44 protein-coding genes are annotated in these 44,737 nt (G+C 65.2%); 19 read left to right on the forward strand and 25 right to left on the reverse strand.

The window, feature by feature from the left end:
- Positions 1 to 1,503: an FAD-linked oxidase C-terminal domain-containing protein gene (locus NFX52_RS11585; RefSeq protein WP_252635647.1), complete on the forward strand. Its 1,503-nt coding sequence runs from the start codon at positions 1 to 3 to the stop codon at positions 1,501 to 1,503.
- Between the two features lie 99 nt (positions 1,504 to 1,602).
- Here NFX52_RS11585 and NFX52_RS11590 read toward each other — a convergent pair whose 3' ends face one another.
- Positions 1,603 to 2,451, reverse strand: a complete 849-nt coding sequence (locus tag NFX52_RS11590; protein ID WP_156358732.1) for a hypothetical protein — start codon at positions 2,449 to 2,451, stop codon at positions 1,603 to 1,605.
- Between the two features lie 126 nt (positions 2,452 to 2,577).
- Between NFX52_RS11590 and NFX52_RS11595 the strand changes: the two genes are divergently transcribed.
- Entirely contained in the window at positions 2,578 to 3,024 is a 447-nt protein-coding gene (locus NFX52_RS11595; protein WP_055398414.1) for a hypothetical protein, read from the forward strand.
- 425 nt (positions 3,025 to 3,449) lie between these two features.
- On the opposite strand, the gene NFX52_RS11600 is transcribed toward NFX52_RS11595, so the two are convergent.
- Both NFX52_RS11600 and NFX52_RS11605 read right to left on the reverse strand, forming a co-directional pair.
- Positions 3,450 to 4,745 (reverse strand): DUF445 domain-containing protein, encoded by a 1,296-nt coding sequence (locus NFX52_RS11600; RefSeq protein ID WP_055398413.1) that lies wholly within the window; start codon positions 4,743 to 4,745, stop codon positions 3,450 to 3,452.
- 33 nt (positions 4,746 to 4,778) lie between these two features.
- Positions 4,779 to 5,918, reverse strand: coding sequence for a pyridoxal-phosphate-dependent aminotransferase family protein (locus tag NFX52_RS11605; protein ID WP_252635648.1), 1,140 nt, complete (start codon positions 5,916 to 5,918; stop codon positions 4,779 to 4,781).
- Between the two features lie 90 nt (positions 5,919 to 6,008).
- Here NFX52_RS11605 and NFX52_RS11610 point away from each other — a divergent pair, with 90 nt between their 5' ends.
- Positions 6,009 to 6,815, forward strand: coding sequence for an AraC family transcriptional regulator (locus tag NFX52_RS11610; RefSeq protein WP_055398411.1), 807 nt, complete (start codon positions 6,009 to 6,011; stop codon positions 6,813 to 6,815).
- Between the two features lie 97 nt (positions 6,816 to 6,912).
- Positions 6,913 to 7,524: a LysE family translocator gene (locus NFX52_RS11615; RefSeq protein WP_055398445.1), complete on the forward strand. Its 612-nt coding sequence runs from the start codon at positions 6,913 to 6,915 to the stop codon at positions 7,522 to 7,524.
- Positions 7,525 to 7,552: 28 nt separating this feature from the next.
- Here the strand turns inward: NFX52_RS11615 and NFX52_RS11620 are convergent, their stop codons facing one another.
- Together NFX52_RS11620 and NFX52_RS11625 are read right to left on the reverse strand one after the other, a co-directional pair.
- Positions 7,553 to 10,837 carry an acetyl-CoA carboxylase family protein gene (locus NFX52_RS11620; protein ID WP_055398410.1) on the reverse strand — a complete coding sequence of 1,095 codons (3,285 nt, stop codon included), beginning with the start codon at positions 10,835 to 10,837 and terminating at the stop codon, positions 7,553 to 7,555.
- A 234-nt stretch (positions 10,838 to 11,071) separates the two neighbouring features.
- Entirely contained in the window at positions 11,072 to 12,679 is a 1,608-nt protein-coding gene (locus tag NFX52_RS11625) for an AMP-binding protein (RefSeq protein ID WP_055398409.1), read from the reverse strand.
- 155 nt (positions 12,680 to 12,834) lie between these two features.
- On the opposite strand from NFX52_RS11625, the gene NFX52_RS11630 reads away from it, so the two are divergent.
- The 3 genes from NFX52_RS11630 (at position 12,835) to ltaE (ending at position 15,960) form a co-directional block, all read left to right on the forward strand.
- Positions 12,835 to 13,485: a TetR/AcrR family transcriptional regulator gene (locus NFX52_RS11630; protein ID WP_055398408.1), complete on the forward strand. Its 651-nt coding sequence runs from the start codon at positions 12,835 to 12,837 to the stop codon at positions 13,483 to 13,485.
- A gap of 54 nt (positions 13,486 to 13,539) precedes the next feature.
- Complete coding sequence (locus NFX52_RS11635) at positions 13,540 to 14,787, forward strand: branched-chain amino acid ABC transporter substrate-binding protein (RefSeq protein WP_055398407.1); 1,248 nt, start codon at positions 13,540 to 13,542, stop codon at positions 14,785 to 14,787.
- 108 nt (positions 14,788 to 14,895) lie between these two features.
- Entirely contained in the window at positions 14,896 to 15,960 is a 1,065-nt protein-coding gene (gene ltaE, locus NFX52_RS11640; RefSeq protein ID WP_055398406.1) for a low-specificity L-threonine aldolase, read from the forward strand.
- Positions 15,961 to 16,254: 294 nt separating this feature from the next.
- On the opposite strand, the gene NFX52_RS11645 is transcribed toward ltaE, so the two are convergent.
- Complete coding sequence (locus NFX52_RS11645; RefSeq protein WP_055398405.1) at positions 16,255 to 16,962, reverse strand: YggS family pyridoxal phosphate-dependent enzyme; 708 nt, start codon at positions 16,960 to 16,962, stop codon at positions 16,255 to 16,257.
- A gap of 37 nt (positions 16,963 to 16,999) precedes the next feature.
- Between NFX52_RS11645 and NFX52_RS11650 the strand changes: the two genes are divergently transcribed.
- The 4 genes from NFX52_RS11650 (at position 17,000) to NFX52_RS11665 (ending at position 21,025) form a co-directional block, all read left to right on the forward strand.
- Positions 17,000 to 18,043, forward strand: coding sequence for a type IV pilus twitching motility protein PilT (locus NFX52_RS11650; protein WP_055398404.1), 1,044 nt, complete (start codon positions 17,000 to 17,002; stop codon positions 18,041 to 18,043).
- Positions 18,044 to 18,110: 67 nt separating this feature from the next.
- On the forward strand, positions 18,111 to 18,746 hold the full coding sequence (locus tag NFX52_RS11655) for a Crp/Fnr family transcriptional regulator (protein WP_055398403.1): 636 nt from the start codon (positions 18,111 to 18,113) through the stop codon (positions 18,744 to 18,746).
- 61 nt (positions 18,747 to 18,807) lie between these two features.
- A complete protein-coding gene (locus NFX52_RS11660) occupies positions 18,808 to 19,944 on the forward strand; it encodes a PilT/PilU family type 4a pilus ATPase (RefSeq protein WP_055398402.1) in 1,137 nt (378 codons plus the stop codon).
- 166 nt (positions 19,945 to 20,110) lie between these two features.
- Positions 20,111 to 21,025, forward strand: coding sequence for an NAD(P)-dependent oxidoreductase (locus NFX52_RS11665; protein WP_055398401.1), 915 nt, complete (start codon positions 20,111 to 20,113; stop codon positions 21,023 to 21,025).
- Between the two features lie 223 nt (positions 21,026 to 21,248).
- Here the strand turns inward: NFX52_RS11665 and NFX52_RS11670 are convergent, their stop codons facing one another.
- The 3 genes from NFX52_RS11670 to NFX52_RS11680 form a co-directional block, all read right to left on the reverse strand.
- On the reverse strand, positions 21,249 to 21,920 hold the full coding sequence (locus NFX52_RS11670; RefSeq protein WP_055398400.1) for a BON domain-containing protein: 672 nt from the start codon (positions 21,918 to 21,920) through the stop codon (positions 21,249 to 21,251).
- On the reverse strand, positions 21,917 to 22,519 hold the full coding sequence (locus tag NFX52_RS11675) for an SIS domain-containing protein (RefSeq protein ID WP_055398399.1): 603 nt from the start codon (positions 22,517 to 22,519) through the stop codon (positions 21,917 to 21,919). Before NFX52_RS11675 ends, NFX52_RS11670 begins: the two co-directional genes overlap by 4 nt.
- 100 nt (positions 22,520 to 22,619) lie before the next feature.
- A complete protein-coding gene (locus NFX52_RS11680; RefSeq protein WP_055398398.1) occupies positions 22,620 to 23,030 on the reverse strand; it encodes a YraN family protein in 411 nt (136 codons plus the stop codon).
- On the opposite strand from NFX52_RS11680, the gene rsmI reads away from it, so the two are divergent.
- Positions 23,030 to 23,989, forward strand: a complete 960-nt coding sequence (gene rsmI / locus NFX52_RS11685) for a 16S rRNA (cytidine(1402)-2'-O)-methyltransferase (RefSeq protein ID WP_055398397.1) — start codon at positions 23,030 to 23,032, stop codon at positions 23,987 to 23,989. The two genes, NFX52_RS11680 and rsmI, sit on opposite strands and share 1 nt — an antisense overlap.
- 132 nt (positions 23,990 to 24,121) lie before the next feature.
- Here the strand turns inward: rsmI and NFX52_RS11690 are convergent, their stop codons facing one another.
- Entirely contained in the window at positions 24,122 to 25,378 is a 1,257-nt protein-coding gene (locus NFX52_RS11690) for an Hsp70 family protein (protein WP_055398396.1), read from the reverse strand.
- A gap of 732 nt (positions 25,379 to 26,110) precedes the next feature.
- Here NFX52_RS11690 and NFX52_RS11695 point away from each other — a divergent pair.
- The gene (locus NFX52_RS11695; protein WP_055398395.1) at positions 26,111 to 28,084 is read left to right on the forward strand and encodes a replication endonuclease; all 1,974 of its coding nucleotides are present in this window, start codon (positions 26,111 to 26,113) and stop codon (positions 28,082 to 28,084) included.
- A 118-nt stretch (positions 28,085 to 28,202) separates the two neighbouring features.
- Here NFX52_RS11695 and NFX52_RS11700 read toward each other — a convergent pair whose 3' ends face one another.
- The 10 genes from NFX52_RS11700 to NFX52_RS11745 all read right to left on the reverse strand — a co-directional run bounded on the left by NFX52_RS11700 (position 28,203) and on the right by NFX52_RS11745 (position 35,551).
- Positions 28,203 to 28,943 (reverse strand): hypothetical protein, encoded by a 741-nt coding sequence (locus tag NFX52_RS11700; protein ID WP_055398394.1) that lies wholly within the window; start codon positions 28,941 to 28,943, stop codon positions 28,203 to 28,205.
- Positions 28,944 to 28,966: 23 nt separating this feature from the next.
- Positions 28,967 to 29,371, reverse strand: coding sequence for a hypothetical protein (locus tag NFX52_RS11705; RefSeq protein ID WP_207401896.1), 405 nt, complete (start codon positions 29,369 to 29,371; stop codon positions 28,967 to 28,969).
- 1 nt (position 29,372) lies between these two features.
- A complete protein-coding gene (locus NFX52_RS11710) occupies positions 29,373 to 29,723 on the reverse strand; it encodes a hypothetical protein (RefSeq protein WP_055398392.1) in 351 nt (116 codons plus the stop codon).
- Between the two features lie 9 nt (positions 29,724 to 29,732).
- Entirely contained in the window at positions 29,733 to 32,558 is a 2,826-nt protein-coding gene (locus NFX52_RS11715) for a hypothetical protein (protein ID WP_055398391.1), read from the reverse strand.
- 14 nt (positions 32,559 to 32,572) lie between these two features.
- A complete protein-coding gene (locus NFX52_RS11720; protein ID WP_055398390.1) occupies positions 32,573 to 33,274 on the reverse strand; it encodes a DUF7146 domain-containing protein in 702 nt (233 codons plus the stop codon).
- A complete protein-coding gene (locus NFX52_RS11725; protein WP_055398389.1) occupies positions 33,271 to 33,975 on the reverse strand; it encodes a hypothetical protein in 705 nt (234 codons plus the stop codon). The genes NFX52_RS11720 and NFX52_RS11725 overlap by 4 nt, the downstream gene beginning before the upstream one ends.
- A gap of 2 nt (positions 33,976 to 33,977) precedes the next feature.
- Complete coding sequence (locus tag NFX52_RS11730) at positions 33,978 to 34,202, reverse strand: hypothetical protein (protein WP_055398444.1); 225 nt, start codon at positions 34,200 to 34,202, stop codon at positions 33,978 to 33,980.
- 313 nt (positions 34,203 to 34,515) lie between these two features.
- Positions 34,516 to 34,839, reverse strand: a complete 324-nt coding sequence (locus NFX52_RS11735; RefSeq protein ID WP_082437446.1) for an Ogr/Delta-like zinc finger protein — start codon at positions 34,837 to 34,839, stop codon at positions 34,516 to 34,518.
- Complete coding sequence (locus tag NFX52_RS11740; protein ID WP_055398388.1) at positions 34,836 to 35,099, reverse strand: helix-turn-helix transcriptional regulator; 264 nt, start codon at positions 35,097 to 35,099, stop codon at positions 34,836 to 34,838. The genes NFX52_RS11735 and NFX52_RS11740 overlap by 4 nt, the downstream gene beginning before the upstream one ends.
- A gap of 188 nt (positions 35,100 to 35,287) precedes the next feature.
- On the reverse strand, positions 35,288 to 35,551 hold the full coding sequence (locus NFX52_RS11745; protein ID WP_055398387.1) for a hypothetical protein: 264 nt from the start codon (positions 35,549 to 35,551) through the stop codon (positions 35,288 to 35,290).
- 211 nt (positions 35,552 to 35,762) lie between these two features.
- Here NFX52_RS11745 and NFX52_RS11750 point away from each other — a divergent pair, with 211 nt between their 5' ends.
- A complete protein-coding gene (locus NFX52_RS11750) occupies positions 35,763 to 36,485 on the forward strand; it encodes a MerR family transcriptional regulator (protein ID WP_156358730.1) in 723 nt (240 codons plus the stop codon).
- A complete protein-coding gene (locus NFX52_RS11755; RefSeq protein ID WP_055398385.1) occupies positions 36,482 to 36,898 on the forward strand; it encodes a PIN-like domain-containing protein in 417 nt (138 codons plus the stop codon). The genes NFX52_RS11750 and NFX52_RS11755 overlap by 4 nt, the downstream gene beginning before the upstream one ends.
- Positions 36,899 to 37,578: 680 nt before the next feature.
- Here NFX52_RS11755 and NFX52_RS11760 read toward each other — a convergent pair.
- The 3 genes from NFX52_RS11760 to NFX52_RS11770 form a co-directional block, all read right to left on the reverse strand.
- A complete protein-coding gene (locus NFX52_RS11760) occupies positions 37,579 to 38,835 on the reverse strand; it encodes a tyrosine-type recombinase/integrase (RefSeq protein ID WP_055398384.1) in 1,257 nt (418 codons plus the stop codon).
- A gap of 484 nt (positions 38,836 to 39,319) precedes the next feature.
- Positions 39,320 to 39,658: an antibiotic biosynthesis monooxygenase family protein gene (locus NFX52_RS11765; RefSeq protein ID WP_055398383.1), complete on the reverse strand. Its 339-nt coding sequence runs from the start codon at positions 39,656 to 39,658 to the stop codon at positions 39,320 to 39,322.
- Between the two features lie 37 nt (positions 39,659 to 39,695).
- Entirely contained in the window at positions 39,696 to 40,064 is a 369-nt protein-coding gene (locus NFX52_RS11770; RefSeq protein WP_055398382.1) for a VOC family protein, read from the reverse strand.
- A gap of 54 nt (positions 40,065 to 40,118) precedes the next feature.
- Here NFX52_RS11770 and NFX52_RS11775 point away from each other — a divergent pair, with 54 nt between their 5' ends.
- From NFX52_RS11775 to NFX52_RS11790, 4 genes are all read left to right on the forward strand, one after another.
- Positions 40,119 to 40,580, forward strand: coding sequence for a MarR family winged helix-turn-helix transcriptional regulator (locus tag NFX52_RS11775; protein WP_055398381.1), 462 nt, complete (start codon positions 40,119 to 40,121; stop codon positions 40,578 to 40,580).
- Positions 40,581 to 40,783: 203 nt separating this feature from the next.
- Positions 40,784 to 41,293 carry a helix-turn-helix domain-containing protein gene (locus tag NFX52_RS11780; protein ID WP_055398380.1) on the forward strand — a complete coding sequence of 170 codons (510 nt, stop codon included), beginning with the start codon at positions 40,784 to 40,786 and terminating at the stop codon, positions 41,291 to 41,293.
- Positions 41,293 to 42,615, forward strand: a complete 1,323-nt coding sequence (locus NFX52_RS11785) for a type II toxin-antitoxin system HipA family toxin (protein WP_055398379.1) — start codon at positions 41,293 to 41,295, stop codon at positions 42,613 to 42,615. Before NFX52_RS11780 ends, NFX52_RS11785 begins: the two co-directional genes overlap by 1 nt.
- 67 nt (positions 42,616 to 42,682) lie before the next feature.
- Positions 42,683 to 43,258: a hypothetical protein gene (locus NFX52_RS11790; protein WP_055398378.1), complete on the forward strand. Its 576-nt coding sequence runs from the start codon at positions 42,683 to 42,685 to the stop codon at positions 43,256 to 43,258.
- Positions 43,259 to 43,276: 18 nt separating this feature from the next.
- Here NFX52_RS11790 and NFX52_RS11795 read toward each other — a convergent pair whose 3' ends face one another.
- Complete coding sequence (locus NFX52_RS11795) at positions 43,277 to 43,501, reverse strand: DUF2274 domain-containing protein (RefSeq protein WP_055398377.1); 225 nt, start codon at positions 43,499 to 43,501, stop codon at positions 43,277 to 43,279.
- On the reverse strand, positions 43,498 to 44,737 hold a 1,240-nt coding region (locus NFX52_RS11800), incomplete at its 5' end, for a TraB/TrbI/VirB10 family type IV secretion system protein (RefSeq protein WP_252635649.1). The genes NFX52_RS11795 and NFX52_RS11800, both read right to left, overlap by 4 nt.

The following is a 44,737-nucleotide window of genomic DNA, read 5'->3' on the forward strand; positions in this document are numbered from 1 at the left end:
ATCACCGCCACTTCTTCCGCCCCGCTCCCGACACCCGCCGAACGCGCCGCGCGCCAGGCTGAGGTTGTCCAGGCCCTGGGCCGCGTGCTGCCCGCCCACGCGCTGCTCTGGCACACCGAAGACACCACGCCCTACGAATGCGACGGCCTCACCGCCTACCGCCAGCGCCCATTGGTGGTGTGCCTGCCGGAAACCTACGACGAGGTGCAGGCCGTGCTGCAGGCGTGCCACCGGCTGCAGGTGCCGGTGGTGGCGCGCGGTGCGGGCACGGGCCTGTCGGGAGGCGCCATGCCGCACGCCCTGGGCGTGACGATGTCGCTGGCCAAGTTCAACCGCATCCTCGACATCAACCCCGAAAGCCGCACGGCCGTGGTGCAGTGTGGCGTGCGCAACCTGGCGATCAGCGAAGCGGCGGCACCCTACAACCTCTACTACGCCCCTGACCCCAGCAGCCAGATCGCCTGCACCATCGGCGGCAACGTGGCCGAGAACTCGGGCGGCGTGCATTGCCTGAAGTACGGCCTGACGGTGCACAACGTGCTCAAGGTGAAGGGCTTCACGGTGGAAGGTGAGCCGGTGGAGTTCGGCAGCGAGGCGCTGGATGCGCCCGGCTACGACCTGCTGGCCGCCGTGATCGGCAGCGAGGGCATGCTGGCCGTGACCACCGAAGTGACGGTCAAGCTCATCCCCAAGCCCCAGCTGGCGCGCTGCATCATGGCCAGCTTTGACGACGTGCGCAAAGCGGGCGACGCGGTGGCCGCGGTCATCGCGGCTGGCATCATCCCCGCCGGCCTGGAGATGATGGACAAGCCCATGACCGCCGCCGTCGAAGACTTTGTGCACGCGGGCTACGACCTGACAGCCGAAGCCATCCTGCTGTGCGAAAGCGATGGCACGCCCGAAGAAGTAGAGGAAGAAATCGGCCGCATGAGCGACGTGCTGCGCGCTGCAGGCGCCACCGCCATTTCGGTCAGCAACGACGAAGCCGAGCGCCTGCGCTTCTGGAGCGGTCGAAAGAACGCCTTCCCCGCCAGCGGCCGCATCAGCCCCGACTACATGTGCATGGACTCGACCATCCCGCGCAAGCGCCTGGCCGACATCCTGCTGGCCATCCAGGAGATGGAAAAGAAATACCAGCTGCGCTGCGCCAACGTGTTCCACGCGGGCGACGGCAACCTGCATCCGCTGATCCTTTTCGATGCGAACGATGCCGACCAGTTGCACCGCTGCGAACTGTTTGGTGCGGAGATTCTGGAGACCAGCGTGGCCATGGGCGGCACCGTGACGGGTGAGCATGGTGTGGGTGTGGAGAAACTCAACAGCATGTGCGTGCAGTTTTCTGCGGAGGAGAACGCACAAATGTTCGGGCTCAAGCATGCGTTCGACCCGGCGGGGTTGCTGAACCCGGGGAAGGTGATTCCGACGCTGAACCGGTGTGCGGAGTACGGGAAGATGCTGGTGCGCGGAGGGGCGATCAAGCATCCGGATTTGCCGAGGTTTTGAAGGGTAGGGATCCTGGTGAACCGCACGATCGGAGGCTATTTCGGTCGCCGGATGGATAACCGGCGAAGGAACATACCGCAGTTCAATCGGCCGGCAGCACTATGCATTCGGAAGGACTCGGTAGGAAACAAGCATGAAGTCATCATTATCACCCTTGCGATGCCAAGCTTTCTTGGAGACAACGCTGCACTGGATGTCTAGGTTCGCGGCGACTTGGCTTTCTGTCAGCTTCACCTGAAAAGACGGACCCGTGCCGTATTCATTCAATGGCAGACGAGTTGATGCCCAGCGGATCTCGTACAAGTCAGGGGGATAGGCAGGGTCAACTTCGACCTCGACCGTAAGCACATCGCCGACCCTCAGATATGAGGCTTCGTCGTGCATGTACCCATGATTAAAGTCTTGGACCTCTGTTCCCGCAGCCCGGTGCCGAACGTTCCCCAGTGAGTCGGACATCCGAATAATCAAAGGAGCATCGTACAAATAGGCCATAGCTTGCTTGCGATAGAAGTCCTGAAGCGATTTGAGGATGTCGTTGCTGTAGCAGAAGGCCTGCTCGGCTTGCCGAAGCGTGATTGGGTTGGCGTGATACAACGGATTTCTTGCTGCAACTATGCGATCAAGCTGTCGTTGCGCTGCCTCGCGATTGTGCGCCGCACCGGCAAAGGCTTCGCGAAACTCGCCGAAAAACTTGCAGATTGTTCTTGCCTCGTCCTCGAGCAAAAGCGTGTCAATGGGGCGCGAATATCTGCCTGGGTGAGTTTTCATCATGTTGTCAGCGTGCACCCTCACCTTTGTCGGAAAGAGAGGTGCACCAGTGCCGTCAACTGCATCGAAATAGTCAGGACCGTAAAGTGCCTTAAATCTCAGGTCGATGAGACGGCGAAGCCAAAACTCCAGGGCCTCGATCTTTTCCTTGCACGCCGCTCGCGTTTCATCGATCGTCATCCTTCCAAACACCATCTTCTCCCGGCAGTTGACTGTATCGAGCATAGCCGCCGACATCTCGTCACCGATAGCCGCCAGCAAAAACCGCCGACAATCCGCAGCCCGTCTCTCCTTGTTACCGATCCCATGCCCAGCGACTCTCCCTCCGCTTTCCTCCAATCCGGCAACGCCCTAGTCGCACAAGCGCAGGCCGTGGCCACGCAGGACTTTGCCGCAGCGCGGGCGTTGTGGCGGCAGGCGGGGATGCTGTTTCAACGGGCGCACGAAGCCGACCCCACGCAACATGCTGCGGCGTTTCGCCTGGGGCAGGCGTGGGTGGCAGAAGCCCATGCGCTGCAGAAAGAAGGATCAGAGGATGCGATAGCGATGTGGCGCCAGGCGGCGCTGCAGTGCGAGGTGGCCTTTGCGCTCGACCCGCACCATGCGGTGACGGCCATGCACATCGCCAGTTGCTACGCCTGGGCACAGGACGCCGAGGCCAAACAGGCGTGGGCGCAGATTGCGCAGCATCTGCAGGAAGAACACGCGGCGAACATGGCTGCGAACATGGCTGCGGATGAGGCGGCACGCTAGGCCAAGCCCCACGCGGTCGGCGCGCGGCCGAGCAACGCGATGGCCCGTGTGGCTGTTCGGCTGTTGGATGTTCGGCTGTCCACCCCCCTGCTGGCTGCGCCTGCGGCGGGGCGGTTGCGGGGTGAGCATGCGCGTCGAAGCGCGCATGCCTCGTGCTCTGACTCGCCGTGGTTGTCCGAGCGGCGCTGCGCAGCAGCAAAGCGAGTTCCACGGCGCACCCCGCAGCCGCCCCGCCGCAGGTTTGCCCCTTCGCAACGCGAAGGGGTCGCAGACTGGGGGTCGCCTTTCTTTTGGGTACTTTTCTTTGGCGAAGCAAAGAACAAGTACCTCGCCCGCCGGGGCGAGTCCCGGCCTCCGCCCTCAACACCAGCATGCTTTTCGAACCAGCACGCCCTGGCTTCGACAGGCTCAGCTCGAACGGGTGGTCAACTGCCCACCACCGCCCGCCAAATCTCCCCCGCGTGCGACACCGCAAACAGCACCAGCCCGATCAGCCCGCCCACCACGGTCCCGTTGATGCGGATGTACTGCAAATCCTTCCCAATGTTCAGCTCAATCAGCTGCGTCATCTCCTCGGTATCCCATCGCCGCACGGTGTCCTCAATGTGCTGCGCAATAAACGCCGACACATCCGGCGCCAGCCCCTCCACCCACCGCTCCAGCCGGTCATTGAACGACTGCCGCAACGCCGCGTCCCCCGCCAGCGACTCGCCCAACCATAGCCCCAGCTTGCCCACCTGCCGCGCCAGTACCGAATCGGCATCGGCCAGGTCGCGCTGCAGAGCGCCGCGCAGATCCAGCCACAAGGTCTGCACATAGCCACCCACGGTGGCGTCGGTCTGCAGCCAGGTGCGGATCTCCTCACCCTTGCGCTCCCATTCCGGGTCGCTGCGCAGGCGCTCGATAAAGCGCTGCACCGCCACATCAAACTGCGCACGCAGTGCATGCTGCGGGTTGGCGGCCACATCGGCCATCAGGCTCTCCAGCGCGCGGGCCAGCAGGGCCGAGCCCTTGTCGCCCAGCCAGTCGCTGGGCAACAACTTCTCGGTGCGCGGGTGGTCCTTCTTGAGCCAGGCCACGATCGACTGCGCGACCCAGGTGCGGGTTTGCTCGTTCTGCAGCAGTTCGATGAGCTTGGCCAGCACGTCGTCCAGCAGTGCCTGGTGGCGGCCGTTGTGCGTGAGGGTGTCGAGCACTGCCGCCAGGGCACGCGACATATCCACCTGCCCGATCAAGGCACGCGCGGCCTGGTGGATGAAGCGTTCCACCTGCGCGTCCTGCACCGTCTCCAGCGCAGCCGAGGCCAGGCGCGTGGCTTGGTGCCCCAGCAGCGTGGCGTTGCCAGGCGCCGTGAGCCACTGCGCCAGCCGCTCGGCCGGGTCATGCCGGCGGATCAGCGACACGAGCGAAGGCACATCCAGGAACTTGTCGCGCACAAAGGTGGCGAGGTTGCGGCCGATGCGCGCCTGGTTGCGCGCAATGACCGCCGTGTGCGGAATGGGCAGGCCCAGCGGGCGCCGGAACAGCGCCACCACCGCAAACCAGTCCGCCAGCGCACCCACCATGGCGGCCTCGGCCATGGCTTTCACGCAGTTGAGCCACAGTCCGCGTTCGACCACACTGGTGGCGATGAACACGGCCGTCACCAGCAGCAATAGGCCCAGTGCCTGGCGCTTGGCCCGGCGCAAGGCGAAGATTGCGCTATCAGTATCGGCGTTCATCCGGGCCAGCCCGCCGACCAAGACCCCAATGCGTCAGGCAGCCGCCGCAATCTGGTCCAGCGCCTTCGACAAGTGCCCCACCGTGCGGTCCACGTTGTGCCACTTCTCCAGGCCAAAAAGGCCAATGCGGAAGGTCTTGAAGTCCGGCCCCTCGTCGCACTGCAGCGGCACGCCGGCAGCGGTCTGTAGCCCCACTTCCATGAACTTCTTGCCGTTCTGGATGCCGGGGTCGGTGGTGTAGCTCACCACCACGCCGGGCGCCTTGAAGCCGTCGGCCGCCACGCTGGGGAAGCCGCGCGATTCGAGCAGCGCCCGCACCTTGGCGCCCAGTTCGATCTGCTCGTTACGCACCTTGGCAAATCCATATTCACGCGTCTCGGCCATCACCTCGCGCAGGCGCACCAGCGCATCCGTGGGCATGGTGGTGTGGTACGCGTGCTGGCCCTTTTCGTAGCCCTCGGCGATCTGCATCCACTTCTTGAGGTCGCACGAGAAGCTGCTGCTCGTGGCGCCCTCGATGGCTTCGCGCGCACGCTCGGACAGCATCACCATGGCGCAGCAAGGCGATCCGCTCCAGCCCTTTTGCGGCGCGCTGATGAGCACATCCACGCCCGTGGCCTGCATGTCCACCCACATCGCGCCCGACGCCACGCAGTCCAGCACAAACAGCGCGCCCACCTCGTGCGCAGCCGCCGTCAGCGTGCGGATGTAGTCGTCCGAAAGGATGATGCCGCTGGCCGTCTCCACATGGGGCGCAAACACCACCTTGGGCTTTTCGGCGCGGATGGTGGCGGCGACTTCTTCTGCGGGGCATGGTGCCCAGGGCGCCTGCGGGCCGCTGCCCTGCTGGCGCGCCTTGCACACCACGGATCCGCCGCCCAGACCTTTGTCGGCGTCGAATATCTGTGTCCAGCGGTAGCTGAACCAGCCGTTGCGCACGATGAGCACCTTTTCCTTGTTGGCAAACTGGCGCGCCACGGCCTCCATGCCGAAGGTACCGCTGCCGGGCACCAGCACGGCAGTGTGGGCGTGGTAGACCTCTTTCAGCGTGCCCAGAATGTCCTGCACCACGCCGGTGAAGCGCTTGGACATGTGGTTGAGCGCGCGGTCGGTGTAGACCACCGAAAATTCGAGCAAACCATCGGGGTCGATATCGGGCAAAAGGCCGGGCATAGGGGAGTCTCCGCGTGTGAAACTGAGGGAGGAAAAAGGGACGATCAGGTCAGCTTATCATGGCCCCGCGCCACCCCAAGGCCGCGCGCCATGCAGCAAAAACCCTTCCGATTCCTGCCCACCGCACTGCCCGGCATCGAAGCGATGCAGGCCGACTCCCGCCTGGTCTTCGGCAGGCACATGCACTTGCAGTTCGGCCTCGGCGTGATCGAGCGGGGTGCGCAGAAATCGGCCAGCGGCCGGGGGATTGTGGAATCGGGCCCAGGCGACACCATCACGGTCAACCCCGGCGAAGTCCACGATGGCATGCCGCTGGATGAGCGTGGGCGCGCCTGGCGCATGCTCTACCTGGAGCCCGCCCTGGTGGCGCCATTGGCGGCAGAGGTGCATCCGGGCCCGCACGGCTCCGCCTTCGAATTCCATGCTCCGACGATGCGCGATGCGCGGCTGGCGGCCCAGGTACTGGCACTGTTCGACGCGGCCACCCACCGCCCCAACCACTCGGCCGCAGCGCTGCATGTGGAGGAATGCCTGTTGCGGGTGCTGGGCGGCCTGCTGCGGCCGAAGGGCCACCAACAATCCGCCGCGTCCATCGCCAGGGCTCGCACCATGATGGACGACGATCCCACCGCGCCCTGGAGCCTCGCACAACTGGCCGATGCGGCAAGTTTGAGCCGCTACCAGCTCGTGCGCCAATTTGCCCAGACCACGGGCCTGACGCCGCACGCCTACCTGCTGCAGCGCCGACTGCAGCTTGCACGCCATCTCATGGGTGCGGGTACGCCCCTGGCTGATGTCGCCGCAGCCAGTGGCTTTGCCGACCAAAGCCACCTGACGCGCCTCTTCACGCGCAGCTTTGGCATCACACCGGGCGCCTACGTCCGCACACGCGGCTGACAGCCCGGACCCTGCAATTTCGTTCAAGACCGTTGTGCGGGGTTGGCGGATGCTGCGGGCATCGCCAATTCACGCCGCCGCCGCGCGGCCTCTCGCCATGGGCATCGAATTTCTCATCACCTCTCTCATCGTGGTCGTCTCGCCGGGGCCAGGAACCCTGCTGACCGTGGCGGCCGGGCTCTCGGGCGGCGCGCGGACCGCCGCCGTGACGGCGCTGGGCTGCACGCTCGGCATCGTGCCGCACCTGCTGGCGGCGATCACCGGGCTGGCCGCGCTCCTCAACGCCAGCGCCACGGCATTCGAAGTCCTGCGCTTCGCGGGGGTCGCCTACCTGGTCTACATGGGCTGGGCCACGTGGCGCTCGCCCGCCACCCTGGAGGTTCGCACTGACGCGCCCGCACGCGCAGCCGGTGGGCGTATCACGGAAGCCATGCTGATCAACCTGCTCAACCCCAAGCTGTCGCTGTTCTTCCTCACCTTTCTGCCGCAGTTCATCGCACCGGGTGAAGCGCAGCCCGCGTGGCGCATGGTCCAGCTCTCGCTGGTCTTCATGGCCATGACCTTTGTGGTGTTCTTGGGCTATGGCGTCTTTGCCGCCCGGTTTCGTGACCAGGTGCTGCAGCGCCCCGGCGCGCTGGTGTGGCTGCGCCGCGGCTTTGCGGCCGCGTTTGTCGGGCTCGGCGCAAAGCTCGCTCTGATGCACCGATAGGCGCCACCGTGTCAGGTGCCGTGCTGCTTCACCAGGTATCGATGCAACGTGGACCCAGCGGCGCCACCTGCGCCGATGCCAACCCGCGCGCCAGCCAGGCCCGCGTGTCCGCCGGGTCGATCACCGCGTCGATCTCCAGCGTGGCCGCCATGTGCATCGCCTCACCGTTGGCGTAGGACTTGGCCAGCAGCTTGGCGAACAGCGCATCGCGTTCGGCGCCTTCGGGCAGGGCCTCCAGCTCTTTGCGAAAGCCCAGGCGCACGGCGCCTTCGAGGCCCATGGCGCCGAACTCGCCCGTGGGCCAGGCGACAGTGAACACGGGCGCATGAAAACCCCCGGCCGTCATGCCCATGGCGCCCAGGCCGTAACCCTTGCGCAGCACCACGCTGAAGGTGGGCACGCGCAGGCTGGCGGCGGTGACGAACAGGCGGCTTACATGGCGCACCTGGGCCGTGGCTTCGACCTCGGGGCCGACCATGAAGCCGGGCGTGTCCACCAGGCTCACGATGGGCAGACAGTGCGCGTTACACAGCTGCATGAAGCGCGCGCCCTTGTCGGCCGCATCGGCGTCGATGGCGCCGCCCAGGTGTTGCGGGTTGTTGGCCAGGAGGCCCACCGGGCGGCCTTCGATGCGCGCCAGCGCCGTGTGGATGCCGGTGCCAAAGCCGGTGCGCAGCGGCAGCAGGCTGCCCTCGTCCACCAGGCCAGCCATCGCGGTGCGGGTGTCGTACACGCGCAGGCGGTTCTCGGGCACCACGGCGCGCAGCAGGCGCTGGTCGGGTGCAGACCACTGCGATGTACGGCCCTGGAAGAACGACAGATAGTGGCGCGCGGCCTGCACCGCTCCAGCCTCGTCATCGACCAGCACGTCGATCACGCCGTTGGCATGCTGCACGCGGCTCGGGCCGATCTGCTCGGGCTTGAAGATGCCCAGCCCACCACCTTCGATCATGGCCGGGCCGCCCATGCCGATGTTGCTGGCGCGCGTGGCAATGATCACGTCGCTGCAGCCCAGCAGCGCCGCGTTGCCCGCAAAGCAGCGCCCGGCGGCGATGCCGATGACTGGCACCTGGCCCGACAGCGCCGCGTAGCTCGCAAACGTGTGCACATGCAGCCCCGCCACCACGGGCATGTCGGTGTCGCCCGGGCGCCCGCCGCCGCCCTCGGCGAACAGCACCACCGGCAGCTTCTGCGCCAGCGCGATGCCGAGCATACGGTCGGTCTTGGCGTGGTTGCGTGCGCCCTGGGTGCCTGCGAGCACGGTGGCGTCGTACGACATGACCACGGCGCGGGACTTCTCGTCGCCAAACAGTGCGCCATTGATGCCGCCGATGCCTGTGACCATGCCGTCGGCGGGCGTGTTGGCGATGAGGTCCTCCTTGCTGCGGCGGCGCGTTTGCGCGGCGATGGCGAGGGCCCCATATTCGATGAAGCTGCCGTCGTCGCACAGGTCGGCAATGTTCTCGCGCGCGGAGCGGCCGCCTTGGGCGTGGCGCTTGGTCATGGCGTCGGGGCGCGCGGCGTCGAGCGTGAAGGCGTGGCGGTCGATCACGCGCTGCAGGTCGGCGCGGATGTGGTCGGGGTCGTGCGCAGCGCTGCCCTGCACTTCGACATCGGCCGCATCATCCACCGCGTCCAGCACCAGCAGCGGCTGCCCCTGCGCGACGTAGCCACCGGCCACGGCCAGCAGCGCGCCGACGCGGCCCGCGTGTGGGGCCAGCAGCACATGCTCCATCTTCATGGCTTCAAGCACGGCCAGCTCGGCGCCGGCGGCGACCACGTCGCCCTCGGCCACGCTCAGCTGCACCAGGCGGGCGGGCATGGGGGCCAGCACGGCACCTTCGGGTGCAGGCATTGAGAAATTTGAGTCTTTTTGGCCGCTAGCGCTTGATGGATAAGCGCTAGCAGCTATGTTTTTTTTTGCATCTAGCAATTCAGGCAACACGGATTCCAGCCAGCGTGTGTGCACCTGCTGGCTCTCCATCTCAGGCCGTGTTGCCAGCGCCTGCAGCAGCGCGAGGTTGGTGGCCACGCCCTCGATGCGGCACTCGGCCAGCGCGCGCTGCGAGCGGCGCAGCGCATCGGCAAAACGCGGGCTGCGCGTGTGCACGATGAGCTTGGCCAGCAGCGTGTCGTAGTGCGGCGATGGCGTGGCGCCCGCTGCGCCGTGCGTGTCCACGCGCACGCCGGGGCCTGCGGGCAGGTCAAAGCGGCTGAGCGTGCCGCTGCCGGGGGTGGCGTTGCCCTGCGCGTCCAGCGTTTCGGCGTTGATGCGCCACTGCACGGCAAAGCCCAACACGGCGGGCGGTACTGCAGGGTCGAGGCCGATGTCCTGCAGTGTGCGGCCTGCGGCCAGCGCGATCTGCGCCTGCACCAAGTCCACGCCGGTCACTTCTTCGGTGATGGTGTGCTCCACCTGCAGGCGTGGGTTGCATTCGATGAACACAAACGACAGGTCGTTCGAGGCCAGATCCACCAGAAACTCGAACGTGCCCAGGCCTTCATAGGCCACGGCGCGCGCCATCGACAAGGCGGCGGTGGTGATGCGCTCACGCAGCGCTGCGGGCAACGAAGGGCTTGGCGCGATCTCCACCACCTTCTGAAAGCGCCGCTGCAGCGTGCACTCGCGCTCGCCCAGCGCGATCACCTCGCGCCCATCGCCCAGCACCTGCACCTCGATGTGGCGGGCGTTGCCCATCAGGCGCTCCACGTACACGCCGTCCACACCAAAGGCGGCCTGCGCCTCGCTGCGGCAGCGCGCGTAGGCAGCGGGCAAGTCATCGGCCGACGCCACCGCGCGCATGCCACGCCCACCGCCGCCGCCGATGGCCTTGATGACGATGCCGACATGGGCGTGCTGCGCGAAGAAGGCCTGCGCCTCCTGCAGCGTCACCGCCGCCTGCGTGCCGGGCATGAGCGGCACACCCTGCTGCTGCGCCAGCGCACGGGCCTGCGCCTTGTCGCCGAACAGCGCGAGCTGCGCAGGCGTGGGGCCGATGAAGCGCAACCCGGCGTCGGCGCACGCGCGGGCGAAGTCGGCGCGCTCGCTCAAGAAGCCGTAGCCCGGGTGCACGGCATCGCAGCCCTGCGCCTGGGCAATGGCAATGAGGCGCGCACCGTCCAGGTACGCCGCAGGGCCGGTCGCGCCCAGCGCCACGGCCGCACTGGCTGCGCGTACATGGGGGCTGGCGGCGTCATCGTCGGCATACACGGCCACACTGGCAATGCCCAGGTCGTGCAGGGCGCGCACGGTGCGCAGTGCGATTTCGCCCCGATTGGCGATCAGGACTTTGGCAAAGAGGGGCAGGGTCATGGTTTTGCTTCTGTTTTTATAGCATTTAGCGCTTTACTGATAAGCGCTGGCGGCTATTTTTTTTCTAATTGATGGACTCACAGAACTGCGCTTGCCTCGCAGCGCTTGCAACTGGCGGGGCCCACACCAGGGCTCCCGCGCAAGGGCCGCCCCGCCGCGCTGGGAGCGTTCCCCTCCCTAGCGCGAAGCGCGTAGAGAGAGGGGGAAGGCGCCGCAGGCGACTCAGGGGGTGTTTCATGCATCCCGAAGCAGGCGGCGCAGCACTTTGCCAGCGCCGGTGGCGGGCAGTGCGTCGATGAAACGCACCTCGCGCGGGGCTTTGTAGGGCGCCATGTTGTCGCGGCACCAGGCCACCAGGCCGGCGGCGTCCACCTCCTGGCCGGACTTCTTGACGATGAAGGCGCGCACCACCTCGCCCTTTTCCGCATCGGGCACGCCAATCACGGCGGCCTGGGCCACGGCGGGGTGCTTGATGAGCAGGGTCTCGACCTCTTCGGGGAACACGCTGTAGCCCGAAACCTTGATCATTTCCTTGAACCGGCCGATGAAGGTGACATAGCCATCCGCATCAATTTTTCCCATGTCGCCGGTGTAGACCCAGCCGTCCCGCAGGGTCTTGGCCGTGGCCTCGGGCTTGTTCCAGTAGCCCTTGAAGTTGCCGGGGCCGTGGATGGTGATCTCGCCCACCTCGCCCGTGGGCAGCGGCGCGCCGGTGTCGGGGTCGACGATGCTCAGGGTGTTGCCCGGCACGGGCTTGCCCTGGGTGCCCCAGCGGATCGCGTCCACCGGCATGGCGGTGTCCACCGTGTGGGTTTCCGACAGGCCATAGGCCGCCTCGTGGGAGATGCAGTTCGGCGCGAACTGCTGCCACTGCAGGGCCAGCGCCTCGGTGAAGGTGATGCCGAAGCTGGTGACTGGGTTGCGGCGCAGCGCGCTCCAGTCCATCTCGCGTGCGCCGGGCACCTGCATGAGCGCGCCGTTCATGGGCGCGATGCTGTACCACCAGGTCACGCCGTGACGCTCCAGCGCCTGGGCCACGCCCAGCGGATCAAAGCGGTACAGCAGCACGGCCGTGGCGCCGGTGTACACGGGCAGGTTCACGCCCATCACCATACCGGCGATGTGGTACAGCGGGGCCACGGCCAGCAGCGTTTCGTGCGGCGTCATGCCATTGCAGTCGGCCGACGCGGCGGTCTTGAACGTGGCGTTGCCGTAGCTCAGCATCGCGCCCTTCGGCAACCCGGTGGTGCCCGAGGTATAGGTCATGAGCGAGATGTCATCCATCGACAGCGCCACGGGCGCAGGCCGCGCACCGGTGCGGGTGGCGGCCAGGAAGTCTTCGCAGCCCGCAGGCACCGGCGCCATGGCGGCGCGCATGGCCAGGAGCTCGGCGGGTACGTCGATGCTGGGCTCGCCCTCGGGCAGCAGTTCGGCATAGCGCACCACAAACACCTGCTGCAGCGCGGTCTTGGCGCGCACCTTGTCCACCACGGGCAGCAGCACATCGGCCGCGACGATCACGCGCGCCTGCAGGTCGGTGAGCTGGTACTCCAGCTCATGCTCCTTGTTCAGCGGCCCGCAAGGGCAGACGATGGCGCCGATCTTCTGGATGCCGTAGTGCGCCATCACGTACTGCGGGCAGTTGTTCATGAACAGTGCCACGGGCTCGCCCTTGGCCACACCCAGCGCCTGCAGGCGCGCGGCGAAGGCATCACTGGCCGCATCAAGCTGCGCCCACGTGAGGGGCTGGCCGTACCAGAGGTAGGCGATGCGGTCGGGCGTTTCGCGCGCGTGGCGGCGCAGGTGTTCGTGCAGCGGCAGCTGCGGTGCGGCAGAAGGCATGGGGTTGTCTCCGAGGTGTCTGGAATCGCTGGTTCTTGGCGGCCACTCAGGGTTTTCTCTGAGCGCCCTCACCCGCCAGCGTCTTGCCAATATATACCGCGCGGTAGAACAATGCTACCCATGGGTATAAATCGAACGTCGCGCAAAGGACACCAATGAACCAGCAGCCCCCCGTGCAGGCCAGCGGCCGCCAGAAGGCCGCCACGGCCGGGTCGGATGAGAAGCGCGAGCGCATCCTGCGTGCGGCCGAGGCGCTGTTCGATGCGCAGGGCTACGCCAACACCACCATCGAGCAGATCGTGCAGCAGCTGGGCGTGACCAAGCCCTTTGTGTATTACTACTTTCGCAACAAGCAGGAGATCTTCGAGACGCTGTCGTGGGCGCCTGCCGTGGCGTGTTTCACTGCGATGGACTTTGGGGCGGACGATGACCGGCCTGCCCATGTGAAGGTGACCGAAGGCATCGAGCGGCTGATCCGCGCGACGCTGGCGCACCACCCGTCGGCGTTCTTCCCGTACCGCGAGCCGCAGGTCTACCGGCCCGAGTACCTGGCGGCGCAGAAGGATTTGGCGAACCACTTCTACGACCGGCTGTGCGCGCTGCTCGAACAGGGCCGCGACGACGGCATGTTCGAGTTCAACGACACCAAGATCACCGCCCTGGCCGCCTGCAGCCTGCCCGGCTTTCTCTACAACTGGTACCGCCCTGACGGCCGCCTATCGCAAGACGAGGTGGCGCAGGAGCTGGCGCAGCTGGCCTGGCGCGTGCTCGGGCTGCGGCGCACCCGCAAGCGCAACCCAGCCTGACGCGCACCGCAGCGCCCCTACATCCAAGCACAACAACCACCGGAGACAAAACCCATGAAAACCGTGTTCCTCACCCCCCTGGCCGCTGCGGCGGCCCTGCTGATCGGCACAGCCGCCAGCGCGCAGGAGACCTTCAAGGTCGCCTACATCGACCCGCTGTCGGGCCCGTTTGCCAACGTGGGCGAGCTGATGCTCACCCACACGCAGTACGCCATCGAGGACATCAACGCCAAGGGCGGCGTGCTCAAGGGCACCAAGCTGCAGCTGCTGCAGTTCGACAGCAAACTCTCGGCGCAAGAGAGCCAAAGCGCGCTGCAGGCCGCCATTGACCAGGGAGCCAAGGCCATCGTGACGGGCGGCTCGGGCTCCTCTGTGGTCACGGCGCTGGTGCAGGCAGCGGCGCGCCACAACCAGCGCAACCCGGGCAAGGAGATCCTGGTGCTGAACCACTCCTCCATCGACCCCGAGCTCACGGGCAAGGCCTGCAACTTCTGGCACTTCCAGTTCGAGGCCAACACGGCCATGAAGATGAAGGCCATCGCCAACTACATCAAGAAGCAGCCGGACATCAAGAAGGTGTACCTGCTGAACCAGGACTACGCGCACGGCAAGCAGTGGGCGCACTATGGCCGCGAGATGGTGGGCCTGGCGCGGCCCGACATCCAGTTTGTGGGCGAGGCGCTGCACCCCATCGGCCGCGTGAAGGACTTTGCGCCCTACCTCGCCAAAGTCAAGAGCACGGACGCCGACTCGGTCATCACCGGCAACTGGGGGCAGGACATGACGCTGCTGCTCAAGGCGGCGGGCGACGCGGGCTACAACCTGCGCTACTTCAACCACAGCGCGGGCTCCATCCCCGGCACGGTGCTGGCGGTGTCGCAGGCCAAGCAGGGCCAGCTGACCTGGGTGGCCGAATGGCACCCCGGCCAGGCCGACACCCCCAAAGTGGATGCGCTGGCCAAGACCTACAAGGCCAAGACGGGCAAGGACTTTCTCGCTCCGCGCATCGAGATGACGCCCCGCTTCCTCGCCGCAGCCATCAACAAGGCCCAGTCCACCGACCCGGTGAAGGTGGCTCGCGCGCTGGAAGACCTGACGATTGACTCGGTGGTGGGCCCTGTGCGCATGCGCGGCGAAGACCACCAGCTGCTGCTGCCCCAGGTGGTCAACACCATCGCACCGGTGGACGGCAAGGCCGTGAAAGTGGGCTGGGAAGGTACGAACTACGGCTTTCGCACCGATGCGGCCTACACCGGCAATGAAATAGCCCAAGGCACCGAGTGCAAGATGACGCGGCCTTGATGCCACGACGCCGAAACGCGCCGTAACCCCACAGCGGCAACCGGCACGAGGCGCCGCTACCATGACCGGTCATTGCATTCATTGACCCGACCCACAAGGACCGCGCCCATGCCCGACTTTCGCAGCGACACCGTCACCCAGCCCACGCCCGCCATGCGGGAAGCCATGTTCAAGGCCCCGCTGGGCGACGATGTGTTTGCCGACGATCCCTCGGTGAACGCACTGCAGGACCATGCCGCCGAGCAGCTGGGTTTTGAGGCCGCGCTGTTCGCCCCCTCCGGCACGCAGACCAACCTGATCGCGCTTTGGGGCCACTGCCAGCGCGGCGACGAGGCTATCGTGGGCCAGAGCTGGCACACCTACCGCTGGGAGGCCGGCGGCATGGCGGTGCTGGGCTCGATCCAGCCGCAGCCGGTGGAGACGCAACCCGACGGCACGCTGCGCGTGGCCGACATCGCGGCCGCCATCAAGCCCGACGACCCGCACTTTGCCCGCACCCGCCTGGTGGTGCTGGAGAACACGACCGGAGGCCAGGTGCTGCCACCCGCCTACATCGCCGAGGTGGCGCAGCTGGCGCGCAGCCGGGGGCTGGCGATGCACCTGGACGGCGCACGCATGTTCAACGCTGCCACGGCCAATGCCGCGCGCAACGGCACCGATGTGTATGACGAAGCGCGCGCGCTGTGCAGCCACTTTGATTCCGCATCGCTGTGCCTGAGCAAGGGCCTGGGTGCGCCCGTGGGCTCGCTGGTGTTGGGCACGCGGGACTTCATCCGGCAGGCGCGCCGCACCCGCAAGATTTTGGGCGGTGGCATGCGGCAGGCGGGTGTCCTAGCGGCTGCCGGTCATTACGCGCTGCAGCACCATGTGCGGCGCCTGGCGGAAGACCACGCCCGCCTGGACCGTCTGGCCCAAGGCCTGGCCGAAGCCAACCGCAGCCACCCTGTGCTGCAGGGCAAGCTCACCGTGCTGCCATGGCAGACCAACATCCTGTTCACCGACCTGCATGCGGAGGTTGCGCCCGCCTTCACCGCCTGGCTGGCGCAGCATGGCGTGCGCGTGACCAGCAGCCTGTATGGCGGCGCCACCCGGCTGCGCTGGGTGACGCACTTGGATGTGAGCGAGGCGGACGTGACGGCAGCGCTGGATTGCGTGGCGCGCTTCGCTGGCTGATACGCCCCTGGCGTCAGGCGGCGCAAGAACCTGTTCACAGTCTTTTTGGAGTTGCACAACTACCTTGCCGGGATGGGGTGCAAGGCGCGGTGCGCAGCCAATAGCCCGTGCTATTGGCAAGCGCCGCAACGCCGCAGACCGCCCGGCAAGGCACTTGCCCGAAGGGTTGGAGTGAAATCGGGTGATTGGACGCCCCGGCTGCTTGCATGGGCACGAGCCCATGCGGCGCATCCGAAGCATCCACTCATCCCGATTGCACTCCAATGCAATCTCCAAAAAGACTGTGAACAGGTTCTAAGTCCGCCCGCCGAAGATGCCAGTGCCCACACGCACCAGCGTGCTGCCCGCCTGGATGGCGGCCTCCAGATCGGCCGTCATGCCCAGGGACAGGGTGTCGAACTGCCCAAGGCCTGGCTCTCCCACCGCCGATATCTCGTCGAAAAGCCTTCTGGCGCTAGCGTGGATTGCCAGTTGCGCTTCAAATTCGGGAGCATGGTCCGGAATGCTCATGAGCCCCCGCACCACCAGCCGTGGCAGTTTTGCGACAGCCCGCACCAACTCCAGCGTTTCAGCAGGAGCCACACCTGACTTGGTGGGGCCTCCATCGATATTGACCTGGATACATATCTGCAGCGGCGGCAGGTGATCGGGCCGCTGGGCCGACAGGCGCTCGGCGATCTTGAGCCGGTCCACCGTATGCACCCAGTCAAAGTGCTCGGCCACCAGGCGGGTCTTGTTGCTCTGAATGGGGCCAATACAGTGCCACTGCAAAGCTGCACCGGGCAAGGCGGCGTGCACAGCTGCAATCTTGTCCACGCCTTCCTGGATGTAGTTTTCGCCGAAGTCGCGCTGGCCGGCGGCCACGGCCTCCAGCACCGCATCGGCGCCAAAGGTCTTGGAAACGGCCAGCAAGGAAACGCTGGCCGGATCGCGCCCGGCGGCTTTGCACGCCTGCGCCATCCTGCCCAGAACCTGTTGGAGGTTGTTAGCAATCGTGGTCATAATGTTTGGCAAGCGTACCAAACGATAGAGGGATTCCGTGGACATTACCCAACTGCTCGCGTTCAGCGTCAAGAACAAGGCCTCCGACCTGCACCTCTCCGCAGGCCTGCCGCCCATGATCCGGGTCCACGGCGATGTGCGGCGCATCAACGTCGATGCGCTGGACCACAAGACGGTGCATGCCATGGTGTACGACATCATGAGCGACGCCCAGCGCAAGACGTATGAAGAGTTTCTGGAAGTCGACTTCTCGTTTGAAATCGAAGGCCTGGCACGTTTTCGCGTCAACGCCTTCAACCAGAACCGGGGCGCTGCCGCCGTGTTCCGGACCATTCCAAGCAAGATCCTGACGCTGGAGCAGCTCAACGCACCCAAGATCTTCGGCGACCTGGCCCTCAAGCCGCGCGGCCTGGTGCTGGTGACCGGGCCTACGGGCTCGGGCAAATCCACCACGCTCGCGGCCATGGTGAACTACCTCAACGAAACCGAATACGGCCACATCCTCACGGTGGAAGACCCGATCGAGTTCGTGCACGAATCCAAGAAGTGCCTGATCAACCAGCGCGAAGTGGGGCCGATGACGCTGTCGTTCGCTGCCGCGCTGAAGTCCGCACTGCGCGAAGACCCGGACGCCATTCTGGTGGGTGAAATGCGCGACCTCGAAACCATCCGCCTGGCCATGACGGCGGCGGAAACGGGCCACTTGGTGTTTGGCACGCTGCACACCTCCAGCGCTGCCAAGACGATTGACCGGATCATCGACGTGTTTCCGGCCGAAGAAAAGGAAATGGTGCGTGCGATGTTGTCCGAATCGCTGCAGGCCGTGATCTCGCAGACACTGTGCAAGACCAAGGATGGCTCGGGCCGCGTGGCCGCGCACGAGATCATGCTGGGCACCAGCGCCATCCGCAACCTGATTCGCGAGGCCAAGGTGGCGCAGATGTACTCCACCATCCAGACCAGCAACAGCGTCGGTATGCAGACGCTGGACCAGAACCTCACCGACCTCGTGCGCCGCAACATCATCAGCCCGGCCGAGGCCCGCAGCAAGGCCAAGATCCCCGAGAACTTCCCTGGCTGAGCCCCCCGCAGCACACACCCATGAACGACTTTGCGGCCCCTGCAGGCGCCGCATACCGGAGCCCGATATGAAAGGCATTCTGAGCCTTCTGAAAATGAAAACCCGGGGCGGCAAGCCTGCGGAAGACCACACGGATTCCGTGCTGTTCTCCACGGCCTTTGCAGGCCAGGGCGTAGACGATTCGATGCTGGTGCCCTGGGAGGCACGTGCCGTGGAAGTAGGCGCCAAACGCCTGCCCACCAGCCGAGGCGGCAAGCTGCTGCAAGGTCTGTGGGCCAAGGACAAATACATGGCGCACCTGGACAAGGACGCCGTGGAGCGCATGGAGCGCTTCTTCGAATTTGCGGCCATCCCGTCCAACCGCGATGTGATCCGCCAGGACGAGTACGGCAATTTCATGGTGGTGCTGCTCACGGGCACCATCGCCGTGGACCGTGTGCAGCCCTGGGGCGAGCAATTGCGCCTGGCCGAGACGCGGCCCGGTGACATCCTGGGCGAGATGTCGCTGCTCGACAGCGGCATCCGCTTTTCGGCCTGCACCACGCTCACTGACTGCGAGATCGCCGTGCTGAGCGCCGAAGCCATGGACGACATGATGACCAAGGACCCGCAGCTTGCAGCCAGCCTGATTGCACTGCTGGCCCGCAAGCTGTCGCTGCGCCTGCGTGTGGTGAGTGCGCGCCTGAGCGACAACCACAAGTAATGATGCGCCACGACAAGATCAATGATCGTCCAGCCGACGAACAGCCCCGGGAGAACTTCTGATGGAACGCGATCAGGCCAGTAAATTCATCAATGACCTGCTCAAGTTGATGGTGGGCCGCAACGGCAGCGACTTGTTCATCACCGCAGACTTTCCACCCGCCATCAAGGTGGATGGCAAGGTGACCAAGGTGTCGCCCCAGCCGCTCTCCCCCAACCATACGCTCACGCTGGCGCGCGCCATCATGAGCGACAAGCAGGTGGCCGACTTTGAACGCACCAAGGAGTGCAACTTCGCCATCTCGCCCTCCGGCATCGGCCGCTTTCGCGTCAACGCCTTCATCCAGCAGGGGCATGTGGGCATGGTGATGCGGACGATTCCGCTCACGCTGCCCACCATCGACGGCCTGGGCGTGCCGCAGGTGCTCAAGGAAGTGACGATGACCAAGCGCGGCCTGTGCATCCTGGTGGGTGCCACGGGCTCGGGTAAATCGACCACGCTGGCCGCCATGGTGGACTGGCGCAACGAGAACTCGTTCGGCCACATCATCACGGTGGAAGACCCGGTGGAATTCGTGCACCCACACAAGAACTGCGTGGTCACGCAGCGCGAAGTGGGGCTGGATACCGACAGCTGGGAAGCGGCCCTCAAGAACACGCTGCGCCAGGCGCCCGACGTGATCCTGATGGGCGAAATCCGCGACCGCGAGACCATGGAACATGCCGTGGCCTTTGCCGAAACCGGCCACCTGTGCCTGGCCACGCTGCACGCCAACAGCGCCAACCAGGCGCTGGACCGCATCATCAACTTCTTTCCTGAAGAGCGCCGCGCGCAGCTGCTGATGGATTTGTCGCTGAACCTGCGCGCCATGGTCTCACAGCGCCTGATCCCCAAGCAGGACGGCAAGGGCCGTGCGGCTGCGGTGGAGATCATGCTGAACACGCCACTGATCTCCGACCTGATCTTCAAGGGCGATGTCTCCGAGATCAAGGAGATCATGAAAAAGAGCCGCAACCTGGGCATGCAGACCTTTGACCAGGCGCTGTTCGACCTGTACGAGGCCAACGTGATCAGCTACGAAGACGCGCTGCGCAACGCCGACTCGCTCAACGACCTGCGCCTGCAGATCAAGCTCAACAGCCAGCGCGCCAAGTCGCCAGACCTGGCCTCGGGTACCGAGCATTTCGCGATCGTGTGACAACCCCCTGAGCGGCTGCGCCGCTTCCCCCTTCTCTTGCGCGGCGCGCGGGAAGGGGGACGACGCCAGTGGCCTGGCAAAGCCAGTCCCACGGCGTCCGCTGGCCCAGGCCGCGCCAGTTTCAAACTCCGTCACATGGCGGCCTTTTCTCACAAGAACCATTTCCATGCCAAGCACCAACCCCCGCAACTACGACGCCACCCCTTCCCGCAAGGTCGCCTTTCTGGGCCTGGGTGTGATGGGCTACCCGATGGCCGGACACCTTGCACTGGCCGGGCATGAGGTGACGGTTTACAACCGGACCGCTACTAAATCAATAGCTTGGTGCGCAGAGTATGCAAGCGCCAAGGCTCCAAAACACGCTGCAACGCCGCGCGAAGCCGCTGCGGGCGCGGACATCGTGTTCTGCTGCGTGGGCAACGACGATGACCTGCGCTCTGTGACGCTGGGTGCGGACGGCGCCTTTGCGGGCATGAAGCCGGGTGCGATTTTTGTGGACCACACCACGGCATCGGCCGAGGTGGCGCGCGAGCTGTACGCAGCCGCCCAGGCGTTGGGCCTGCAGTTTGTGGATGCCCCCGTGTCGGGCGGCCAGGCTGGCGCGCAGAACGGCCTGCTCACCGTGATGTGCGGCGGCGATGCCGCAGCCTTCGAGGCAGCCCAACCCGTAGCCATGGCGTTCTCGCGTGCCTTCACGCTGCTGGGTGCCAGTGGCTCGGGCCAGCTGGCCAAGATGGTCAACCAGATCTGTATTGCCGGGCTGGTGCAGGCCCTGTCCGAGGCCGTGGCCTTTGGCCAGAACGCGGGGCTGGACATGAAACAGGTCCTCGACGTGATCGGCAAAGGCGCCGCCCAAAGCTGGCAGATGGACAACCGTGGCAAGACCATGGTGGACGGCAAGTTCGACTTTGGCTTTGCCGTGGACTGGATGCGCAAGGACCTGGGCCTGGTGCTCGATGAGGCCAAGCGCAACGGTTCACGCGTGCCGGTGACGGCCCTGGTGGACCAGTTCTATGCCGATGTGCAGAAAATGGGTGGCAACCGCTGGGATACATCGTCCCTCATCCAGCGGTTGAAATAGGCTCCCCCCTGAGTCGCTTCGCGCCTTCCCCCCTGAGGGGGGACGCACCCGGTGGCCCGGCAAAGCCGGTTCCACGGGCGCGCTGGCTTGTGCAGCGCCGGTTTCACGCCGCAGCGCGCGGGGCAAAATCCCCAAGAAAAAATCCCGGGCCGCAGGATGCGGGCCGGGATTTTTGCTGCACGGGTGGTTGGCTGTGCTGGCCGCCAAGCCTGCTAAACGGCCTTCAGCCCCCAGAGGGCTTGGTGTCATCCGTGGTGACGGGTGCAGGCTGCGGAGCGATGCGGCGCAGTTCTTCTTCCGAGACGATCTCGAACACACGCACCACCTTGCTCACGCCGCTCACACCGCGCGCAATCTCGGTGGCGCGGTTGGCTTCGCGCTGCGACACGCGGCCCATCAGATAGACAACGTTGCGCTCGGTCACCACCTTGAAGGAATTGGCCGAGATGTCCTGCGCGTCCACAAGGCTGGCGCGGACCTTGCCGGTGATGAAGGTGTCGTTGGAACGCTGGCTCAGGGTGCTGGAGAAGGTGGTGATGGTCAGGTCGTTCACCACCGAGCGCACGTTCTCCACCTGCGACACCAGTTGCTCGACGGCCTGGCGCTCCTGCGCGTTGGGGACTTCGCCGGTCAGCAGGGCCTGGCGGTTGTAGCTCGTCACGTTCACATGGACGCGGTCGCCAAACGTCTCGCGGATACGGTTGGCCGCGCGCAGTTCGATGCCTTCATCCTCGATCTGGGTGCCCGCCGTGCGGCGGTCCACGGCCATCACGCCACCCACCACAGCGCCCCCGACGATCAGCGGCGCGCAGGCCGACAGGCCTGCAGCGAGGGCGGCAGCGGCCAGCACGGTACACACCGTGCGCTGGGTACGGTTCATGGTTGTTTGCTTCATAGCGGATTCTCCTGTTCACCAAGTAACTGGGCGTCCACACCATCGCTCAGGCAATGCAGCACCAGGGCATGGACTTCGCGCACGCGCGCTGCGCGGTCGTGGGGCACGCTGATCAACACGTCGGTTTCGCGCAGCATGGCGGCCAGCTTGCCGCCGGTGCGGCCGGTCAGCACCACCACGGTCATGTCGCGCTCGTGGGCGGCTTCGGCAGCGGCCAGCAGGTTGGCGTCGTTGCCGGACACCGACAGGGCCAGCAGCACGTCACCGGCCTGGCCCAACGCACGCACCTGGCGGGCAAACTGCTGGGCGGCGTCGTGGGTACCTCCTGTGGCGGCCGTCAGCAGCGTGCTGTCGGAGGTCAGGGCCAGCGCTGCCAGCTCGGGGCGTTCGCGCTCGAAACCCGCCACGCAAAACGCAGCAAACTGCTGCGCCTCGGCGGCCGAGGGGCCGTTGCCACAGGCCAGCACCTTGCCGCCGCTGGTCACACAGGCCAGGACGGCCTGCACGGCGGCGGCAATGGGATGGCTCAAAACCTGCGCCGCCTGGTACTTCAGGTCGGCGCTGTCGATGAAATGCTGTTGGATGCGTTGCTCAAGCATGAGGGCTCGATGATACCCGCCGCGTGTTACAGCTTTTGTAGCAAACCGTAGTCACTGGCATTGCGTTGGAGCCCGAATGGGGGACAGGGAACGGATGGGGTCACTGCGCATCAAAGGCCGCCTTGAGCCACTGCACAGAAGCCTCGACCAGCACCACATCAAAACGGCAGGGCGGCGGCGATGGCAGGCGCAGCAGGTAGTGCCGGGCCGCAAAAATGATGCGCTGCTGCTTGGTGACGCTGATGCTGGCCCCGGCGCCGCCAAACGCGCTGCCCGCCCGGCTGCGCACCTCCACAAACACCAGCGTGCCGTCCCGCTCGCGCATCACCAGGTCAATCTCGCCACCGCCGCGCCCGGGCGTCCGATAATTGCGCACCACCAGTTGCAGGCCAGCCGCCTGCAGATGGGCCAGGGCCTGGTCCTCCGCCACATTGCCGCGTTCGCGCGTGGTGGCGGCAGGGGCAGCCGGGCCAGAGCCCCCCGCCGGTTTTCTCTTTCCAAGGAATTTCATTGAGCGCATCTTTCGCTTCAGCCCAGGGCGCCGCGCGCGAAGCGGCGGCTGCGCAGCATTATCCCGAGGGCGCCTTGTACGTGGTGGCCACGCCCATCGGCAACTTGGCCGACATCACCCTGCGCGCGCTGCACGTGCTGCAAATGGCCGACACCGTGGCCTGCGAAGACACGCGCCACACGCAGTCCATGCTGCGCGCCTACGGCATCGACAAGGGCGCCGCACAGCTGCTGGCGGTGCACCAGCACAACGAGGCCGAGGCCGCGCAGAACGTGGTGCAGCGGCTGCAGCTGGGCCAGCGCGTGGTCTACGTGAGTGACGCTGGCACGCCCGGCGTGAGTGACCCTGGCGCCCGGCTCGTGGCCGCCGTGCAGGCGGCGGGCCTGCGGGCCGTGCCCCTGCCCGGCGCCAGCAGCATCACCACAGCGCTGAGCGTGGCAGGCGCAGTGGCCCACAGCACTGAACATGGCGGTTTTGTGTTCGCAGGGTTTCTGCCCGTGAAGAACGCGGAACGCGCCACGGTGATTGCGCAACAGCTGGCCCCGGAGCCGCGCTGCGTGGTGCTGCTTGAAGCCCCCCACCGCATCAACGAGCTGGCCCAGGCCCTGGCGGTGCTGGGTGATCGTCCGGTAACGCTGGCACGGGAGCTGACCAAGCAGTTCGAGGAAGTGACCACGCGGCCCGCCCGGGAGCTGACAGCTTGGCTGGACGGCGCACCCCAGCGCTCGCGCGGCGAGTTTGTGGTTCTGCTGCACCCGGTGGCGGTGGCCAGCGACGATGGCGCCAGCCTGCGGGTGTTGCGCCTGCTGGTGCAGGAGCTGCCGCTGAAAACCGCCGTGCGCCTGGCTGCCGAGATCACGGGTGCATCGCGCAATGTGCTGTACGACACGGCCCTGGCGTGGAAGCGCAGCGGCGCGAGCGGGGAAGATGAGGACGAAGCAGGCGACGCCGGGAGCTGATAACACCTCGGATTTCAGGCCAAATTAACACCTAGCGCTTGATGAACAAGCGCTGATAGCTATATTTTTAATAGCATTTCTCCGCCACAGCGAATCCACCACCGGCCCTGATGCCGCCGCCCCCCTCCAGATCTATCGCCCTGACACCGCCAACCCGGCCGCCACCCCGCCAAACAAATCGCCTTCCACCTGGGGAGTGTCGGGAAACGCCGCTTTGAGCGCCTGCCGCAGCGGCCGCAGGGCCGACGAGCCCCCGGTGAGATAGATCGCATCCAGCCCCTGCACACCCAAGCCCGCCAGCTGCACACATTCCTGCGCGCAGGCGACCACCTGTTCGAGGGGTTGCAACAGGAACTGCGCCAATCCCTCCGGCGTCACGGCAGCACCGAGCCCGGCCTCGATCCAGTCCAGCGGCATGGGAGCTTCGGCATCGGCCAGCGAGGCGGCAATTTTGGCCTGCTCCACCGTGTTGGCCATGCGGTGCCCCAGGCGCTCGTGCAGCACCCGCATGAGCCGCGCGTGCAGCCGCGCATCGGAATAGTCGGTGCGCAGGTTCTGCGCATCGCGCAGTGCACGCGGCGAGTACAGCCACTGGATCAGGTGCCAGGTGGACAGGTCAAAAAACACCCGGCTGGGCACCTCGCGCCCCGTGGGCCCAGTGTGCCGAAACCCGAGCAAGGGCATCAACAGGTCCAGGCTCAGCCGCCGGTCAAAGTCGGTGCCACCCACGTGCACGCCGGTGGTGGCCAGCACATCACTGCCACGCTCGGCACGCGCCATGCGCTCCGGCCCCAGCCGCACCACTGTGAAGTCCGAGGTACCCCCCCCAATGTCCACCACCAGCACCAGCGACTCGTGCGCGATACGCTGCTCGTAGTCCAGCGCTGCGGCAATCGGCTCCAGCTGGAACGACACCTCGGCAAACCCCGCATCCAGCGCAGCCTGGCGCAACGCATCTTCCGCCTGCTGATCGCGGTCGGCATCCCCATCCACAAAATGCACCGGGCGCCCCATCACCACCCGGGCAGGCATGCCGCCCAGCTCATCGCGCGCCTTTTGCACCAGCATGCGCAAGAAGAGGCTGATGATGTCCTGGTAGCTCACCATCTTGTTGTGCACCGCCGTCTTGTCCTGCAGCAGCGCACTACCGAGCAGGCTCTTGAGCGACCGCATCAGGCGCCCCTCGGTGCCCGCCAGATACTGGCCCACGGCATCGCGGCCAAAGTGCGTGCGGTGATCCTCTGCGTTAAAGAACAGTGCAGTGGGCAGTGTGTGCGCACTCCCTTCCAGCGCAATCATCCGCGCCAACCCCGCCCCCTGGCGCACGGCCATCGCGGAGTTGGAAGTGCCAAAGTCGATACCGAGGGTGGTGTCCTTCAGGAGGGGCATGGGTGAAGTGTCGAAGCGATGAGGAAGTGTTCAACGCACACCGGCCACAGCCTCGGTGAACGCAAACATCGGATGCGGTGCTGCGGCGAGAAGAATGCTCTGGGCAGCTTGGTGGCGCGACAGGAGACCCGTCCAAAGCCTCTCCGAAGCACGACCCAGCGCCGTGGACACCGCATGCAGAATGGAAAAAGCCCTTGATTAGCAAAAATCAAGGGCTTTTATTTGGTGGCTGGGGCTCTACCGAAAGAACGCCGTAACCTGTTGTCGCAATTGATTTTTCGACTTTCACGGAACGGGAGTTGCCCCCAGAGTTGCCCCCAGCCATCTGTTGTCAGCACCATGATGGGAGGCGCGATTCTACATACAGGCCCGCGCTTGGACGGTCGGCAAACCCCTCAAAGCCTACAAACCCCACCAGTCGGCCCCAGCGTACAGGTCTCAAAACCGGACCTCAGCCCTTTTCACTTGCTCGCGCTTCGACGGTCGGTAAACCCTCCAAAGCCTACAAACCCCACCAACCTGCCAAGCCTGCGGGTCTGCAAACTGGCCCCTCTGCTTTCACGCAGGCTCGCGTTTCGTCGGAAAAAAACCCTTCAAAACCCACCAAACCCTACTGAGTCGCCAGCCCCGGCGTAACACGCTGCTACGCGGGGACCTCTGGCACACTGATTGTGCGAACGCTATTCACAACCCAACGCACTTTAAAAGTGCGCCTGCCAGCCTGCACAACTAATGCCCACGATTCCCCGCAAACTGCCCAATGCCAGCCTGGCTGAGTGGAACGCGAGAAAACCCACGGCCCACTTAGCGCGTAGCCACATGGAGCGCGTCCTGAAGTGCGCCCCGCCAGCGTGGCGGGCGGCCATTGGGGAGCGGATCGCGCCCAAGCGTGCCCCCATCGTCGCCGCCTTGCAGACCGACGCGGAGTTTTTGGCCAGTCAACCTGAGTGGGCCGACGCCTGGGACTTGATGCAGGCGGTGGCCGACTTTGAGGACGAATACGGCGCGGCCAGCATGTGGAACCTGGGCGATTGGGAAATCTGCGAGATGGCCGAGAAGCTGGCCGGTGAAGCGGATGAACTGGATGACCTGTGCATTGCCCGTGGCGAGAGTCTGGCCGCCCGGGTGGATTCCATTCGCATGCTGATACGGTGTGTGGGCATCACTGAAGACAAGCCGATCCAAGGGGAGCCAGCCATCAAGCGCGCGCAGGATGCCGCATGGTGGCGCAAGCGCCTACGCGTGCATGTGTCGCGCATCGTTGAAGCTGGCGCAATCGGCCTGGGGCTGGTGCACAAGGAGCGCTGCGGCTATGTAAGCCAGGACGGCCTGCAGCGCCGCCAAGCACAGCTCAAACGCAATGCCGAGGCGCTGGGCCGAACCCTGTTCCGCAATGAGGCCGGGCAGGTGTACACGCTGCGCGAGCTGGCGGAGCTGGGCACAGCAAACCCGGTAATTCGCGGTGGCGAGCTGATGACGCGCATTCGCGGCGCGGAGGAATACGCCGATGCCCGCGCGCACGTGGGCCTGTTTGTCACGCTGACGCTGCCGAGCCGCTTTCACCCCGTGAAGCTGGGCAGCGGTGGACGACCGGTGCCAAACAAGAAATACAAGGGCGCCACGCCGCGTGATGGCCAGCTATGGTTGCGCGACATGTGGGCCAAGACCCGCGCGGCCCTGGCGCGCAAGGGCGTGAAGATGTACGGCCTGCGGGTGGCCGAGCCGCATCACGACGCCACGCCCCACTGGCACGCCCTGATATGGGCCGAGGATGAAGCGGGCGCGCTGGCCATTGAAGAAGCGGTGCGCAAGTATTGGCTGAGCGATGACGGCGATGAACGCGGCGCCGAGCAGAACCGCGTGAACATCAAGCGCATGTTGAAGGGCGGGGCCGCTGGCTACGTGGCGAAGTACATCGCGAAGAGCGTTGGCCACCTTGCCTTGGCCGAGCATCAGGACGTGGTGAACGGTCACCAGATCACGCTGGACTTTGGCGACACGAACCCACGTGACGCAAAGGAACCAGGCGCGGGCTTCAAGAGTGTGGATGCGTGGGCGGCCACTTGGGGTATCAGGCAGTTTCAGACCATCGGCATGCCCAGCGTGACAGTGTGGCGCGAGTTGCGCCGCGTAACGCGCGATCAGCTAGAGCTGTTCCAGCTTGAGGGCGACCGTGCCACGGTACGGGCTTTTCAGGCATGCCACCGCCATGCCGAGCTGCGCGCTGACTGGCGCATGTTCATGGAGGCCATGGGAGGTCACGCGCTGCCGCGCAAGAGGTGGCACCTGTGCACGGCACACCGCACGCCCGAGGATGGCCAGGTCAACAAATACGGCGAGCCGGTGAAAGTGGGCCGCATCGTGGGCCTGCGGGCCCAGCACGGCCGCATGTGCGGGCGGTGGCTTGTGAGTCGCCGCATTGCGTGGGCGCCCGTCATCAGCGAGCAAGCGCATGCATCGCAGGCGGTCGAAGGTGAAACCACGGCTGCAGCGGGACAAGCTCAGGGCGGTGGCACGCCCCCCGCCCGCGCGGCTTTGCCGCGCGCTTGGACTGGTTTCAATAACTGTACGGCCCGCATCACGGGCGAGCTGGCGCGGGAGCTTTTCCCCCCAAGCCCACACTTCAAAGAGGACTGGTGCAAGCCTGAAACGGTGGCCCAGTTCCGCGCATTGCGCGCCATGCAGGCCACCGAGGCGTGGCACTGATAAAAAAACAAGCACCACAGCACACCACAGCCGCAGAGGCGCGCAGCGGCATGGAGCGCAGAAAAAAAGCGCGAAGCAGCCCCCGCCACTTCGCGCTTTTCTCGCCTAACCCAGCGCCCTACAGCACAGCTTCCCCGCCCCGACGCACCTTGTGAATCTGCGCAGGCGTCAGCACATCCTGCGCCGTCAGCGCCCCCAGGTCGAACACCCCCAGCACCTCCACCTGCGGCCGCGCGTTGTACTCGGGCAGCCCTTCGGCGATGGCCTTCAAGCCATCGAGGATGAACGCCCACCGCGCCGCCACCATTTCCTCGCGCAGGGCCGCAGAGCTGGGCGGGCGCCCCAGTGAATCCTCATGCGTGCTGGTGCTGCAGGGCGCATGCGCCGCCAGCGCCATGGCCCTGGCCACCGCTTCCCCGGCCTCCTGCAGCGCCTTGTAGCCCTCGGCCCGTGCGTGCGCTGTGTAGGCCCGCTCATAAGCTGCCGCATAGGTGTGCGCCTGCCTGCTGGCCTCGGCCGCGAGTGCCTGCAATTCCTTGGCCCCCTTGGCCTGGGCCACCCGCATCACCTCGGCCATGGCCTGCGCATCGTTCTTGCGGTTGAGCGCACTGCGCGTGGCTGCATCGCTGCTCTCAAACCCGCCGCTGGCAAACGCAACATGGAACGCATCCGCAGCCGCATCGGCCTCATCCTCTGCCGCCTTGATCTTGCGGCCCAGCAGCTCCTGCGCGGCCTTGGCCTGGGCAAACCTCGGGCCTGCATCGTTGTCGTAGGCCGTGCGTGCGCGGGCCAGCTCGGCCAGGGTTTCGTGCAGCGCAGCCTGGGCGCTGCGGGCGTGGTGTTGAACGTCGAATGTCATGAATCACTCCTTGTGGACTGGGGTTAAAAAAACACGCGGGAAGAAAGGGTTGAAGGCGGCGCGGCCGCAGGCTGTGGCGGTTCCTCTGGGGCGAGCCACTGCGCAGCGCCGCAGCCCTCCAGATGCCTGCGCGCCACCTGCTGCGCGGCCGGGGTGAGCTTCGGAATCAGGGCGCGCACGGCCTCGCGCAGGGCCTGCAGATCGCCCTGCCCGGCCTGCATCGCATCAAGGCGCGCTTGCAGCGCGGCCGCAGTGCGCATGGCCTTGTCGAGCTGGACAGCCAAGCGCTGCACCTGGGCCACGCTCTCGCGCTCCTGCGGCGTGGCGGGCACCACCGCGCGCAGCGCCTGCAGCTCGCGCTGGCGTTTCTGGCGGTGCTTGCGCTGCCGCTCGGCATCCGTCATCGGGGTTGGTTTGCTCGCAGCCATGTCAGTAAGGCAAAGCGCAGAACCGATGGCAGCGCTGCAGCACATCCTTATGCGGCGTGTACCACTCGGGCACGCCCGGCAAGCGCCCTTGCGCGGCCATGGCGCAATTGCCCTTGCGCTGCAGGTGGTAGCAGTCGCGGCAGCGGTGGCGGTCGTCTTCGAGCACATCCACGGCCGCAGCAGACAGAAGCGCCAGCAGCCCGGGCTTGTGCTGCCGGATCAATTCGCCGGTGGCCTCATCCAGCCACACGGCGGGCCACACCTGCAGGTTGCCCTCGGCCGTGGCCGATAGGTGCAGGCCCTTGTGGCGCAGGCGTTCCAGCAATCGGGCAGCGGTTTGGTCGTCGCTCATGCCGCCCCCTCAGAACGTGGCCACATCGTCGGCCGCAGGCATGCCCATAGCGTCGGCCGCAGCCATCGGCCGCAGCGCCGCCGACTGGTGCACAGCCCAGTGCAGCAGCCCTGCCCGGTGCCCGATGCGCACAAACCGCTTGCCGTCCACGATGCGCCCCTGCATGCGCTCGATCCAGCGGCCCAGCATGCGCGAATTGATCTTGCCCGCCTGCCCTGCAATGTCATCCATCGCCATGGCCAACAGCGCGTCGGTGTCGCTGCGCCGGATGGCACCGCCCACGGTCGTTTGATCCGGTCCAAACGCTGCAAACCATGCCTCCACCAGCGCGCGCAGCTTGGTGGTTTCCGGGTCTTGCTCGAAGGCGCGGGCTGCGGCCTCCATCGGGTCGGCCAGCGTGGGCAGCCCTTCGCCTTCGGGGGTGCCTGCGATTGCGGCCACGTGCGTTGCCAGCCAGCAGATGGGCTGCCGCACCAGATCGTCCCAATGCTCGAAGCTGGCCGTGCGCCCTTTGGCCATCTTCGGGCGCCCTGCGGTGATGTAGGCCCGAACAATCGTCAACGCAGCCACCACGTAGGCGAGGCGATCCGTCTGCACCATCTGCGCCGGGTCGAACGAGAAGTCCCGCGTGTACGGTGTCTCGCTCTGGGCGTCGATGCGCGCCGTCAGCACCCTTCGGCAGGTGTCCGAAGTCATGCGCAGGTTGTTGCCCGGGGCGATGAACAAGGCCCGGTTGGGCAAGGTGATGGTTTCGCTGCTGCCCAGCACCCGGTCGGCAAACGTGGGGGCGGTCAGGAAGGCATCGAGCGATGCAGAGCCCAAGGGCTCGCGCACGTTGTCCCAGAGCACCACGCGCTGGCCTTCGCGCAGCACCGCAAACAGGCGCTTGCGGGTTTCTTCGTCGGTATCGGCCGGGGGCAATATCGAAGGCTCCGAGCCCATGGCCAGGATGCCGATGCAGCGGGCCAGCAGGGTCTTGCCGCTGCCTGCGGCCGGGGCGTCAAAGCCCACGCCCGGCGCAGTGGGAAGGCTCGCCCGCAGCGCAGCCGACAGCAGGCCGTGCAAGGCCACCCCGTTGGCCACGGCGTCCACCAGCGGGAACAGGGCCAGGGGCGCCCACAGAAAGCGCAAGGCTGCCAGGGCGTCCTGCACGGTCGGTTTGACCGGCACGCGCGGCGGGTTCGGGTGTTCGCTGTAGAACAGCAGGCCGGAGTTTTCATCGTGGCCAGGGCGGTCCAGAATGCTGCCGTCGATGCGCAGGGTGGGCGCAGTCACCACCGCCACCAGCTTCTTGAACCCGCGTTCGCCATGCTTGGCCAGGATGGCGCGGGCCACGCTCAAGGGAGCATCCTCGGGGCCTTCTTCGGGCGCATCCTCGCCATCGGCCTTGCGGCGATGGCGCATCGAATAGAACTCGCACACCCGGCCCATGTGGTCGGTCAGCCAGTCAGGGGTAACGGGGCGCGCCTTGCCGTCGCTCACATAGGCCACCGCCCCCTCGCCGTAGTCGAACAGCTCGCCCCGTTCCTGCAGCACGGCCAGCACCGCATCGGTGGTGGCCACGCGCATGCCCCGCCCCACCTGAATGCGGGCGCTCTGGCGCAGCAGCTCAAAGCGCATGCCGCCATGGCGGTGGGTGAACAGGTACGGGCGCTGGCCGCTCTTGAGGTTGACCACGGCCACGCGGGTGTCGCTGTCCGGGTCCAGCGGGTCGGCGAACTGGGCGTTGTGCCAGCGCTCTGGGCGGTCAAGGATTTCTCCCACGGAGACGGGCTTGCCCTGCTCTGCCATCAGCACGAAGTCACCCATCAGCACGCGCTGGGCGCTGGCGCGCTGCAGCACGTCGCGGGCCTTGTCCACGGGGATGCCCCGGCGCTTGGCCAGGGCCGGGGCGTTGGTGGCCACCCAGCGTTCGCGCTGCGCTGCGCACTGCCCCGCCAATTGAACCCGCGCGGCCTTCTTGAGCGCCTGGGCCTGCTTGTGCGTGTCGGCATCGTGCGGGATCAGCGCGAGGTCGAACAACGCCAGCGGATCGCCAAAGATGCGCGGCGCAGCGTGCGGCCGCTGCAGGCTCTTGCCCAGCAAGGGGGGCGCACAGAAGTCCAGGCGCTCGGGCTGCCACACGCTGGCATCGATCAGGGTGCGTTCCAGCGCCTGCCCGGCGCGGCCTACGTCGAACCAGCCATGGCCTGCAGCCCACAAGAGCTGCACCAGCGCCCTGCCCGCTTCCGGGATGCGTGAAGCGTCGCGCACGGGGATGTAGAGGCGATGCCGTGTCAACGCCGACAGCTCGCGGCCGTCAGCAGTGCACACGCCTGCGGAACAGCTCGGGCGCCACAGCATGGGTGCATCGGCCAGGGCCGGGCAGGCTTCTATCAGGCGTTGGCGGAACACATCCGCAGACAGTTCGCCATCAGGCGCGCCGTCGTGGTCGAGCATCATCACGCCGGGGCCCACTGGATAGGCAAAGTGCCTGCGGGTGCGGGAGATGGCGCCAGGGGTTTCTGCCACTTCGCGCTCGGGCACGATGGGAACGCTGACGCCTGCAGCAGCATCGCACATGCCCCAGCTCGTGGCCTGCGCGGGGTCGAGGGTTTCCAGCACATCGGCCAGTTCCTGCAGGCCGTGCGCCACGGCACGCGATGCAGTGCCGCGCATCATGTTGGCGGCGCTTTCCTTGTGCAGCGTGCCATCGGGGGCCAGGGTCAGCACCTTGGTCAATCGGTCGGGGGCCGTGGCGGTGAAGACGGTGAATTGCAGGGCGCCAGCGGATGGCGCAGATGGGGTGTTTTTTGCAGCGTCCGATCTGGGTGCGCTGGCCTTTTTGGTTGCCATGGTGTGGTCGTTTTCTAAAGCCGGGTGGCGGTGAATTGGGGAGTGCTGGCCATGTCGGCCACCATCGGGAAGACCTGCAGGCCGCAGGCGCTGGCCTTGCGCGCCAGCTCGGCCGCGCTGCGCCATTGGTCGGGGTCGCTGGTGTCCACGAACACATGCAGGCTGCGCAGGCCACGGGGCCAGCGCGCGTGCGCGAGCAGGGCCGCATCGGGCACCGCCCACACGGGCATGCGTGCGGCCTGGGCAATACGCAGCGCAGTGGCTATGCCCACGGCCATGCCCATCACGCGGCTGGCGCTGTCTGCAGGGGCCAGCCGCGCGCAGGCGCCCAGCGCGGGACCAGCCTTGCCGGTCAGCTTGACGGGCGCGGGCACGGGTGCCAGCGATCCATCGGCCGCAAGGTAGATGCGCTGCAGCGCCACCGCGTGGGGCACGGGCGCGCCCTGCAAACCGCGCGGGTAGGTGTCCACCTCGAACAGCGCCAGCAGCGCAGGGAAGCGGCCCAGGCACACCGGCGTGCGGTCGGCCTGCATGTGCCAGTAGTCCAGCGCGGGGTGCAGGCGCAAGGCTGCTGGCCATGTGCCTTGCGCGGCACCGCTGCGGGCGAGATAGCGGCCGGCCGCATCGTCGGCAGACACCGGCCGCGCCTCGGCCCACAGGCTGGCGATGCGCGCCCGGTTCACTTCGTAGGCGTGCCTTGCGCCTGCTGCGCTCATGCTGGCTGGCCTTCGTGCGCAGGTGCTGCAGTCAGTGCTGCATGCAGTGCATCGAGCATGTCATCCATGGCTGCGGTGCGCTCTGCCATGGCGTCGGCCAGCAGGAGCAACGCGGCGCCCAGGTTCTCGCCCGTGAGGGTGTCGGCCGCGCAGGGGACCATGTCGGCCACGGCTGCAAACGCGAGCTGGGCTTGGCGCATGTGGTGGTGCTGGTCGGTGGCATCCATGGCCAGATGGCGCGCGCGGTCGCCGGTCTGGCGTGCGCTGATGGCCGTGCGCACGGCGTCAATCAATGTGCCGATAGCGTCCAGGCGCTGCTCCATGGCGTCGTTGTGCAGATGCAGCAGCTCGCCCAGGCCGTCCATGTTGACGGTTGCATGCGGATGGGTGGCGCCTGCGGCCAGCGCTGCCACGGCATGGCAGGCGCGCAGCACGGTGCGCAGGGATTCGGTGAAGTCCTGGGCTTCAAGCACCAGTTGCGGCAAGGTGGGCAGGCCCTGCGGCTGCGGTGCCTCTTTAACCAAGCAAGGCTTGGCGGTGTCTGAGCTTGCAGTGCAGGCGCTGCGGCGCACCAGATAGCCGTGCACCACGTGCTGGTCGAACACGTCTTCGGCCTTGGGCAACGGGAAGTTGTCGCGGCAGTTTTGGCAAGGCTTCGCCTGCACTGCCTCGCGGGCAGCGTTGTGGGTGGTCGTGTGCATGGTTACCCCTCCAGGCTCAAGGCCACGTCCAGGCCGCGCAGTGCGGCCAGGGCCTGCATCACCTTGCGGCGTGCGCGGGCGGCGTCTACGTGCGGCTGGCACAGGTGGTGCAGCGCAGTGCCCAGCGCGTTGTGCGCGGTGGCGTGCAGTTGGATGGGGTCGGGGGTGCCCGATGTGGGCGAGGTGGTGCGCGCGGCAAGTGCGCGTGCGGGGATGCGGTCAGCCATGGTGGCCTCCAAGCAGGTGTGGTTTGCAATAACCACCGACCCCCACGCCAATGGAGGGCGGCAGCTCGAACAGGTTGGCGTACCGGACACCCGCTTGCGCGAACCGGCGAGCCTTGCGGCTCCCTGCCCGAGCCGCCAAAAACTGGAGGCACGAACGAACAAGCCGCAGGTGCTCTGCGGTAGAGGCTGCGGCTTGCGTCGCAGCGGGTGTGTCGGGACGCCAATCCCGATCACGCCTTTTTTTGACGTGACGCGGCAGTGTAGCCGGGCTCGCATGTGCCGCGCAATGTTTTGTGCAACGAGCTGGCGGCGATCAGAGGGGAGCAGCACGTCTGGCCTCCTTCATTTTTGCCGCGACGCGCACGCCCGGCGCACCGCCTGGCTGCGCAATCGAGGGCTGCTCGGTCACCGCGCGGCGCGTGTTTTCGCTGATGGGCAGGTACACCAGCGGGTCAGGCTTGGCCGATGGCGACAGCGTGCGGACGGCCTCGGCATGTACGACGAAGGTGTGGCCGCATTCAGCGTCAGTGCACTGATAAATCATCTCGCGCAGGATCGCGGACGATTGGGCGCTGTGCCGGATGGTCGAAGGTGCCTGACAGTGCGGGCAGCGGTAGAACATCGAGGTGGCTCTCATGCGGCCCCCTGTGTCTGAACTGCAGGCCGTGCCGCGATCCATGCATCCACCTGGGTTTCGCGCCACGCCACGCAGGTGCCGTGCAGTTGCACGGCGCTGGGGAAGTCTCCGGCCTTGACCTTGGCGTAGATGGTGCTGCGGCCCAGGCCGGTCATAAAGCACACATCGTCAATACGTAGCAAGCGCTCGCGGTACGGGCGCACATCGGACGGGCCGGGACCGGCTTGGATGGGTGTGGTTTGCGTGGCTGTTCTTTGCATAGTCCCTATGGTCTTGTGTGGACTGCTGAAAGCCAAGAAACCTATGCTGTGGCTGCGCTCCCCACAGTTAGTGGTGGGGAAAGTGGGCGCAAAAAAGACGGGCGCGCCGTGGGTCCGCGTGGCGCCGGGCAGTTCATCAGAGAGTCGGGGGGGTGAGAGTGCGCGCAGCGCGCGCTATGAACGACGCATCAGCGCGCGGCTGGCCAGGCATCGGCCCGGCGCTGGGCATCGCTGGCCATCTGCTTTGAGCTGGCCACGAGTGCGTCGATCTCTGCGAGGTGTTCGGGGGACAGCAGTTCGTCCACCTCGCGGGCCACTTGGTCGGATTCCACCTGAAACACCAAGGCCAGCGCGCGGCCGGTGGCCATGGCACAGAGGTAGGGGATCAGGATGGCTGCGCCCAGCAAGGCGAACAGGCCCAGGGCGACCAGAATGACGATGAAGGCAGTCATGGGGCGATGGTAGCGCCCGGCGATCCGATGAAGGTGCCTGTAGGGTTTGGTGGGTTTTGAGGGGTTATTTTTGGACGAAACGCGAGCAAGTGGAATTCCTACCTCCGCGCCTATTCGTCGAAAATATCGGCAGCAACAGTACCGCAAACGTTGTAGGGTATGGCCTCGCACGGACACGCTCAGAGCGCTACAGATGTAGACTTGCATCTGTATGTACAGCGGGACCGGCATCTACTCAATCCCTGAGGCGTCGCGCTTAATCGGCGTTCCAACTCGGGACATTCGTCGCTGGCTTTTTGGGTATCACTACCTTAGAAAGCCCGGCGATGCTGCCTCGCGCGTGGAAAGCGCCCCCCTGTGGGAACACGAGCTGGCCCACGAGAGTTTTGATGAAGATGTCATAGGCTTTCGTGACTTGGTGGAATTGCGTTTCATCCGCGAGTTCACGCGCGCCGGGGTGGCGCTCTCGGTGATTCGCAGGTGCCTGACCACGGCATCCGATTTGTTTGGTGTCACGCACCCAATGTCGCTCCCCCGCTTCAAAACTGACGGACGGACGATCTACGCCGAAGCTGTGTCCGAAGAGAAGAACGAAAACTCATTGGTGGACCTGAAAAGCCGCCAATCCGTGTTCAAGGACATCATCAAGCCCTCCCTGTATGACGGCTTGGTCTATGACGCAGACAAACGCCATGCCAATCGCTGGTATCCCAGCGGCGCTAGGGCCCCCATCGTGATTGACCCTGCTCGCAACTTTGGCGCCCCCATCATTGACGCAACAGGGACACCAACGAGCACGCTGTACGCCTCCTACACTGCAGAAGGCGGTGATCAAAAAGCTCTGACGATTACTTCACGGGTTTATGGAGTACCGCCTAAGGCGGTAGAAGCTGCCATCCGCTTTGAGCAAGACCTCAAGCGGACGGTGCATTGAACTTCATCTTTGATGCAAATCTTCCGCCCGGCTGGGCAGGCGCTATCGCTCGCCTAGGAAACAATCGATTCGACCCTGGGCAAATCGGTGAAGTCGTTCATCTCACCGACAAATTCCCAGCGAACACACCTGATATTGATTGGCTGACAGCGCTTGGCCAAGAGCGCGGCGCCCGCTGGACAATCATCTCGCGCGACAACTTCCGCAAGCAAAAGGGAGCAGAGCGCCAAGTGCAGCGCCAGTACGGTCTATCGGTTTTCGTGCTGCAGAAGTCGTGGGCAAGCAAGCCCTATTGGGAAATGACGGCGCAACTCGTTCAATGGTGGCCACGGATCGTCGACCAGGCCTGCGCCACTGAACGTGCGGCCATGGAAGTGCCGTGGAGCACATCAGGCCGCTTCCAGCAAATCTGATGCTGGAGAGACTTGGCCGGGGTTGATGCATTTGCCAGCCGGGCCACTAAACACTCCACGCCCCCGTAGGCGCGCTTGCGCGCAACGCGACACAGTCACACCGCAGCTCCCAATGCAGTCTTAACCGGCCTTGGTGGGTTTGGTGGGTTTTGAGGGGTTATTTTTGGACGAAACGCGAGCATGTGAAAACAAGCGCTCGCTTTGGCTTGGAGCCATCGGCCGCGCTGCTTGGTGGGGTTTGTAGGCTTTGAAGGGTTTACCGACCGTCGAAGCGCGAGCAAGCGTTTTGCCCAAGCCACCGGCATGCACCCCACTGGAACCCATATCAATTCAAATTTGAGATACCCGAAAAGCACTACCTACAAAGCCTACAAACTGGTCTTCATTGGTGGGTTTGTAGGTAGTTGATTCCAAGTATTTCTAGTTTGAAAAAGCATTCTTTCCGTTACGTCACAGGCCCAGGCGGCACGCGGCACACGGCCCACAGATGCCGACGATTCCCGACAGTGAACGCGGCCCGAAAACGGCGCGAAGGCCCGCTCCACGTATGGTTTGCGTTTGTTCAGGGGTGCCGACAGAAACAACTCATCAAGCACAGAGGGCAGGCGTGGGGCCTCGCGCGCGCCACGGGTCAAAACCGTTTCGCAGCCTGCCGCCTGGCTCGGCACCCGGCTATCAGGTCAGTGCGCAGGCAGCTCGGCGCGTAGTTGGTCGAGGTAGTCGGCCCAGAGCTGCATCATGGTCACGCGCTCCGCGATGAACTCGGTGCGGTTGTAGGCACGGCCCAGGCTGTCTTTCACCGAATGCGCGAGCTGCGCTTCCACCACAGACTCAGCCACGCCCAGGCGCTCCACCAGCATCGTGCGTGCGGTCGCCCGGAAGCCATGGCCGGTCACCTCGTCGGCACTGAACCCCAGGGCGCGCAAGGCGGCATTGATGGCCGCGTCGCTCATGGGGCGCGAGTGGGTGCGCTCGCCACGGAACACCATCACGCCGTTGCCGGTGATGGGCTGCAGTTCTTCCAGGATGGCCACGGCCTGCCGCGCCAGGGGAACCAGATGCGGTTTGCCGTACAGCTTCCCGGCTTTCTCGCGCTTCATCCGGGCCGCAGGCACAGCCCAGGTTGCGGCCGCCAGATTGATTTCAGGCCATTCACCTTGCCGCAGCTCCCCAGGGCGCAGCAGTAGCATCGGCAGCAGCTTTAGCGCTGCGTTCACCACGGGAGTCCCACGGTAGGAGTCAATGGCGCGCAGCAGCGTGCCCAAGCGCTCTGGCGAGGTGATGGCCGGGAAGTGCTTCACCATCGGCCGACGCAGTGCGTCTTTCAGGTCGCGGGCCGGGTCGCTGACGATGCGCCCGGTGGCCACGGCATACCGGAACACCTGCCCGCAGTTCTCCAGCGCCCGATGGGCCGTTTCAACCACGCCCCGCCCTTCCACGCGGCGCAGCACGGCCAGGACCATCGGCGGGGTGATGGATGTGATGGGCTTGGCGCCCAGCCACGGGAAAACATCCACCTCCAGCCGACGCATGATCTTCTGGCCATAAGACGCTGACCAGTCCTCTCTGCGGGTTTCGTACCACTCGCGGGCGATTTGCTCGAAGCTGTCAGGCGGAGGCAGCCCTGCAGCCTCACGCGCCGCGTCGGCTTCGTCGGCCTGGGTCTGCACCTTGGACGCCTTGCGCACGTCGCTGGGGTCTATGCCCTGGGCGATCAGCGCGCGGGCTTCATCCCGCTTGTCGCGGGCGGCTTTCAGCGATGTGTCGGGGTAGGTGCCCAGCGACAGGCGCTTTTCAACGCCTGCAATCCGGTACTTGAGGCGCCACCACTTCCCACCGCTTGGGGCAACTTCCAGGTACATGCCCTGGCCATCGGTCAATTTCTGGGTTTTGGGGCCGGGAATAACGCGGCGAATTGCGGTGTCTGTCAGAGGCATTGGGGGCAACTTTTGGGGGCAGCTGCCCCAAATTTAGCAGTTGCCCCCAAAGTTGCCCCCACAAGTGGCTGGCTTGGCATGGACAGCCGTGGACGCGTATGGACAAAAAAAATCCCTAAGCGGTTGATTTGCTTAGGGATTTTGTCATCTGCTGGACGCCTATGGACGTCTGCGGATAGGTGAATGGTGGCCTGGGACTGGTTCTAAAAAGGCCCTCGAACCCACGCCAATACTCACTTTTCCCATCTCATCTGTTCTTTGGGTACACCGCTGGGTACACCGGACTGATCGAGTGGGCTAGTGGAAACGAACCACCAAGCTTGGAGCGATTATCTCATTGATCTGGAACAGATCAACTAGGCGAGATGAGATGGACTACACCCAGCGAGCCCAATCGTTCACACTTGCGCTCAAACTCATTGACCATAAAGTTGACGTCACAACTCCACAGGTCTCTGCCAGAAATACGTTGAACACGAGGCCCTCATGCCTCTCGTTCCGCGACGTGCACCTTGGCCAGCTCATAGAACACCGGCTCGAAAGAAGTGACGAACTTCGCCGCCTCGCGCATGTGGCGCTGCACCGCTGGATTCTTTCCCGCCTCCTCATAGTCTTTCTTGCTGCGCCAGTGGCCGTAATTCGCGACGTGGCGATGGTCATCGCTTATGTGCAGGTTCGCGGAGACGAAGCCCGGCGCGTGAAGAAAGACGTCTTCGGTCGCCTTCGACAGGCTCGCCAGCAACGCCTCAGCCTTCATCTCAGGTTCAACGGTGAACGTGTTGATGAGGATGAAGTAGCCGGCGGACGGGTCGAGGATGGTCATTTGGAGTCTCCAGTTGGTTGAACGGCCTGGGCCGCGGTCAGCGTCGCGCCGTATGAAAAGTGATCGCGTAGCCGTCGGGATCACCGGCGACGAAGAAGCGACCGAAGGGGCCGTCGGCCAGCTGGCTGAGGATCGCGCCGCCCCGCTTGACAATGAGGTCGTGCAGTGCGTCGGCGTCGTCGCATGCGACCCAGAGCACCATGCCCACTCCGAGCGACCCGGCTTCGGGAAGCGGACGAAGAGGCTCTCGCAGCGCCAGCGGAATCGGTTCGGTCTTGAGAACGACGGCGCCGGGCGAACTCTGCGCCGCGGCTTTGAACCCAAAGATTTCCACGTAGAACTTGCGGGATGCAGCGAGGTCGCGCACTTGCAAGGCGATGAAGTCAGGGCCGATTGGCGTTGTCATGTAAATCCCTGTCGGTTAATATCAGTGGACTGATAATAATGTAAGGGGCCTGATATGTCAACGACCAAAGTGGCACCTCGCAGCGGAGCCGACTGGATTGGCTACAATCTGAAGATCACGCAACATCGTTTGCGGCACCGCCTGGATGCCGAACTCGCGCGACTCGGCATCACCGCACCGCAGAACGCTGTTCTGCTTGCTGTCGCCGGGAACCCTCGCATCTCGAATGCCGAGCTGGCTCGAGCGGCGTTCGTGACGCCGCAGACCATGCAGGCCATCCTGGTCAACCTAGAGCGCGGGGGCCTGATCGCGCGCAGTCCGCATCCGGAGCATGGCCGGGTCATCATGACCGAGCTGACGAAGGCGGGCCAAAGGGCCGTCGCTGAGGGCGCAAAGGCGGCCGACGTGGTTGAGCGACAGATGCTTTCCACGCTGTCAGCAGAAGAGGCCAAGCTTCTTTGTGAGCTGCTCAAGCGTTGTGCAGCCGCCCTGTGCGTTGAGCCGTCTGTTAGCTGATGCTGGAACCCTCGTCAATCTCGTCCTTCGTAGCGCCAAGGTCGAACTCCTGCCTCCGACCCCTGTAATCGCGCCTGTTTTAAGTAGGGGTTGGGCTCCAAAATACTGGACTTGGTAAGTTTTTTCTATAAATACACCATAGCAAGTATTTTGACATTATTGGGCGAAACCAGTACATTGGCTATTCCAAATACTGTGCTGCCATGGACTACACCATTCACCTTCCGACCCAACTGCGTGAGCACCTGCGCGCGCTCAGGAAAGAGCGTGGCCTGACCCAGGCGGCTCTGGGGCGCCTGCTCGGTGTTGGCCAGGCCAGAGTGGCTGAAATCGAGAACAACCCCGGGGTTGTGAGCGTTGACCAGTTGATGCGGATGCTGTCGGCGCTGCAGACCTCCTTGGTCCTTCGGGATGATGCTGACAAAGCAGAACGCAGCCCCTTGGGCAGCGTGAACATGGGGAAGCTGGCGCCATCCAAAAACGCCCACAAACCCGTGAAGCCCCCAGCAGTCAACGTGCCACCAACAGGCGAATGGCAGACCTTGCCGTTGACTGGAGGGGGCAAGCACTTGCCAACATCGGTTCTGGTCAGTCGCACTGGCACCATGTCCTCATCCGACGGACAAATGCTTCGTGACATCAACCCAAACGCCGATGTCGTGCCGACCTCCAAGCGCAATTTCATCATCCGCCTCAAGAAGGGCTCCTGGTGATGGCGGCGCTCAATGCTTGGATGAACGGCGAATGGGTAGGGACGTGGCATGTCCATCGAGGCACCCACAGCTTCACCTATGCCCACACTTGGCCCGAATCTGAGAAGTCACGTCCCCTGTCCTTGTCGCTGCCACTCACCCGCACACTGGAGATCAAAGGTGACGTGGTCGCGAACTATTTCGACAACCTCCTGCCTGACAACGAACGGATCCGAGAACGTATCGGGAGACGCTTCAAGACGAAGACGCTGGATGCCTTCGCCCTGCTGGAAGCCATTGGCCGCGATTGTGTGGGTGCCGTGCAGTTGCTGCCCGAAGGGACCACACCCGACGGCTGGGACCGCGTCGCGTGTGAGCCACTGACCGAGGCCGAGGTCGCAGACGCCTTGCACGCCGTCCCGGCCGACCCGCGAACCCACCCCGGAAACGAAGCGCCGGCCTTCCGGATCTCCCTGGCCGGCGCTCAGGAGAAGACCGCCTTCACCTTGGTGAACGGTCAATGGTGCCGACCGCTTGGCGCCACCCCCAGCACGCACATCTTCAAACTTCCCCTCGGGGTCATCGCCAACACGAGCCGGGTGGAGATGTTCAACTCCGTGGAGAACGAATGGGTTTGTGCCCAGATCATCGAGGCGCTGGGACTGCCCATTGCACGGACCGAGATGGCCAGCTTTGGTGATCAACGTGCATTGATCGTCGAACGGTTCGACCGTGAGTGGATGGATGACGGAAAGTGGATCGCCCGGCTGCCCCAGGAAGACTTTTGCCAGGCGCTGGGTCAGCCTCCGCGCATGAAGTACGAAGAGGATGGCGGCCCCACCCTGGCCGAGGGACTCCAGTTGCTGTCTGGAAGCACTGACGCCTTCACGGACCGGCTCGTCTTCCTGCTCACGCAGTTGGTTTTCTGGCTCATGGCTGCACCTGACGGGCACGCCAAGAATTTCTCGATCTTCCTGCGTCAGGGCAACGCCTACGACATGACGCCGCTCTACGACGTCTTGTCCGTGTGGCCCTACGTGGGCAGAGGCCGTGGACAAATCCATCTGCGCGATGTGCGCCTGGCCATGGCGATTCGCTCAAAAAACACGCACTACCACCTGCACACGATCCAGGCGCGCCACTGGCACGACCTCGCCATGAAGAACGGTGGGCCAGATGTCTGGCATGCAATGCTGGAGGTGATCCGCACGCTTGAGCCCGCTTTGTCTGAGGTCGAGGCCCATCTGCCCAAGGACTTTCCGGATCGGATCTGGACCCCGATTGCTCAAGGGATGCGAAGCCAAGCGAAGAAGTTCTTGTCAGAAGCAGCCACATTTTCATGATCGCTTCGGCACCATCATCGTGCCGACACCGGCGACCGATCGAAAGCTCCCACGCGCCTCAAGCTCGATGACAAAAAAGCCCCGATCCACAGTTCAAGCAGCTGACCCATTCAGCGATGAGTTTCATCGCCTGCTTGGCCGGCTGGTGCACGCGATTGCTCGGTTCGACTTCAATGTCGGGCTTCAATTGAACTGGCTTGGCCCCCACTGTCAGCAGGATGTGTCCGAACTCCTCACGGCGAGGCAGGCAAGGCTGGGGGATCGCCTGAAAAAGCTCGAAGTGCTGATCATGGACGTGTACGAACCGGCGGGGCCCAAAGCCTTGGCCGAGTTCTCAGCATGGTTCGAAAACGCCCATCAGGCACGCGCCCTGAGAAACGACTACGCGCACGGCCGCTGGGGCGTTCCCGGCAAGTACAAATTCAAGCCCCCAGGGCGCCTGATCGATGCGGAGCCACTGCTGGTCTTCGTTCCCCTCCAATGGGACATGTCGCCCGACCGCGTCGATGACTCGATCAGTATGACGATCGAAGAATTCGCGGCGCAGGTTCACGACGCCGAATCCTTGTTCAATGCCTACTGGCAACTCTGCCAGCGCTATATCGCGCACGCCAAGCCCCGCCGCCCCTTCGAGCCGGTCTGAGCGGATTCCACATCGCTCCTATCGTCGAGCCATCACCTTGAAGGCACGATCCCGCGCCATGAACGCTGCCAGCATGTGCGGAATCAACGCAACCGCATCCACCGGCGCCTGGTGCAGCCGGCCATGCACCTCCGCGTAGGCATCGAGTTGGGCCTTCAACTCGGCTGACACCGAGATCGTGAGCTTCACTGCCTCTGGTTTCGGGATCGGACCCAGGCTCAGGCGACTGCTTCCTTTGCTCACTGGTCTCCTCCCCGCTGAAACATCAGCGGCTGGTATGGCCGCAGTACCAGATCCTTGTTCACCATCACCCGCATCGAAAAACCCGGCCGGACGGTGAGCGTGGACTGGATGCTCAGGTTGCGCCGCGTGATCTCCTGGCCCACCTGATTCACCGCTTCCTGAACGCTCTCCCTCCCGGCGACCACGATGCGGTCGCCGTCGGTGCTGTTCTCCGGCGCGGCCAGTTCGGCGCCCATGCCCAGCAGCGTGGACAGCGCCGCGCCCGCCAGGATGCGGCCCCAGTGCCAGTCCACACCATCTTCCAGACCGGCGTAGCCCGCCGGGTCGATGCCGGGCAGGCGATCCAGTGCCACCGAGGACGTGTCCGGCAGGATCAACCGCGTCCACACCAGCAGCACACGGCGCTGCCCGAAGCTCACCTGGCTGTCGTAGCGACCGATCAGGCGCGAACCCTGCGGGATCAGAAGATGCCGCCCCGTCGCCGTGTCATAGACCGCTTCGGTCACGTTGGCGATCACCTGGCCAGGCAGGTCGGAGTTGATCCCCGTCACCAGTGCGGCGGGAATCACGGTGCCGGCCATCACCTGGTAAGGCGACGTCGGCATCTGCAGGCCTCCCGGGTTGCGCGTGGCCGCCTCGCCACCAGCGGCCTTGGTCAAGAAACCTTCCTTCGCATCCTGGCGGTTCTGCACCGCCGTCGGATCGGTAGAGGGCGCGGCACCACCGCCCTGACCTGTGGTCAGCGCCAGGGGGTTGAACGCTTGGTGGCTCGCACCCTGACCGCCTCGGTTGGTGGGCGCGTTCAGCGATGCATCAGAGCCCCCGTTCGCTACCTTGCCACCCGCGCCCTTGAAGAACACCCCCGAACGGGCCGCCTCATCGGCCGCCAGTTGCGCCGGATCAGCGGCCTGCTGTGCCAACGGCTGCTGCGCTTTCACGATGGCCGGCCCCAGATCGCCCGGCAACGGTTCACCGAGCACCGGCACAGACGGTGGCAGCACCGGCGTCACCCCCGTGTAGTCCTTGGGCAAGCGCTCCAGGCCTTCGGACTTCGCCACCCGGTCCACGTTGTACAGCTCCGCGGGCTGCTCACTCCCGCGCCGCATGGGCTGCAGCGACCACACCGTGGCGCCCAGGACCAGTGCGGCCAGGCCGCCGGCACCGAGCGCCAGCATGCGCCGACTCAGCCGAACCACGGGTCTGGGAGCAGCCCGCAAAGCCATGGCCTCGGGCGGC

The sequence above is a fragment of the Acidovorax facilis genome, assembly GCF_023913775.1.
In the GTDB taxonomy this organism is placed as follows: Bacteria; Pseudomonadota; Gammaproteobacteria; order Burkholderiales; family Burkholderiaceae_C; genus Acidovorax; species Acidovorax facilis.

What these genes read in the sequence shown, in the direction of transcription:
- NFX52_RS11590 (WP_156358732.1), bottom strand. Translation starts at nt 2,451, where the DNA reads ATGACGATCGATGAAACGCGAGCGGCGTGCAAGGAAAAGATCGAGGCC.
- NFX52_RS11595 (WP_055398414.1), top strand. Translation starts at nt 2,578, where the DNA reads ATGCCCAGCGACTCTCCCTCCGCTTTCCTCCAATCCGGCAACGCCCTA.
- NFX52_RS11600 (WP_055398413.1), bottom strand. Translation starts at nt 4,745, where the DNA reads ATGAACGCCGATACTGATAGCGCAATCTTCGCCTTGCGCCGGGCCAAG.
- NFX52_RS11605 (WP_252635648.1), bottom strand. Translation starts at nt 5,918, where the DNA reads ATGCCCGGCCTTTTGCCCGATATCGACCCCGATGGTTTGCTCGAATTT.
- NFX52_RS11610 (WP_055398411.1), top strand. Translation starts at nt 6,009, where the DNA reads ATGCAGCAAAAACCCTTCCGATTCCTGCCCACCGCACTGCCCGGCATC.
- NFX52_RS11615 (WP_055398445.1), top strand. Translation starts at nt 6,913, where the DNA reads ATGGGCATCGAATTTCTCATCACCTCTCTCATCGTGGTCGTCTCGCCG.
- NFX52_RS11620 (WP_055398410.1), bottom strand. Translation starts at nt 10,837, where the DNA reads ATGACCCTGCCCCTCTTTGCCAAAGTCCTGATCGCCAATCGGGGCGAA.
- NFX52_RS11625 (WP_055398409.1), bottom strand. Translation starts at nt 12,679, where the DNA reads ATGCCTTCTGCCGCACCGCAGCTGCCGCTGCACGAACACCTGCGCCGC.
- NFX52_RS11630 (WP_055398408.1), top strand. Translation starts at nt 12,835, where the DNA reads ATGAACCAGCAGCCCCCCGTGCAGGCCAGCGGCCGCCAGAAGGCCGCC.
- NFX52_RS11635 (WP_055398407.1), top strand. Translation starts at nt 13,540, where the DNA reads ATGAAAACCGTGTTCCTCACCCCCCTGGCCGCTGCGGCGGCCCTGCTG.
- ltaE (WP_055398406.1), top strand. Translation starts at nt 14,896, where the DNA reads ATGCCCGACTTTCGCAGCGACACCGTCACCCAGCCCACGCCCGCCATG.
- NFX52_RS11645 (WP_055398405.1), bottom strand. Translation starts at nt 16,962, where the DNA reads ATGACCACGATTGCTAACAACCTCCAACAGGTTCTGGGCAGGATGGCG.
- NFX52_RS11655 (WP_055398403.1), top strand. Translation starts at nt 18,111, where the DNA reads ATGAAAGGCATTCTGAGCCTTCTGAAAATGAAAACCCGGGGCGGCAAG.
- NFX52_RS11660 (WP_055398402.1), top strand. Translation starts at nt 18,808, where the DNA reads ATGGAACGCGATCAGGCCAGTAAATTCATCAATGACCTGCTCAAGTTG.
- NFX52_RS11665 (WP_055398401.1), top strand. Translation starts at nt 20,111, where the DNA reads ATGCCAAGCACCAACCCCCGCAACTACGACGCCACCCCTTCCCGCAAG.
- NFX52_RS11670 (WP_055398400.1), bottom strand. Translation starts at nt 21,920, where the DNA reads ATGAAGCAAACAACCATGAACCGTACCCAGCGCACGGTGTGTACCGTG.
- NFX52_RS11675 (WP_055398399.1), bottom strand. Translation starts at nt 22,519, where the DNA reads ATGCTTGAGCAACGCATCCAACAGCATTTCATCGACAGCGCCGACCTG.
- NFX52_RS11680 (WP_055398398.1), bottom strand. Translation starts at nt 23,030, where the DNA reads ATGAAATTCCTTGGAAAGAGAAAACCGGCGGGGGGCTCTGGCCCGGCT.
- NFX52_RS11690 (WP_055398396.1), bottom strand. Translation starts at nt 25,378, where the DNA reads ATGCCCCTCCTGAAGGACACCACCCTCGGTATCGACTTTGGCACTTCC.
- NFX52_RS11695 (WP_055398395.1), top strand. Translation starts at nt 26,111, where the DNA reads ATGCCCACGATTCCCCGCAAACTGCCCAATGCCAGCCTGGCTGAGTGG.
- NFX52_RS11700 (WP_055398394.1), bottom strand. Translation starts at nt 28,943, where the DNA reads ATGACATTCGACGTTCAACACCACGCCCGCAGCGCCCAGGCTGCGCTG.
- NFX52_RS11705 (WP_207401896.1), bottom strand. Translation starts at nt 29,371, where the DNA reads ATGGCTGCGAGCAAACCAACCCCGATGACGGATGCCGAGCGGCAGCGC.
- NFX52_RS11710 (WP_055398392.1), bottom strand. Translation starts at nt 29,723, where the DNA reads ATGAGCGACGACCAAACCGCTGCCCGATTGCTGGAACGCCTGCGCCAC.
- NFX52_RS11715 (WP_055398391.1), bottom strand. Translation starts at nt 32,558, where the DNA reads ATGGCAACCAAAAAGGCCAGCGCACCCAGATCGGACGCTGCAAAAAAC.
- NFX52_RS11720 (WP_055398390.1), bottom strand. Translation starts at nt 33,274, where the DNA reads ATGAGCGCAGCAGGCGCAAGGCACGCCTACGAAGTGAACCGGGCGCGC.
- NFX52_RS11725 (WP_055398389.1), bottom strand. Translation starts at nt 33,975, where the DNA reads ATGCACACGACCACCCACAACGCTGCCCGCGAGGCAGTGCAGGCGAAG.
- NFX52_RS11730 (WP_055398444.1), bottom strand. Translation starts at nt 34,202, where the DNA reads ATGGCTGACCGCATCCCCGCACGCGCACTTGCCGCGCGCACCACCTCG.
- NFX52_RS11735 (WP_082437446.1), bottom strand. Translation starts at nt 34,839, where the DNA reads ATGAGAGCCACCTCGATGTTCTACCGCTGCCCGCACTGTCAGGCACCT.
- NFX52_RS11740 (WP_055398388.1), bottom strand. Translation starts at nt 35,099, where the DNA reads ATGCAAAGAACAGCCACGCAAACCACACCCATCCAAGCCGGTCCCGGC.
- NFX52_RS11745 (WP_055398387.1), bottom strand. Translation starts at nt 35,551, where the DNA reads ATGACTGCCTTCATCGTCATTCTGGTCGCCCTGGGCCTGTTCGCCTTG.
- NFX52_RS11750 (WP_156358730.1), top strand. Translation starts at nt 35,763, where the DNA reads ATGTACAGCGGGACCGGCATCTACTCAATCCCTGAGGCGTCGCGCTTA.
- NFX52_RS11760 (WP_055398384.1), bottom strand. Translation starts at nt 38,835, where the DNA reads ATGCCTCTGACAGACACCGCAATTCGCCGCGTTATTCCCGGCCCCAAA.
- NFX52_RS11765 (WP_055398383.1), bottom strand. Translation starts at nt 39,658, where the DNA reads ATGACCATCCTCGACCCGTCCGCCGGCTACTTCATCCTCATCAACACG.
- NFX52_RS11770 (WP_055398382.1), bottom strand. Translation starts at nt 40,064, where the DNA reads ATGACAACGCCAATCGGCCCTGACTTCATCGCCTTGCAAGTGCGCGAC.
- NFX52_RS11775 (WP_055398381.1), top strand. Translation starts at nt 40,119, where the DNA reads ATGTCAACGACCAAAGTGGCACCTCGCAGCGGAGCCGACTGGATTGGC.
- NFX52_RS11780 (WP_055398380.1), top strand. Translation starts at nt 40,784, where the DNA reads ATGGACTACACCATTCACCTTCCGACCCAACTGCGTGAGCACCTGCGC.
- NFX52_RS11785 (WP_055398379.1), top strand. Translation starts at nt 41,293, where the DNA reads ATGGCGGCGCTCAATGCTTGGATGAACGGCGAATGGGTAGGGACGTGG.
- NFX52_RS11790 (WP_055398378.1), top strand. Translation starts at nt 42,683, where the DNA reads ATGACAAAAAAGCCCCGATCCACAGTTCAAGCAGCTGACCCATTCAGC.